The sequence below is a fragment of the Halorubrum sp. genome (genome assembly GCF_046498025.1).
In the GTDB taxonomy this organism is placed as follows: Archaea; Halobacteriota; Halobacteria; order Halobacteriales; family Haloferacaceae; genus Halorubrum.
This window is the reverse complement of the sequence record NZ_JAWOBM010000071.1, coordinates 1-56673: the sequence shown is the minus strand read 5'-3', so window position 1 is coordinate 56673 and position 56673 is coordinate 1. Positions and strand designations below refer to the sequence as shown.

Here is a 56673-nt window from a genome sequence, read left to right as displayed (position 1 = left end):
AGATGTACCTCGTCGGTCGGCAGATGGGCGGGGACCCGAAGCAGCTCGGCGAGCTGATCTCGAAGAACATGAACGCCGTGAACCAGCTTCGCGAGCAGCGGCGACAGGCGGCGATGACGTTCATCGGACTGCTGTACGGGATCACGGCGGCGGCGACGTTCGCCTTCTTCATCGGGTTGGAGATCGTCGCGATCCTCGCCGACCTCACGGCCGACTTCGAACTCGACCAGATGGACATCGGCCAGATCGTCTACCCCGGCGCGTACGACATCCCGCTGATCGAGTACCTGCTCCTGACGGTCGTCCTGTTCAACGCGGCCCTCTCCTCGCAGATGATCCGGCGGATCGACGGCGGCAACCCCGCGAACGGGTACATCCACTTCGTCCTCCTGACGTGGCTCGGCGCGGCGACGGCGATCGCGACCCGGACGCTGGTGAACGCGATCTTGACGATTTAGGAAGTGAATCGCTTATAAATCCTTGACCGCAGATCGACGGCGAACACCGCCAAAGCCCCAGTCGCTCGCTTATAAATTGTTGACCGCAGATCGACGGCAAACACCGCCAAAGCCCCAGTCGCGACGACTCGCGCGGCTCGGTGTGCTCCTCGCTCACTTCGTTCGCTGCGGTGCTACCGTCGCCGTGCTTCGTCCTCGCGACTGCCCCTTTGAGTCCCGCCCAGCACAGCACCGCCCCGCACCTCATGCCTCCCCAGCCTCATCGGTCGCCCATCGCTTCGCTCGGGCGACCGAGCCCTCGCACGCGCTCCTTCGCGCCCTCCGGGCGCTCGGAGGCGCGCGCCACCGCACGACCTGTTTATAATGGCTTTTTTGCGATCTACCCCTCGAGCAGCGTCGGCTCGGGGACGTCCTCACCGGCCGCCTCCCGCCACGACCGGCTCGGTTTCCACCCGAACAGCCGTTCGGCCTTCGCGATCCCGTAGGCGGTCCGGTCGTCGCCCTCGGCGACCGCGCAGTCGTCGGGGACCGCGCCGTACGACTGCCGGAGGAGGTCGAGCAGGGGGCGACCGAGCGCGTTGTCGGCCGCGACGCAGTTGACGGCCTCGTGCGTGCCGGGAGCGGCGGCCGGGTCCGACCCCGCCGTCTCCGCGAGCGCGGCGGCGACGAGGTCGGCGACGTCGCGGGCGTCGACGTACGACCAGAAGTTGCCGGCGCCGGCGTCGAGGTCGCCGACGTACCCGTCGCTCCGGCACGGGTAGTCGCCGGGGTACTGGATCCACGAGGGGCGGATCGAGACCGCGGGGACGCCCTCGCGGCGCGCGACCGCGCCGGCGATCGCCTCCGCCGTCACCTTCGAGAGGCCGTACGGGTCCTCCGGGCGGAGCGGGTGGTCCTCGGCGATCGGCAGCGCGTCGGGAAGGGGCGTCGGCTCCGCGAAGAAGAAGCCGTACGCGCCGTCGCTCGACGCCTGCACGATCCGGGCGCCGGCGCGACCGGCGGCGTCAAGGACGTTCTTCGCCGCGTGGACGTTGGTCTCGAACACGCGGCCGTCGGGGTGGGTGCCAGCGACCGGGATCGCCGCCCAGTGGACCACCGCGTCGGGGTCGACCGCGTGGACGACGTCGAGCGCCTCGCCGCGGTCGGCGAGGTCGGCGGCGCGGAACGAGACGCGCGGGGCCGGGTCGGCGTCGAGGCTCGGGTGCTCGTAGTCGACGACGACGACCTCGTAGTCGCCGGCGAGTCGGTCGACGACCCAGCGCCCGGAGGCGCCGCGGCCGCCCGTGACGAGGACGGTCTCCATGCGGACGGGTCGCCGCGGCGGGGGAAAAACGCACCGTCGTCGGGCGGCCGCGCGGCCGATGCGGTCGGCCGCGATTCCCGGCAGGCTTTAACCGACCGAACGGTAAAATACGGGTATGGAATGGAAGACCGACTGGGGACTGCGTGGACGGATGGCGTTCACGATGTTCCTGCTCTTCGCCCTCTACGTCGTGTTCGTCGGTGTGCTGACCGTGTACTTCGGCGACTTCCTGTTCCCGCTGATCATGCTCGGCGGGTTCGCGATCGCCCAGTACTTCTTCAGCGACAAGCTCGCCCTGCGGAGCATGGGCGCCCGCGAGGTGAGCGCGGAGGAGTACCCGGACCTCCACCGGCGGGTCGAGCGCCTGAGCCAGCAGGCCGACCTCCCGAAGCCGACGATCGCGGTCGCCGACACGCAGGTGCCGAACGCCTTCGCGACCGGCCGGAACAAGAAGAACGCGACCGTCGCGGTGACGACCGCGCTGCTCCGGTCGCTGGACGAGGACGAGCTGGACGGCGTGCTCGCCCACGAGCTCGCGCACGTGAAGAACCGCGACGTGATGGTGATGACCATCGCCTCGTTCCTCTCGACTATCGCCTTCTTCATCGTCCGGTGGGGGTGGCTGTTGGGCGGGAACAACCGACAGGGCGCGCCCGTCATCGTCGCGGTGCTCGTCTCCATCGTCGTCTGGATCGTGTCGTTCCTGCTGATACGGGCGCTCTCGCGGTACCGCGAGTACTCCGCCGACCGCGGGGCCGCGCTGATCACGGGGAAGCCCGGCGCGCTCGCGTCGGCGCTCATGACGATCGACGGCCGGATGGACCGCGTCCCGGAAGAGGACCTCCGCCAGGAGGCGGAGATGAACGCGTTCTTCATCATCCCGATCAGGTCCGGGTTCATCGGCAAGCTCGCCTCGACGCACCCGGCGACTGAGAACCGGATCGACCGGCTCCGCGAGCTCGAGCGCGAGATGGAGACCGCCTGATCCGGACGGTCGGACCGCGATCCCGCTCCGCGGGGTCGCCCGCCTCAAATCGACGGCCGCGATCTGAACCCGAGCGCGATCCCGAAGTGCGACCGTTTTAGTCGTCGGCCGGAGCACGGCACCCATGGGTCTGCTCCGCGATCCGACGACGCGACGCTGGCTCGGGTGGGGGTCGCTGGCGGTCGTCTTCCTGCTCGTCAACGTGCACCGGCTCTCGACCGCGGTGCTGTCGGAGCAGCTGATCGACGCGTTCGGCATCACGGCGGCGCAGCTCGGGACGCTCCACGCCTCCTTCTTCGTCATCTACGCGATCGTCCAGATCCCCACGGGCGTGCTGGCGGACCGATACGGCGCGCGGTACGTCGGCGCCGCCGGCGCGGTCGTGTTGAGCGCCGGAGCGATCGGCTTCACGCTCAGCGGGAGCTACCTCACGGCGTTCCTCTTCCGCGGGGCGATCGGGCTCGGGAGCGGCGTGATCTTCATCGCCACCCTCCGCTTTTGCGCGAGTTGGTTTCGCGTCGACGAGTTCGCGACGATGACGGGCGTAACGACCGGCATCGCCGGGCTCGGCGCGATCTTCGCCACGGTGCCGCTGGCGGTCGCCATCGACCGCGTCGGCTGGCGGTCGACGGTGCTCGCGCTGGCGGTCGCCGGCTTCCTCGCGGCCGCGGCCGTCTTCGCGCTCGTCCGGCGGTCGCCCCGCGACGCCGGGCTCGACCCGATCGAGAACGTCCCGGAGCAGCCGTCGATAGCGATCGACGAGACCGCCGGTCACCTGCGCGCGCTGCTGTCCGACGTCGACCAGTGGCTGCTGTCTATCGTGTTCTTCTCGGCGATGGGGTCGATCCTCACCGTGATCGGCCTGTGGGGGATCCCGTACCTGGTCGTCGTCTACGGGCTCGACGTGACGACCGCGTCGTCGTTCGCGCTCGTCGGGGCGATCGGGATGCTGCTCGGCGCACCGGCGATGGGACGCGTCTCGGATCGCCTGAGCAGACGCCTGACCCCGATGATCGCCGGGCTCGGCCTGTTCACGCTCGTGCTGGCGATCGTCCCCGTCTTCGGCGACCCGCCGCTCGCCGTCGTGGGCGCGATGTTCTTCCTGATCGGGTTCAGCCTCGGGTTCGTCATGCTCGCGCTCCCGATCATCAAAGAGCGGTACCCGTCGAGTGCGAGCGGCGTGGCCACGGCGACCGTGAACGGGGCCGGATTCATGGGCGGCGCGGTCCTCCCGACAGCCATGGGGCTCGTGCTCGACGGCTACCGGACCGGCGACGTCGTCTCCGGCGCCGTCGTCTACACCGAGTTCGGCTACCGGATCGCCTTCTCCGTCACGACGGTCGCCGTCGGGCTCGCGTTCTGTAGCGCCGTCTGGCTGGCCGTCCGAGAGCGGCGGCGATCGCGCGGTCGCTGAATCGCGAACGCGCCCACGCCGTCGCGTCAGGGGAGCGACCGACAACTCTGAACGACGACGCGGAACGGTAACGCGGACCAATAACGCGCAACGGCAGTTCACCACATACTAGTGACAAACACTATCTCGATATTTTATATAAACGGTCAGAAGGCCTCTCGCGCCGCCGCTCGAACACGATCGACATCGCGGATCGCCGGCGCGATGCGAAGCGGCGTGCCGTGAACGCCGCGACGGGGGAGGTATTCAGTGAAACGACGCGCCCTGCACTGTCGCGCAGTCGCGTTTTTACCCTCACTCGTTGCCCAAACGTGCGAGTAGCCCCCGTATCGTCGGCGATCCGTCACCGCGGAAGGGCGGGGGCGATCCGGCCGCACTCGACATCGCCGCGTCCACATCACCGGATCGGCATCGTCGCGTCGACGTCGCCTCGACCGCCGGGAACACGTGGACGCGAGCGAACGCAAAAATTCAGAAATATGTTCATTCGCGTGAACAGTCAGATATACTATACTAGGTCGACGAGACGCGTGCCGGGCCTGCGAGAGATCGACTCGGAGCTCGTGGGCGGACGCCGTCGCTCGTGATCCGATTCCCTAACAAGAGTACCGGTGTTATTTACTAAGACGAGGATTGTAGACGGATATCGAACAGCGGGTCGATTCGTTCGATACGATCGAACAGGCAGATCGCGGACGGCGCTAGGAGTGTGCGATGTTGAGTTCGAGTTCATTCGCCGCACCGAGCAGCAGATCCGGGAGCTCGGACTCCAGTCGCTCCCCGTTCAGCCGGTGTGAGGGGCCGGTGACGCTGAGCCCGCCGATCACCTCGCCGTCCGGACCGCAGATCGCGACGCCGACGGCGTGGGTCCCGCGGAGGGACTCCTCCCGGTTGAAGAAGTACCCGCGCTCGCGTCCCGCCGCGATCTCGTCGCGGAGCTCGTCCGGATCGGTTATCGTTTGTTCCGTCACCGGATCGAACGACATGCGTTCGAACGTATCGGACAGTTCGTCGTCCGACAGCTCGGCGAGGATCGCTTTCCCCGCCGACGCCGCGTACAGGGGGATGCGGCTGCCGATTCCGGGATCCGTCCGGACCGCTTGGTCTCCGACGGCTCGCGCGAGGTACACCGCCTTGGCGTGTTCCTCGACGAAGAACTGCGCGCGCTCCCCGGTGACCGCCGCGATCTCCTCGACCTTCTGGCGCACGAGGTCGTAGCCGCGGTAGCTGCTCCGTGCGGTGACACCGACCTCGAGGAATCGAAGCCCCACGTGGTAGCCGTCGTCGCGCCGGACGACGTAGCCGAGGTCCTCGAGGGTGTGGAGGTGCCGGTGGACCGTGCTCTTCGCGTAGTCGAGCCCGGCCGCCAGCTCGGCCAGCGACGCGCCGTCGTTTTCGACGAGCCGTTGCACGACGTCGAACATCGTTTCGGCGGTCCGTACCGTGTCCGCGTCCCCCTCCACGACCTCGGTCTCCGGGTTGTTCATGACTGTCGCTCGCGTCCCGAGCCACATAAGTATTCGATCATGTCGAACGCTCTGCGACGGTCGCGAGCTCGTCGGGAGCGCGGATGCGTCGCGGCGCAGTGGGGCGCCGCGCGTGTCGGCGCTCGGCCCGCCGGAACACGGCGACTGCCACTACGCGTAGGTTTAATTCGGGCGACCGCCTGCGGGCAGGCGTGCCATCGCTCTCGTCGATTGCGGGAGCCGACACGGGGATCGTCCGGGAGCGACCGTTCCAGCTGCTGCTGCTCATCAACGTCCTCCCGCCGCTCGGCACCGCGCTCCTCTCGCCGGTGCTCGGCTCGCTCGTCGAGCCGCTGGGGGCGTCGACGGCGAACATCGGGCTGATGATGTCGGCGTTCACCGCGCCCTCCATCGTCGTCATCCCGATCGCGGGCGTCGTCTCCGACCGGTACGGGCGGCGACCGGTGCTGATCTTCGGGTTGCTCTGGTTCGGCCTCACCGGGACCGCCATCGCCTTCGTCTCCACCTTCGGCGCGGCGCTCGCCCTGCGGGCGCTCCAGGGGATCGGCTTCGCGGCGCTCACGCCGATCATCATCACCAGCCTCGGCGACCTGTACGCCGGGACCAAAGAGGCCACCGCACAGGGGCTCCGGTTCACCGGGTCGGGGCTCTCACAGACGGCGTTCCCGCTGGCCGCCGGCGTCCTCGTCGGAATGGCCTGGCAGTACCCGTTCCTGCTGTACGCCGTCGCCTTCCCGGTCGCGGCGGTCGTCTACGCGTACTTCGAAGAGCCGCTCGACGAGGCGGACGACGGGGGCTCGTCGACGGGGATCCGGGCGCAGCTCGGCGACATGCGCGCGCTCGTCGCGCACCGCCGGGCGTGGACCATGGTCGTCGCTCGCGGGACCGCGAACGTCGCGTGGTTCGGCTTCCTGACGTACAACTCGATCCTCGTCGTGGACGTGCTCGGCGACACGCCGACGGAGGCGGGAGTACTCGCGGCGCTCGCGAGTCTCACGTACGCGCTCGCGGCGACGCAGGCCGGCCGGGTCGCGGCCGTCTTCGACGACCGGCTCTACCCGCTCGTCGCCACGAACGTCTCGATGGGCGCCGGCCTCGCGCTCGCCTTCCTCGCCCAGTCGCTCGCGGTCGCCGCCGTCGGCGTCGCCTTCATGGGGATCGGGTTCGGGCTCGTGCTCTCTATCTACCGGAGCGTCATCACGACGCTCCCGCCCGCGGACCTGCGCGGCGGGCTCGTGAGCCTCGGCGAGGGGAGCGGGCGCGCGGCGGCGACGGCGACCCCGGTGGTCATGGGCGTCGCCGTCGCGGTCGCGACCCGCCCACTCGGGTTCGAGACGGCGGTCCGCGCGGTCGGCGTCGGCACCGGGATCGTCGGCGCGGGCGTCGGGATCGCCTGTCTACTCCTGATGAGCGCGTCGCCGCCGATCCGGATGGACGGGTAGGGCGCCCCCGCGGTGTCGAGGGCCGCTACTCCGACGAATCCGGGAGGCCGGACGGTCAGCACGTCTGAAACTGGTATCAAAAAAGGAGAGCGCCGGCGACGCTACTGGTACGCCTGCAGCCCGGTGAGGTCCTCGCCGAGGATCAGGGTGTGGATGTCGTGGGTGCCCTCGTAGGTGTACACCGTCTCCATGTTCGCCATGTGGCGCATCGGCGAGTAGTCGGCCGTGATCCCGTTGCCGCCGAGCATCTCGCGGGCGATCCGCGACTGGTCGCGAGCCATCCGGACGTTGGTGCGCTTGGCCATCGAGACGTGCTGCGGGCGCATCTCGCCCGCCTCCTTGAGGTCGGCGAGCCGGTGGGCGAGCAGCTGCGCGAGCGTGATCTGCGTCGCCATCTCCGCGAGCTTCTCCTGTTGCAGCTGAAAGCCGCCGATCGGCTTGCCGAACTGCTCGCGGTCGGTGGCGTACTGCCGGGCGACCTCGAAGCAGTCCCGTGCCGCCCCGACCGCGCCCCACGCGATGCCGTAGCGGGCCTGCGTCAGACACGACAGCGGTCCCTTCATCCCGGAGACGCCGGGAAGGCGGTTCTCGGCGGGGACGCGGACGTTCTGGAGACTGATCTCGCCCGTGATCGACGCGCGCAGGCTCAGCTTCTCTTTGATCTCGTTGGTGGTGACGCCGTCGCGGTCGGTCTCGACGAGGAACCCGCGGACGGGCGTGCCGTCCTCAGTGTGGTCCTTCGCCCAGACGACGGCGACGTCGGAGATCGGGGAGTTCGTGATCCACGTCTTGGAGCCGTTGAGGACGTAGCCGTCGCCGTCGGCCTCCGCGCGCGTCTCCATCGCGGAGGGGTTCGACCCGTGTTCGGGCTCGGTGAGCCCGAAGCAGCCGACCGCCTCGCCGGTGCCGAGCTTCGGCAGCCACTCCTCCTTCTGCGCGTCGCTGCCGAACGCGTGGATCGGGTACATCACCAGCGCGCCCTGGACGCTCGCCATCGAGCGGAGCCCGGAGTCGCACGCCTCCAGCTCGCGCATCAGCAGGCCGTAGGCAGTCTCGCTGACGCCCGGGAGCCCGTACCCTTCGAGATTCGGTGCGTAGAATCCCATCTCGCCCATCTTCGGAATGAGCTCCGTGGGGAACGTGCCGTCTATCCAGTGTTGACCCACGTCCTCGACCTCGCCGTCGATGAACGACCGGGCGGAGTCGACGAGCATCCGCTCCTCCTCGGACAGGGTCGACTCCATGTCGAAGTAATCGAGCATACGATCGCTTGCGATCCCACGGATAAATAAGTATACTTTCGCCGGCGGAGGCGGCCGGAATCCCGCGTCACGGCCGCCGCCGGAGGCGGACCGCACGGGAGCCGTCCGGCGTCGCCTCAGAAGCCGGTCGTCCCCTCGAGCAGGTGGTCCTCGACGACGTCCGTGTCGAGTTCGATCCCGAGGCCGGGGGCCTCCGGTACCGCGATCCGCCCGTCCTCGATCAGCGGCTCGTCGCGGACGAGCAGGTCGTCCCACCAGTCGACCTCCAGCGCGTGGTACTCCAGCAGGTCGAAGTTCGGCGTGGCCGCGCCGAGGTGGACGCAGGCCATCGTCCCGACCGGGCTACAGACGTTGTGCGGGGACATCGGCATGTAGTTCTCCTCGGCGCGGTCGGCGATCCGCATCGTCTCCGTGAGCCCGCCGACCGTCGCCGGGTCCGGGGTGACGATGTCGACGCCGTGCTCGTAGATGAGGTCCGACAGCTCGAACACGCGGAAGCGGTTCTCGCCGGTGGCGACCGGCGTCCGCGTCGCCCTCGTCACCTCCTTCTGGGCTTCCATGTTCTCCGGCGGGATCAGGTCCTCTAACCACATCAGGTCGAACTCCTCAAGCTCGCGGGCGAGCCGCTTCGCGCTCTCGACGGAGTAGTCCCAGTGGCAGTCGAACGCGAGGTCGATATCGTACCCGATCTCCTCGCGCACGGCCGCGACGATCTCACGCTTCTCCCGGATCGCCGCGTTCGTCAGGCGCCCGTTGTACGGGTCGTTCTCGTTGTCGGCCGGGAGGTCGAGGTCGAACTTCAGCGCCTCGAATCCCATGTCCGTGACGCGGGCGGCCTCGGCGGCGTACGCCTCCGGGGAGTACGCCTCGGCGTCGGCGTAGGCGGTCGCGCCGTCCTCCACCGCGTACGCCTCGCCGGCGTGGCAGTCGCAGTAGAGCCGGACCTCGTCGCGGTACTTCGAGCCGAGCAGCTGGTAGACGGGGAGCCCGAGTATCTTCCCGGCGGCGTCCAACAGCGCGATCTCGATGCCGGAGGCCGCGGTGACGACCTTCCCGGTGGTGCCGCCGTGGCCCGACATCTCCTGGAAGATGTAGCGCACGAGCCGCTCGACGTCGAGCGGGTTCTCGCCGACGAGGAACCGGTTCGTGTACTCGACGAGCTCCGGGACGCCGCCGCCGCGGTACGCCTCGCCGATCCCGGTGACGCCGGCGTCGGTCTCCACGCGTATCAGGTTCCACTCGAAGTTCCCCTCGACGACGCAGGCGTCGAGGCCGGTGATCTGTACGTCTCGGTCCGGGTCGCGGGTGTCGATCTGGTCAGAGTAGTCTCTCATTCGTCTTTGAATCGCTGCAGCGCGTCCTCGTCGAGCGGTACGCCGTGGCCGGGGCGGTCGGGGAGGTCGATGGTCCCGTCGTCGCCGGGCGTCAGGGGGTCGGCGACGACGTCGTCGAACGCCTTCACGTCCATGTCTCGGTAGAAGTACTCCACCCAGAGGCCGTTCTCGACGGCGCCCAGAAGCGACGCGTGGAGGTTCCAGTTGTAGTGTGGGGCGATGGGGATATCGTACGCCGAGGCGTGATTGGCGATCTTCAGCCACTCCGTGATCCCGCCGCAGACGGTGGCGTCCGGCTGGAGGATCGTCGCCGCGCCCGTGTCGGCGAGGCGGGCGAAGCTGTGTCGGGTGCCCTCCAGCTCGCCGGTGGCGACCGGGTAGTCGAGCCCGTCGTTCACCTCGGCCATCGTGTCGACGCGGTCGATCATCACGGGCTCCTCGATGAAGTACGGGTCGTGCGGCTCGAACGCCCGGCAGTTGCGGAGCGCCTCCGTGCTGGACTCCCAGACGCCGTTGGCGTCGAGAAGCAGGGTGCGCTCGTCGCCGATCTCGTCGCGCACCGCGGCGACGCGCTCGACCTCCTCTGCGACCGAGCGGCGGCCGACCTTCATCTTCACCGCGTCGTGGCCCTCGTCGAGGTAGCGCCGCATCTCGCCGCGGAGCGCCTCGTGGCCCTTCTCGTCGCGGTAGTAGCCGCCGCTGGCGTACGACGGGACCGACTCGGAGTGCCCGCCGAGCAGCTTGTGGAGCGGCATCTCCGCCGCCTTCGCCTTCACGTCCCAGAGCGCGATGTCGACCGTCGAAATGGCGCGCAAGAAGAGGCCGGTCCGGCCGATCTGGACGTTGCCCTCGTACATCTCGTGCCACAGGCGCTCGGTGTCTCGGGGGTCCTCACCGACGAGGAGCGGTTCGAGCAGCGACTCGACCGCGTCGGCGATGAGGCCGGCGCCCTCGTACCCCAGCGAGTAGCCGACACCCTCGTGGCCGGTGTCCGTCCGAACGTACGTGATCGCGTGGTCCCGATAGGTGAGCGTTCGGTTGGAGAAGGAGACCGGCGACTCCAGCGGGAGCTTGATCGGAAACGACTCGACGTCGGTTATCTGCATGCGTGGTCCGGGGTGACACGGGTACAAGTAGACCGCTGTATCGGCAATGCTCTCGCGGCGCGCCGTCCGGCGGCGCGCCGGTCGGTGAGCGGCGGCGTCCGGCGGCGCGCCGGTCGGTGGGCGGCGCCGTCCGGCGGCGCACCAGTCGGCGAGCGGCGGCGCACCCGCACCTTTTGTAGCGGCGCCGCGAGGGACCCTACATGGAGTTTCCCGTCCGTTCCGAGGTCGACGACCTCATCGACCCGCAGCCGCTCCCGGGGTTCGCGCGGGTCCGGTACCAGCCGCCGACCGAGCGTCTCGACGACCCCGTCGGGGCGGCGCGCGAGGGGCTCGACGCGCTCGACCTCGACGGTCTGCCCGCAGACGCCACGGTGGCCGTCGGGGTCGGTAGCCGCGGGATCGATCGGGTCGACGAGGTCGCGGCGGCGGTGGTCGAGCGGCTCGCCGAGCGCGGCTTCGATCCCGTGGTGGTGCCCGCGATGGGCAGTCACGGCGGCGCGACCCCCGAGGGACAGCGCGAGGTGCTGGAGGCGCTCGGGATCACCGAGGAGACGGTCGACGCGCCGATCGACGCCGGTATGGCCGCCGAGGAGCTGGCGACGGTCTCGGTGGGCGACGCCGACCTCCCCGTCTACTTCGCCGAGGCGGCGCTCGCGGCCGACGCCGTCCTCGTGGTGAACCGCGTGAAGGCCCACACCAACTTCACCGGGCCGATAGAGAGCGGGCTCGCGAAGATGACCGTCGTCGGGCTCGGCAAGCAGCGCGGCGCGAAGGCGTTCCACTCGACGGCGATCGCCGAGGGGTACGTCGAGACGCTGACGGCCGCGCTCGACGTCATCGAGCGGGAGACCCCGATGATCGGCGGAATCGCGCTCGTCGAGAACTTCGAGGAGGAGATCGGCCACCTGGAGGCCGTCCCCGCGGGATCGTTCCTCGACCGCGAGCCGGAGCTGTTAGAGCGCGCCGACGCGGAGATGCCGACGCTCCCGGTCGACGACGTCGATCTCCTCGTCGTCGACGAGATCGGCAAGGAGATCTCGGGCGCCGGCATGGACACGAACGTCATCGGGCGCTACCGCGTCCTCAACGCGCCCGACCCGGAGACTCCCGACATCGACCTCATCTACGTCCGAGGGCTCACGGAGGCGACGAAGGGGAACGGCAACGGGATCGGGCTCGCCGACCTCACCCGGCGGGCCGCGGTCGACCAGCTCGACCTGACGAAGACGTACGCGAACGCGCTCACCAGCGGGTCGCTCTCGAAGTCGAAGCTCCCCGTGGTGGCGCCGGACGACGAGTTCGCGCTCCGGACCGCGCTCACGGCGCTGGGCGGCTACGACCCCGAGACCGTCCGGATCGTCTGGATCCGGAACACGGAGGACCTCGGGGAGCTCCGCGTCTCCGACGCCGTGGTCTCCGACCTCCCCGAGGCGGCGACCGTCGCGGGCCGCGAGACGGTGGGGTTCGACGACGGGACCGCGCGGTTCGAGGAGGCGGTCGGCGACGAGTCGGGCGCCTGACGGCCGCGGGGAGAATCGGCGAGGGCGGCCGGACCTCGTCCCCTTGCCTCTAGGGAAACGTTTTCACGCCGTACACGGGATCGGTGAGGCATGGACCTACAGATCGACGGGAACGCGGCTCTCATCACGGCGTCGTCCAGCGGACTCGGCAAGGCATCGGCGAAGGCGCTGGCCCGCGAGGGCGTGAACGTCGTGATCAACGGCCGCGACGAGGAGCGACTGGCGGCCGCCGAGGAGGAGGTCGAGGCCGTCGCGACCGGCGAGGTCGTCGCGCGGCCCGCCGACCTCACCGAGGCCGACGAGATCACGGCGCTCGTGGAGACGACCGTCGACGAGTTCGGCACGATCGATCACCTGGTGACGAGCGCCGGCGGGCCGCCGTCGGGCGCGTTCCTCGACACCGACGACGAGGACTGGCAGCACGCCTACGACCTGCTCGTGATGAGCGTCGTCCGGCTGGCGCGCGAGTCGTACCCGCACCTCACGGAGGGCGACGGCGGCACCATCGTCAACATCACCTCCCGGAGCGTGAAGGAGGCCATCGACAGCCTCGTGCTGTCGAACTCGGTCCGGATGGGCGTCATCGGGCTGGAGAAGACGCTCTCGAAGGAGTTCGCGCCGGAGGTACGCGCCAACGCCGTCCTGCCGGGCCCCCACGAGACCAGCCGGATCCGGGACCTCGTCGAGGCCGCCGTGGAGCGCGGCGACTACGACTCCTACGACGAGGGGCTCGACGACTGGGCGGGGAACCCGCTCGAACGCATCGGCGACCCGATGGAGCTCGGCAACACCGTCGCGTTCCTCTCGTCGCCGAAGTCCGGGTTTATCAACGGCACCGCGCTCCCGATCGACGGCGGGGCCACCGGAGCCAACCTATGAAGCCGGTCGCGTTCGACGAGGCGGAGACGTACGAGCCCGACGAGGGGTGGCGGCGCGTGTCGATGGCGGGCAGCGACCGGTTCTCCTTCGAGTGGTTCGAGAAGCCGCCGGGCCACAGCTCGCCGATGCACGACCACGAGAACGAGCAGGTCTGCCTCTGCTTGCAGGGCGAGCTCACGGTCGCGACCGAGGACGACTCGGTCACCCTCCAGAAGAACGACTCCGTCCTGCTGGAGTCCGACGAGACCCATCGGGTCGAGAACACCGGCGACGAGCGCGCGGTCGGGCTCGACGTGTTCGCGCCCGGGCGCTCGTTCGACTTCTGGACGGACCGCGAGGAGTGAGCGGGCGATGAAGTACCTGGCACGCACGGCGACCGGCGACCCCCTGCTCGGCGACGACGAGGGGTACGTCCCGCTCGGGGCGGTCGAGCCGGACCTGGCGAGCGTCCGCGAGGCGCTCCCGCGGGCGGCCGCGGGCGACCTCGGCGACGTCGCCGACGCGACCGCCGACCCCGTCCCGGCGGAAGACGTGTCGTTCGGCGCGCCGCTGGCGTCGTTCGGGAAGCTGTGGGGGATCGGCCTGAACTACGAGGAACACGCCGGCGACCTCGACGAGCAGCGCCCCGAGGAACCGGCGAGCTTCATGAAGCCGTCGTCGGTCCTGACCGGCCCCGGCGGGCCGGTCCGGCTGCCGCCGACGGAGCAGAGCGAGCGGGTGACCGCCGAGGCGGAGCTGGCCGTCGTGATGGGCCGGACGTGCCGGAACGTCGACGGGGCCGACGTGAACGACGTCGTGGCGGGCTACCTCCCCGTCATCGACATGACGGCCGAGGACGTCCTCCAGCGGAACCCGCGCTTCCTCACGCGGGCGAAGAGCTACGACACGTTCCTCGTCCCCGGCGCGGCGCTCGCGGTGCCGGAGGCGCCGCTCGACCTCGAGGAGCTCTCGGTGCGAACCGAGGTCAACGGGGAGGTGCGGGCCGAAAACGAGATCCGGAACATGCTGTTCCCGCCGGCGGAGATCGTCTCGTTCCACTCCGACGTGATGACGCTGAACCCCGGCGACCTGTTCAGCACGGGGACGCCCGGCGCGGCGCCCGTCGACCCCGGCGACGAGGTGCGGGCGGTCGTCGAGGCGATCGGGACCGTCGACGCGCCGGTGACGCGGTAGAGCCCCCCGCAGGCAGGCACATTTATTACCTGCTGTTCGGTTAGGTGCCGATATGTACCGCGTACTGCTCCCCGTCGGTGGGGACTCCGAGCACGTGCTGGCCGCGGCCGAGGCGGTCGCGTCGTTACCGAACGCCGCCGAGGAGGTCGAAGCGGTGATACTCAACGTGTACGAGGGGTTCGAGGTCAGCGGCGAGGGCGGTCGCGTCGACTCCGAGGACGTGTGGAACGAGGAGAACTATCCCGAGAGCGTCGACGTCGTCGAGGACCGGCTGGCGGAGGCCGGGATTTCGACGTCGCGGCGGCGCGAACACGGCGACCCCGCCGACACGATCGTCGAGGTCGCCGCGGAGCTCGACGTCGACAGCGTCACCATGAGCGGGCGGCGGCGGAGCCCGACCGGTAAGATGCTGTTCGGGAGCACGACCCAGTCGGTGTTGCTCGGCGCCGACCGTCCGGTGACGGTGATCCTCGAGGAGTAGGGCAAAACCTGTATCTCAGTCGTCAGAAACGGAACATTCTCTCCCGTTAAACCGAAATAAACAGGAACATTGTTAATGATCGACCGAATGGTCATCATTGAGCATGGCAGATAAATCGATCAATCGACGCAAGTTCCTGTACGGCACGGGCGCAGTAGGTATCACCGGGCTCGCCGGCTGCAGCGGCGACGGCGGAGACGGGTCCGACGGCGACGATGGGTCCGACGGCGACGACGGGTCCGACGGCGACGACGGGTCCGACGGCGACGACGGCGGCAGCGAGGACCTCTCGCTGCGCGTCGGGACGTCCGCCGGCGGGACCCAGGACGTCGGCCTCGCCGTCGAGCGCGCGGTGAGCCAAGAGAGCGACACCCTGAGTTACTCGACGATCGAGAGCCCGGGATACATCGGCACGATCCGCCGGATGGCGAACAACCAGTTCAACGCCGGCATCACCGACAACAACTCGCTGGCGAAGGCGATCGACGACAGCGGGGCGTTCGAAGACGAGCCCGTCGACCGCATTCCGCAGTACGGGTTCTACGCGTTCCCGTACAGCATTTATATTATCGCGCGCGACGACACCGACATCGAGACCTTCGACGACCTCGCCGGCGCGAACGTCTACCCCGCTGAGCCGGGGTACTCGACGCGCGCGACGACCCTCGACGTCTGGTCGCAGGAGCCGACGGCGGACGTGTACGAGGAGATGAACATCCAGAACATGGGTGTCGACTCCGCGCCCGGCGCGATGGAGGAGGGCAACATCGACGCCTCCATCGCGTACGGCACGCCCGGCGTGCGGTACACCGGGTTCGTCCAAGAGATCGCCTCCCGGATCGACGTCCACTACGTCGAACCGACCGACGCGCTGCGCGAGTCGGCCGAGATGTATCCGGGCGCCGGGTTCGGCACCACGAGCTACGACGACTGGCCCATCGCGGACACCGACATCGGCACCGACGAGATGTTCCACTGGAACCTCGAGGTGAACTACACGTTCAACCCCGAGGCGAACCCGGACGCCGTCTACGAGCTGTGTCGCGTCGTCGACGAGCACAACGACGTCGTCAACGAGGGCGAAGCGCAGTTCAACGACTTCGGGTCCACCGAGGACATGCTCGGCTCGGCCCGCGAGAACATCCCGGTTCACCGCGGCGCGGTGCAGTACTACCAGGACAACGACGCCTGGGACGACAGCCTGACCGAAGGCGAGGGCGCCTGATCGCCCGGTAACCGGGCGTTCCTCCCCGCTCCCGGGGCGTACCGATCAGTAATTTAAAATCACGGACTACGTAACCGACAACCCAGACGCCAACCATGACACTCCCAACCACGCCCGGCCCGACGAACAGCCACGCTGACGAACGCTGGCACCAATGAGCACGGAAACGGCCTCGACTGAACCCGAGTCCGGACTGCTTCGCGGGCTCAACGTCACGGTCACGGCGGCGGCGCTGCTGTTCTGGGCCGGCGTCCTCTACTGGGCCCATACGCAGGCGATCTCGCAGGTACAGTTCGCCACCGCGTTCGTGGGCGGCATCATGACCGTGTACGCGCTCAACGAGACCCGACTCGCGATCGGCGACGGCGACTGGATCGACGGCGCCGTGCTGATCGCGGCGTCGCTGTCGCTGATGACCGCGTCGGCGTTCTTCGCGATCAACTTCGAGGACGTGTACCTCCAGCGGCAGGGGTACGCGCTCGAACACGAGTACATGCTCGCGCGGCTCGTGGTTATCTCGCTGATGTACCTCACGTGGCGCGAGTTCGGCAACGTGTTCCTCGGGCTCATCTTCGCCGTGTTCGGGTACGCGATGTACGGCAACCTCGTCCCGGGCGTGCTGGGGCACGCGGGAATGAACGAGGCGACGCTGCTCCAGGCGACTGTGACCGACCTCTACGGGTTCTACGGGAGCCTCACGCAGATCACGGCGTCGTGGATCGCGCCGTTCCTGCTGTACGCCGGCCTCCTGTTCGCGTACGGCGCGTTCGACCTCATCTTGCGGGTCGCCATCGTCGCCGCGAAGTACATCGAGTCGGGAATCGCCCAGACCGCCGTGCTCTCCTCCGCCGTCATCGGCTCTATCAACGGCTCGTACACCGCCAACGCGGCGATGACGGGGTCGTTCACCATCCCGACGATGCAGGAGGCCGGGATGCAGGGTCACCGGGCGGCGGGCATCGAGGCGGTCGCCTCCACCTCCGGGCAGGTGCTCCCGCCCGTGATGGGCGCGTCCGCGTTCGTGATGGCGTCGTACCTCGGCGTCCCGTACCTCAGCATCGTCGTCGCCGGCCTCGTGCCGGCCGCGATCCTGGTCGTGTCCATCTCCATCGCAGTCCACTACCTCGCCATCTCCGACGCGAGCAGTCAGGACATGGAGTTCTCCGAGTTCTTCGACGACGAGCTCTCGACGGAGAAGAAAGTGTTCGAGGCGCTCCGCTTCGGCGTCCCGTTCGCGCTGCTCATCTACCTGCTCGGGGTCGTCCAGTACACGGTGATGACGTCCGCGCTGTACACGGTGGTCGCGATGATGATCACGGGAACGCTCATGCCGCCGCTCCAGCGGATCGTCGACAGCAGCGGCGTGGGGCCGGGCGGAGAGCTCGTCACGCAGGTGAAAAACACCGTCTACGGGATCCGCCGCGGCGCCATCATCCTGGCGCCGATCGCGATCATCCTGGTCGTCATCAGCGGCGTCGTGAACCTCTTCAGCACGACCGGTATCCCGGCGAAGATCGCGCTGCTGCTCATCAACATCTCGGGCGGCGTGCTGCTGTTCGCGGTGCTGCTCGGGATGGCGGTCGCCATCCTGATGGGCGTCGGGATGCCGACGGTCGCCGCGTACGTCATCGTGGCCATCCTCATCGTGCCGACCTTCGTCTCCGACTTCGGCGTCGAGCCCATCACGGCCCACTACACGATGTTCTACGCGGCCATCCTCGCGGGGATCACGCCGCCGGTGGCGACCGCGGCGGTGATCGCGGCGGGGATCGCGGAGGCGAACTTCTGGCGGACCTGCGGCGCCGCGATCCGGATCGCCGCGCCGCTTTTCGTCCTTCCGGTCGCGTTCGTCTACAACCCCGGCCTGGTCTCGATGGACCCCGGCGTCAACACACTGTACGTCGGGCTGCTCGTGCTGTTCGGTGCGGTGGCGATCATCTACGGGCTGAACTACCCGTTCAAGATGCGCGCCGGGCGGAAGGTCGGCACGCGGGCCCTGCTCGCGACGCTCGGCGTCCTCATCATGGTGTATCCGAGCAACGTCGCGAAGATCGCCGGGATCGCCGCCTTCGCCGCCGTCTTCGTGGCCGAGAAGGTGATGATCCGCGGGCTCTCGCTGCCGTTCGGTAGGGGGGCGAGCCAATGAGCGCCGACGACTCCCCCGAGGCGGTCGCAGAGGAGTCCATGCAGCAGGCCGGCGGCCTCGGCGAGATCATTCCCGAACCGCTGATGCCGGCGTGGAGGCAGGTCGAGAAGGTCCAGGCGTTCCGCCGGACGCACGGCGAGACGTACGTCGGGGCCCTGGAGCTGCTCACCGCGCTCGCGCTCACCGCCGGCTACGTCTGGTGGCTGCTCATCTTCCTCGAACTGCTGTGAGGGCGGGAGCGACGTAGCCGCCGTCGGCTTTGTTACCCTATTCGAACCACTCCGCGGCGCGTTCGACGTCCTGCGGGATATGGTAGTCGCGCTCGCACACGTCGTCGAGATACGAGCGCAGCTCGGGCGCGAACTCGTGGTGCGCGCAGCGCTCGACGATCAGCTCGGCGCGCTCGACCGGCGACAGCCCCCGCACGTCGGCGACGCCCTGTTCGGTGACGAAGACGTCGACGTCGTGTTCGGTGTGATCCACGTGGAACACCTGCGGGACGACCCGCGAGACGGCGCCGTCGTTCAGCGTCGAGGGGAGCGCACACACCGTGATGAGCGAGTTCCGGTTGAAGTCGGCCGAGCCGCCGATCCCGTTTATCATCCGCTCGCCGCGGACGTGCGTGGAGTTGACGTTGCCGTAGACGTCGAACTCGATGGCGCTGTTCACGCCGATCACGCCGAACTGGTCGATGAGCCCCGGGTGGTTGGAGACGTCGGCCGGCCGGAGCACCACGTCCTCGGCGTAGCGCTCGACGTCGTCGAACAGGCGCTCCTGTCCCTCGTCGGTGAGCGCGAGCGACGTGGCGCTCGCGGCTTCCAACCCGCCGGCGTCGAGCATGTCGAAGAGGCCGTCCTGGATGAGCTCGCCGAAGTAGGACACCTCGCGGTCGCCGAAGTCGAGCGCCTGCAGCTCGCCCATCAGGGCGTTCCCGAGCGAGCCGACGCCGAACTGCAGGTGGACCGCGTCGTCGAAGACGGGAGAGCGCGCCAGCTCCCCGCGGAGGAACGAACCGAGGTTGGCGGCGATCGCGAGGTCGTCGTCGGTCGGGTCGCGGAACGTGTACGTCGAATCGGGGACCTCCGTCTCGACGACGCCGGCGAGCTTCTCGGGGTCGAACCCGACGTGTGCGGTTCCGATCCGCTCGCCGGGCGAAGAGAGCGGGATGGGCCCGCGGTCCGGCGGCGCGTTCGGCCGGTACACGTCGTGGAGCGCCTGCAGTTCGAGCGGCTGGTGACGGTTGAGTTCGACGTACAGCTCGTCGGCGGCCTCGACGAAGGCGGGGGCCTGCCCAAGCGACGTTGAGGGGATAAACCAGTCCTCGCCGACCGCGACCGCCTCGACGACGGCGACGTCGGGCTCGACGAGCCCGCCGTACTGGACCTCGTCGCCGATCGAGGAGGCGTTGCGGTCGCTGAAGGCGATCTCGCGGGCGTCGGTCTTCTCGCGGGCGACCCGCGAGGACTGGTAGGAGAAGCGGCGCTCGACCTGCCCGGAGCCGACGAGTTCGACGTCGATCTCGTCGCCGACCTTCCCGCTGGCGACCAGCGTGAGCGACAGGTCGCGGGGTGAGGACGCCAGCGCGAGCGGGATCGCCTTGGGGTAGCCGACGCTGCCGAAGCCGCTGGTGAGCACCGTCGCGTCGGGCTCGATCGCGGCGGCCGCCGCCTCCGCGTCGACGATCGGCACGTCGCCGTGGAGCCGGGTCTCGACCGGCCGACGCGCTGGGACGCGGTTCATCGGGTCCCTCGACCCGACCGGGAGACGCGCTCGCGAGGGGCGGTGCGACCGTCGGTGGCGGCTCGGACGCGGCCGCCGGGAGTCGGCGATGTCATGGTCGAAACGGGGACGCGCCGCGCCGGAGCGTGGACTCCGTCGGCGTCGTCCCGCGAGTGGTGGGCGCAACGTCGGACGGCCGGGACTTAAATCGTGAGATCCGGCGGGGGGTCGAGCGGAGGGGGCGCGCGGAGCCGCCGGCGGGGCGGCAAACGCGGAGCCGCCGGCGGAGGTGGCGAACGTGGAGCCGCCGGCCGAATCCGGCCGAGGCGGCGTTCCGGCGGCGCTACAGGTCGTACTGGTCGCGGACCAGCCCGTTGAGGCCGCGCTCTTCCAGAACGTCGAGCGGCGCGAGCATGTCGAGCTGGACGACGCCCGGGAGCCGGCCGATCTGGACGCCGCCGGTGAACGTACAGCGCGCGCGGACCTCGCCCTCGCTCATGTCCAGGAGCGTCGTCGCGCGGTCGAAGGCGTTCTGCGTGGCGTCGTTGACGGTGGCGCCGGAGCCGACCACCTGAATCGGCGCCGTCTCGGTCTCCGTCTCGACGCCGTGTTCGGCGCCGAGCGCGCGGCCCGCCTCGCGCTCCGCGTCGGTGTACGGCGCGCTGATGAAGGGGAGGTCCTCCTCGTTCGGGAGCAGCACGGGGCCGTCGAGCTCGAGCCCCTCGATCACCTCAATGTCCATGGTGACGGTGCCGCTCACGTCGGTGGTGTGGAGGGAGAGCTCGCCGTCCCCCTGGTTCGCGTGGAGGTCGCCGACGTAGATTCCGGCGCCGTCGACGGCGACGGGGCAGATCAGCGTGGCGCCCGCCCGGACCTCCGGGATGTCCATGTGGCCGTCGGTGCGCTTCTCCAAGTCCGCCTCGGTCTCGATCCCGTAGTCGTGGTCGGCGCCGATGAGGCTCTGCCCGAAGTCCCCCGCGTTGTGCGAGTCGGGCATCGTCACCGACGGCGTCGTCCCGATGTTGCCGACGAACGGCCGGAGGCGACCGAGCGTGCCGGGCATCCCGTCGGGCTCGTACAGGAGGATCGGGTGTTGCCGGGAGTTCTCGGGGATGTCCATCACCTCGTCGGCGTCGGTCGCGAGCGCGTGGGCGCCGTCTTTGTCGAGCGTGACGCCGACCGCGTTCTCGTGGTCGAACGCGACGGTGTAGCCGTACTCGAAGCCGAACGAGGAGGCGTTGGCGCCGCACTCGGCACAGCGGATCGCGTCCTCGCCGGTCCCCTCGACGTAGGAGTCGGGCCACGTCGTCCCGCACTCCGGACAGCGGTGGTCGACGAACGGGTCGTCGCGGAACGCCTCCTCGCGCTCGGCCATCGACCCCGTGCTCGTCGCCATGCTCGTCACCTCCACGTCGCGGATGCGGATCGCGACGGCGTCGCCGACCTCGGCGCCCTCGACGCGGATCGGTCGCGTCACCTCGTGACCGCCCCGGAACGAGGGGGTGACCATCGGCCCCCAGCAGCCCGGCGGCGTGTACGTCTTCACCGTGCCGCCGTCGGCGACGGTCCCGGCCCACTCCTGGTCCGGACCGACCAGCCCGAGCGTGTACTGATCGACGTACAGCTCCTCTTTCACGTCCTGCTGTGACATAACACACCACGGTACGTGACACGCCGGAATAACGCTACTGTTCGCGGAACCGACAGGGGGGATAATCAGTGAGAGGTGATTAACTAACAGAAAAATTTGTTTGGCTAGAATAATACTTAAACTGTCATATAGGTGCTGACCGGTTCATCCAGAACAGTTCCACGTTCTGAAGGGCTAAGACCCATTAATTCGACGCAAAAGACGTTCCGTATCCCGACGGCGGCGGATCAGAGTCAAGATGTCGTACAGCGAGCGCATAACGGCTGATTTGGTCCGTCTAACCGAGATTAAGATCCTCTCTCGGACGCCGACAGGTTCTCTAGAAAGTGAGTTTATATATGATTCGTATAATACCTGTACTTCTGATATACTGGCTTCCGGAACCGACTCTCTCGAACCGACTACGCCGCGCGGTCGGCGGCGCCGTCGACCAGCTCCTCGGCGACGGTCGCGGCGTCCATCAGGGCCGGGTCGATCGCCAGGTCGGAGACGCCGGCGACGAACGCCGGCAGCGACCGCTCGGCGTACGTCACGGCGAGGACGCTCGGGTTCAGCTCCTTGGCGATCGGGATCCCGGTCGCCTCCTCGACGTCGGTGAGGACGAAGTAGGCCGCGTCGGCGATTCCGGCGTCGGCGAGCGCGTCGGCGGTGACGAGCCCCTCTATCCGACGGATCTCGACGCCGAACGCGGCGAGCTCCTCGCCGAGACCGTGCTCGTCGGGGCCGGCGACGACGGCGACGTCGCCCTCGGCGCGACCGCCGTCGGGGCGGGCGGGGGTCCCCGCCATCACTCGTACTCGATCGTCGCGGGCGGCTTGTGGGTCACGTCGTAGACGACGCGGGCGACGTTGTCGTTCTGGCCGGTGATCCGGCTCTGGATCCGCTGGAGCGTGCTCCAATCGAGCTCCTGCGCCCGGGCGGTCATCCCGTCACGGCTCTCGACCGAGCGCACCGCGACGACCCAGCCGTGCACGCGGTTGTCGCCCTTTACCCCCGTCGCCTTCCCGAGGACGGCGGCGAACGCCTGCCACGGGTCGTACTCCTCCAGCTCCTCCTCGACGACGTAGGTCGCCTCGCGGGCGACCGCGGCCTTCTCCGGGGTCACCTCGCCGACGATCCGGACGGCGAGCCCCGGGCCGGGGAACGGCATGCGCTCGGAGATGATCTCCTCTAACCCGAGCTCGCGAGCGACCTCGCGGACCTCGTCCTTGTACAGGTCCCGTACCGGCTCGACGATCCCCTCGAAGTCGACGGCCTCGGGGAGCCCGCCGACGTTGTGGTGCGACTTGATGTTCCCCTCGGACTCGATGCGGTCGGGGTAGATCGTCCCCTGCACCAGGTAGTCCGCGTCGACGTCGCGGGCGACGGTCTCGAACTCGTCGATGAACCCCTCGCCGATGACGTGGCGCTTCTCCTCCGGGTCGGTGACGCCCGCCAGCCGGTCGAAGAAGCGCTCCTGCGCCTCGATCACCCGCAGCGACTCCATGAACGAGAACGTCTCGCGGATCTCGTCCGTCTCGCCCTTCCGCATCAGCCCGGTGTCCACGTAGACGGGCGTGAGCTGGTCGCCGACCGCCTCGTACGCGAGCGTCGCCGCGACCGAGGAGTCGACCCCGCCGGAGAGGGCGATCACGGCGTTCGCGTCGCCGATCGCCTCCCGGATCTCCGCTATCGCCTCGTCGATGAATGCCTCCGTCTCGACCATCTATAGCCTCACGTCCGCGTTGCGCTCGGTTGTGTCCGTCGATCCCAGCGCCGCCTGCACGAGGGCGACGAACGGCGGGCTCGCGCGGTCCGGGCGCGACCGGAACTCGGGGTGCGCCTGCGTCCCGAAGAAGAACGGGTGGTCCGCGCGCTCTAGGATCTCCATGCGGTTGTCGGCGCGGCCGGAGAACGTCAGCCCGTCGGCCTCCAGCTCGTCGATGAACTCGGGGTTCACCTCGTAGCGGTGGCGGTGGCGCTCAGTGCAGGAGTCGGCGCCGTACACCGACGCGGCGAGCGTGCCGGGCTGGATGTCGGTCTCGTGGGCGCCGAGCCGCATCGTCCCGCCCATGTCTTCCGTCTCGTACTGGTCGGGAAGCAGGTCGATGACGGGGTACGGGGTGTCCGGATCGATCTCCGCGGAGTGGGCGCCCGCCAGCCCGAGCACGTTGCGCGCGTGCTCGACGACCGCCATCTGGAAGCCTAAGCAGAGCCCGAGGAAGGGGACGTCGTTCTCGCGGGCGTACCGGACCGCCTCGATCTTCCCGTCCGTGCCGCGGGAGCCGAAGCCGCCGGGGACGACGACCGCGTCGGCCGACGCGAGGCGCTCCTCGTGGAGGTCCCGCGTCTCGTCGGCGTCGACCCAGAGCACGTTCACTTCGGTCTCGGTCTGGATCCCGGCGTGTTTCAGGGCCTCGTGGATCGACATGTACGCGTCTTCGAGGGCGTACTTTCCGACGAGGGCGACGTCGACCTCGCGGTCGCGCTCGCGGGTGACTAACTCGCGCCACTCGGTCGAGCGCTTCGCCTTCGGGAGCGCCTCGTCGGCGAGCCCGAGCCGGTCCATCACGTACTCGTCTAACCCCTCGTCTTCCACCATCAGCGGGACGTGGTAGATGTCCTCGACGTCGGGATTCGAGAAGACGGCGTCCGTCGAGACGTCGCAGAACAGGGCGATCTTCTCTTTCGTCTCCGGGTCGAGCCGGTTCTCGGAGCGCCCGACCAGGACGTCCGGCTGGAGCCCGATCGACCGAAGCTCCTTCACCGAGTGCTGGGTCGGCTTCGTCTTCTGCTCGCCGTTCTTCGAGTAGGGGACGAGCGTGACGTGGGTGAAGAGGATGTCCTCGTCGTCCTCCTCGTGGGCGAACTGCCGGAGCGCCTCCAGGAAGGGCATCGACTCGATGTCGCCGACCGTGCCGCCGATCTCGACGAGACAGACGTCCGACCCCTCGGCGGCCTCGCGGATGCGCCGCTTGATGTCGTCGGTGACGTGCGGGATGATCTGGACGGTCTTGCCGAGGTAGTCGCCGGCGCGCTCGCGCTCGATGACGTGCTGGTACGTCTTCCCCGTGGTGACGTTGTGGTCGAACGTCATGTCGGTGCCGAGGAAGCGCTCGTAGTTGCCCAAGTCGAGGTCGACCTCCCCGCCGTCCTTGAGCACGTACACCTCGCCGTGCTCGTACGGGTTCATCGTCCCGGCGTCGACGTTGAGATAGGGGTCCACCTTCACCGCGGTGACGTCGAAGCCCGCGTTCGCGAGGAGTCGCCCGGTGCTGGCGGCGGTGATCCCCTTCCCCAGCCCGGACATGACGCCGCCGGTGACGAACACGAACTTCCGACCCAGCGACGGGTCGTACCCTGTGTCAGGATCCGTTGGCATATCGACCGTCCGTCAGGGGCCGGCAAAACCGTTTCGGACCCTCCGGTTCGAGTGGACATTCGTGACGTACTCGCGTCGCGCGTCGAGGGACGTCGTCTCCTGATACCGGCGCCTCACTCCGGCGCGGCGAGCTTGTAGCACATCCCGGCGTCGTCCGAGTTCTCCGGGGCGCGCTCGGCGTAGTAGATCGCGTCGTCGGTGACGAGCGGCGCGCTGGTCACGTCCCCCTTCCCCTCGACGGTCCACGCGACCGAGCCGTCCGCGCGGTCGAGCGCGTAGAGGTTCGCGTCGTACGACCCCGCCAGGACGTGCTCGTTCGTCGCCGTCACGCTCCCCGTCACCCAGCCGTTCACCGGCGTCGACCACTCCTCCTCGCCGGTCGCGAGGTCGATCGCGTAGACGTTGCCGTCGTGGCTCCCGACGTAGGCCGTCCCGTCGTGGACCGCGGGGGCGCACATGACCATATCGTCGGTTTCGAACTCCCAGAGGCCGGTGCCGTCCGCGACGTCGACGGCGGTGACCGTCTCGGCCCACGAGGGGACCACCGCGATCCCCCGGCTGACCGCGATCGGCGCCTTCACGTCGCCGCCGGTGTCGTACGTCCACGCGCGCTCGCGGTCGGAGAACGACCACGCGTAGACGTGACCGTCGTTGGAACCGAACAGGAAGCGGTCGCGCTCCAGGTCGACGGCGACCGTCGAGTGCGGGTGGTCGGTCGGCCGGTCGTCGCGCCAGTCCACGTCGCCGCTCTCGGCGTTCATGACGACCACGGTCCCGCTCGGCGTCGCGTACTCGACGGCGACGTACAGCTTCCCCTCGTGGTATGTCGGGCTGGCGGCGGCCGCGTCGCCGACGTCGGTCTGCCACTCGATCTCGCCGTCCGCGACGGACACCGCGGAGACGACGCCGTCGTAGGTCCCCACGTACGCCGTGCCGTCCGCGATCGCGGGGGTGCCGTGGCTCCCGCGGTCGTCGTCGGAGAGGGAGGTCGACCAGTTCGTCGTCCCGTCGGTCGCGAGCGACTGGATCCGGCCCGTGTCGTCGGCGACGAGGATCTCGCCCGACGGCGTCAGCATCGGGCTTCCCTTCGAGGCCGTGTGGTCGCCGCGGTTCGCCGGCACGGCCCACCGCACCTCGACGGTCTCCGGGATCGTCGCGTCGACGTGGCCGTGGTTGCGGAGCCCCTGCCGGAACTGCGAGGCGAGCCCGTCTGGCGACTGCGGCCGGTCGTCGAGGTCCAGCGGGAGGTCGGCACCCTCGAAGTCGGATTCTCCGTCGTCGTCGCCCATTAGGTCGCCGCCGAGCGAGCTACATCCCGCGAGTCCCGCGACGCCGGCGGCGCCGGCGACGCGGAGCCAATCGCGACGCGTCCGTTCGGTCATGGGGCCCGATTCGCGGGTGAGAATAAAAAGCCACGGCGGTCGAGGTCGCGGGCGGCGCGGTGGTCGAGCGATGCCTCGGTGGTCGAGCGATGCCTCGGTCGTCGAGCGCTGCCGCGGCGGTCGGACGGCGGCCCGAAGCCGATCCCGCAGCGAAAAACACTCGTGGCCGGCGGCCGCATCGAACGCCCGCCATGAACTGGTCCCCGATCCCTCCCGCGGTCGCCGCGGTCGTCGCGGTCGTCGTCTCCGTCACGCGTCGCCTCCCGCCGCTCCTCGTCGGGACGTCGATACCGGCCCCGCCGGCGGAGCGCGTCGCGCTGTACACGCTCGGCGGGCGGTTCGTCTCGTTCGTCCTGGTCTACGGCCTCCTGTTCGGCGTCGCCGTCGCGGTCGGTCGGCGTCGCGGGTCGACCGACGGGGACGGAGCGACGGTGCTGGCGACCGGTCTCGTCGCCGCGGTCGCGTACCTCGTCGCGAGCGCGGCGCTGCTCCTCGTCCTCGACACGGGGGCGGTCCTCGCGAACGCGGTCGCCGGCCTCGGGAGCGGCGTCGGCCTCGGCGTTCAGCTGGCCGTCGTCGCCTTCGCCGGGCTCGCGCTGGCGGAACGGCTGTAATCGACGCGGATTGTAGTCGGTGGATCGGCGATGAGCGTCTCCGAAGCCCCAGCCGCTCGTTTATAAACGGTTATTGCTGAGCCGGCAGCGAACGCCCACAAAGCCCCAGCCGCGAGGCGGGCGCACGCTCGCTGTGCTCCTCGGTCGCTCGTTTCACTCGCTCTCTGCGGTGCTTACGTCGTCATCAGAACGCTTTGTGTTCTGATTGGCTCACGAGAGCTCTGCTCCCGTGAACGCCTGCGCCCGCCTCGCGACTGCCCCTTTGAGCCCCGCCCAACCGCGCCGCGACCGCAACCTCAGGCCTCCCCAGCCTCGTCGCTCACTTCGTTCGCGACTCCCTCGCACGCGCACCTCGTGGCCGCCGATGGCGGCCACTCGGAGGCGCGCGCCGACCGCAGTTGTTTATATATTCAGCCGTCGCTCGCCGACGTTGAGGAATTTTGCGAGGGAAGAGCGCTCCTTGAGCGCCTTCCGCATCACGGGGGTGGACCCCGACGATGCGAGGGGAGGGATTTGAACCACGGTCGCGCCGGAGGCGCTCCCTGATTCAAATCCTCCCCCCTGTGCATTCGCGCGTTGTGGACGCGCTCATGCGAGGGGAGGGATTTGAACCCACGGACCTCTACAGGAGCGGATCTTGAGTCCGCCGCCGTTTCCGGGCTTGGCTACCCTCGCACGCAGTCGAAACGAGGCCCTCGCGGAGATTTAAACCACCGGTTTTTCCGCGCCGGTGACTGCCCGCGGGACCGGACGCCGCGCGTGACGCCTCACGTCGTGGCGACGTCGGCCCACACGAGGCGGTGGTCCGAGGCGGCTTCCACGTCGTCCGCGAGTCCGCGCTTGTTCGCGTCCGAACTCGGCCAGACGACCGAGGACGAACGCAGCGAGAGGTCCGGCGAGGGGAGGACCCAGTCGACGTGGGCGATGCCGGAGCTGAACTCCGCCGTCGCGTACTGATTCCCCTTCTGCGCGCCGCCGGGGCTGGTGGGGAGGCTGCGGCTGTCGAAGTCGTCGTTCTCGACGAAGAACTCCGTCGCCGGATCGAGCGGCTCGTCACCGGGCCCGGCGTTCATGTCGCCGAGCAGGACGTAGGAGGCGTCGTCGTCGAGGCCGCCGTGCGTTCCGGAGTCGTCGTAGATGTACTCCGCGCCGGCGACGTAGTCGGCCCAGAACCGGTTCTCGTCGTGGTTCCAGCGCCCGTTGAAGTTGTTGACCCCGTCGAATCCGGTCGGTGTCGGATGCGAGAACAGCCCGTGGACGGTCTCGCCGTCGACGTCGAACGGCACGTCGATGTGCGTCTTCGAGGAGAGCCGGAAGACGTCCAGATCTCCCTCCTCTTTGGTCAGGTAGATCGCGGTCTCGTCTTCCCCCGGATCGGTCACGACCCCCTCCTCGCCTGCGACCGGGATCAGGTTATCGGGCATGTCCGCCCACAGGAACTCCTGAAACGACCGTATCGCGTCCTCTTCGAAGGGGTACTTGCTCGCGATTCCGAACGCGAACTGGCCGGGATAGAACCCGAACCCGAAGGCGTCGTCGGGGCGCTCACCCGCCTCACCGTCCTTGTTGAAGTCGTAGTCATCCTCCGGGAGGAGCCCGGTGTTGCTCTCGGGCTGGAGCGTGTACTCGTACTCGATCCCGTCCAGGTTCTTCTCCTGCGGGACGCTGAGGTAGTTGTCGACGAACGCCTCGATGTTGGTCCGGTCCGTAGGGACGCCGTCGTCGACCGTCGCCTCCTGAACGTTGTTCGCGAGCTCGTTGACGACGAGCACGTCCGGGTCGACCTCCTGTACCACGCGAGCGGCGGCCTCCGCCTGCCCGTCGCCCGGCTCCTGCACTTGGTCCGTCTCGAAGTTCTCGACGTTGAACGCGGCGTACCGCGGGGTTGGCGCGTTACCTCGCCCCTGCCCCGCGACCGTGCCGACGATACCGGGCACCGTCGCCGCCGCGCCGATCGACTTCAGTACGCTCCGCCGTGAGGTGTTATCCCGCATGCGACCAGTCGTTTTAGTTATCCGATATTAAATTTTTAAATATTTCTCAGGTGACTGATGGGCATTTAATTGACGCCGAGCCCGTACCCCCTAGCTCACAGCGCGATCATCGCGACGCCGACGACGGCGAGGAGGGCGGCGACGAGGCGGACGCGGAAGTAGCGCTCGCCGAGGACGACCCCGCCGAGCACGACGGCGACGATCGCCTGCGTGTTGATCACCGGCGAGGCGACGCTCGCGGGGAGCGAGGCGAACGCGACGGTGGTCAGGTGCTCGCCGAGCGCGACGATCGCGCCGGCCGCGAGGAACTTCGGCGCGTCGCGCCGGGTCACGGCGGGCGGGTTCCGCACCGCGGCGGGCAGCAGCACGAGCCCCGCGCCGGCGAGGAGCAGCGGCACCCACAGCGTCCCGGGGATCGCGAGCTCCTGTAACGCCACGCGCTTCCCGAGGTCGGCGACGGCGTAGCACGCCGCGCTCACTAAGGCGAGCTGTGCGGGCCGGGAGCGAACGGCCCCGACCAGCGGAGCGAGCAGGCTCCCGGGCTCGTAGTTCGCGACGTACACCGCCGCGGTGGCGACGACGACCCCGGCGACCTGTACCGGCGCGAGCACCTCGCCGAGCAGCAGCACCTCCAGCGGGAGCACGAACATCGGGACCACCTTGTTGATCGGGGTCACGTAGGAGACGTCGCCGCCCTCGATCGCCCGGAGGAAGAGCACGAACGCGGCCGCGGTGGCCGTCGCGGTCACGGCGACGACGGCGACGGCCGCGGGGTCGACCGCCGCGAGCGCCCCGAGGAGTCCGGCGAGCGCGCCGCTCGGGTCGCCGACGGGATCCGCTCCGGCGAGACCCGTCCCGTCGAGGGAGGCCGTCGCGACCGTCACCGGCAGGAACCACGCGATCGCCGCCGCGTTGATGAGCACCGTGAGCCCGGCGGGCGGGTACCCCGAGAAGGATCGCTTCAACACGAAAATGTAGCTCCCCCAGACGACCGCGGCCCCGAGAGCGAAGGGGAGCCCGAGGTCCATTGACCGGTCCGACGCCGGCCGCCGAAAAGAACCGTTCGATCCCGACGACAGAGCGCGGTCGCTTACGCGGGCGCCTCGTCCGCGTCGCCGTCCGTGACGACCTCGTCGTCGGCCGCGGGCGCCTCGTCCGCGGGGACGCGTTCGCTCGCGACCTCCATGGCGTACCCGGCGATCCCGGCCGCTGCGGCGCCGATACCGATGGCGCGGATCTGTCTAAGATACGCCGGCTTCGCTTCGAGTTCGTCCGCGTTCTCGAAGTTCTTCCCGATCATCTTCCGGGTAAGCGACACGCTGAGCCCCGGGGCGACCGCGGTGAGGAGCCCTTGGCCGATCACGAGCAACGATCCGAACTTGCGTTTCGACCCGTCGTCGACCTTGCCACACGGCATCTCGTCGCTGTCGAGCATACTCTCGTGTAGGCTTCCGAGACGCATGAATATTGTGCAATTTCTACACTCGTGCAACCGGAACGCGACACCGCGACCGCGGGAGAGACCGGAACGCAGCCGTCACCGGCACGAAAGCGTTAGCACCCCGGCCGCCCGTTACTCGGGCATGGACGACCACACCCGGGATCCGGGCGTCGCCCCGCCGCTCGGAGACCCGACCGGGTGGCACGCGGCCGGCAACGGGTCGGACCGCGACCGGGCGGACGACGGAGCGCCCGACGCCGAGACCGACCTCGCCGGCGGCTACTGGGAGCACGCCACGCTCCGCCGGGCGACCGAACACGGCGTCCGGCTGTTCAACGCCGGCGAGTACCACGAGTCGCACGACTGCTTCGAGGACGAGTGGTATAATTACGGGAGCGGCACCACGGAGAGCGCGTTCCTCCACGGGATGGTGCAGGTCGCGGCGGGCGCGTACAAGCACGTGGACTTCGAGAACGACGACGGGATGCGGTCGCTGTTCGAGACGGCGCTCCAGTACCTCCGGGGCGTCCCGGACGACTTCTACGGCGTGGACGTCGCCGAGGTGCGCGCGACGCTCCGAGCCGCGCTCGACGACCCCGCCGCGCTCGACGGCTGGCGGATCCCCCTCGACGGCGCTCGCCCGGAGGCGTACCCGGCGGACTACGAGTACGCCGAGCGGATCGACGAGGGGCACTGAGTCGTACCCGCGATCCGAACGCCACTTATCGCCAGAGCGCGTCGCACGGGTATGGACGTGTACGAACTGGGCGAGGGCGAGCCGGAGGTCGCGGTCGTCGGCGCGATCCACGGCGACGAGCCCTGCGGCGCCCGCGCGGTCCGACGCCTCCTCGACAGCGACCCCGACGTCGAGCGAGCGGTGCGGCTGATCGTCGCCAACGAGGCGGCGCTGGACGCCGGGGTGCGCTACCTCGATACGGACCTCAACCGGGCGTTCCCCGGCGATTCCGACGCGGAGGCTCACGAGGACCAGGTGGCCGCCGAGCTGCTCGCGGCCGTCGAGGGCTGTACCACCCTCGCGATCCACTCGACGCAGTCGTCCGCCGAACCGTTCGCGGTGATCGACTCGGTGGACGAGGTCGCCCGCGCGGTCGCGCCCCACCTCCCGGTCGACGTCGTCATCCAGACGGACGCGTTCACCGAGGGGCGGCTCATCGAACACCCGCACACGCTGGAGGTGGAGGCCGGCCTGCAGGGCTCCGACGGCGCCGCGGACAACGCCTACTGGCTGACGCGGGCGTTCCTGGCCGCGACCGGGGCGCTCCCGGCGCCGGGCGCGGACGACGTGGTCGACGCGGGCGGGCGCGACGACGTCGAGGTGTTCCGGCTCCGCGAGCGGATCCCGAAGCCGGAGGCCGAGACGTACGAGGTGTTCGCGCGCAACTTCGAGCGCGTCGCCGCGGGCGACCGGTTCGCGGCCGCCGACGGCCGGCCGCTCCGCGCCGACGAGTCGTTTTATCCCGTGTTGCTGTCGCCGTACGGCTACCGCGACCAGTTCGGCTACGTCGCCGACCGAGTCGGGACGATCGAGTGAGACGGGTCGGACCGACTATTCGACGAGCTCGATCGTATCGTCGCCGTTCGGCACCGCACAGATGAACGCGCCCGGCTCCTCGCCGTCGTTCCGATACCAGTGCTCGACGCCCGCCGGGATGAGGAGCGCGTCGCCGGGTGAGACGACGTGTTCCTCTCCGCCGATCCCGACCACGTACTCGCCGGCGAGTACGTACTGCTCGTGTTCGACCGCGTTCGTGTGACGCGGGACCGCGGCGCCGGGCGCGAGCTCGAACCGCCGCATCGCGAAGTGCGGGGCGCCGTCCGACTCGTCGAGGAGCACCCCCTTCCGGAGCCCGGCGGCGGCGCCGACCGCCTCGTAGTCGATCTCGTCGCCGCGCTTCAGGACCGCGTCCGATGCGTCCGCCGACCGGTCGTCAGTGGTGTCGTCCATACCGACCGATCGGCGCCGAGGCCTTTATAAACGACGGCGGGGCGGATTGAGGCTGTGCGGTCCCGGAGCCGCCGTCCGACGACTCCGAAGCCGTCGCCGGACGCTCCGGTCGTCACCCCCCGGACGTTTAACCGCCCACCCGACTAAACCGAGGGCATGCGAGGACTCAAAATCGGGACCGTGCTCGGCATCCCGGTCAGGCTCAACTGGACGTTCCTGATCGTGTTGCCGCTGTTCGCCTACCTCATCGGGTCGCAGATCGGGCAGATCACCGAGGTGATGAACGGGGCGCTGGGCGCCGGGATCGACCCGACCGCGCTCGCCGGGGGGCTCACCCCGTGGGCGCTCGGCTTGGCGGCGGCGCTGGGGCTGTTCGTCGGCGTCCTGCTCCACGAGTTCGGCCACTCGATCGTCGCCATGCGGTACGGCTACGAGATCGAGTCGATCACGCTGTGGCTGCTCGGCGGGCTCGCCAGCTTCACGGAGTTCCCCGAGGACTGGAAACACGAGTTCTGGATCGCCATCGCGGGGCCGGTGGTCAGCGTCGCGGTCGGGGCCGTCTGTTACGTCGTGTTCGTCGTCGCACCGGTGGGATCGGACGCCGTTCTCTTCGTGTTCGGGTACCTCGCGCTGTTGAACGTGGTGCTGGCCGGCTTCAACATGCTCCCGGCGTTCCCGATGGACGGCGGCCGCGTCCTCCGGGCGCTCTTGGCCCGGAACCAGCCGCACGCGCAGGCGACCCAGCGCGCCGCCGCGGTCGGGAAGGCGTTCGCGTTCATCATGGGGCTCATCGGGCTGTTCAACCTCCAGCTGCTGTTGATCGTGCTCGCCTTCTTCATCTACATCGCCGCCTCGGGCGAGGCCCAGCAGACGACACTGAAGGCCGCGTTCCAGGACGTCACCGTCAGCGACGTGATGACCGGCCGGGAGGACCTCCACACCGTCACCGAGGACACCTCGGTGGCCGATCTGATGAGCCGGATGTTCGAGGAGCGACACACGGGCTACCCCGTGCTTCACGGCGACAACCTCGTCGGGATGGTGACGCTGGAGGACGCGCGGTCGGTCCGCGACGTCGAGCGCGACGCCTACCGCGTCGCCGACGTGATGGCGACGGACGTGGTCGCGGTCGGCCCGGAGACGGACGCGATGACCGCGCTCCAGACGATGCAGGAGCACGGCGTCGGCCGGCTGCCCGTGGTCGACCGCGAGGAGGACCTCGTCGGGCTCATCTCCCGGTCCGACCTGATGACCGCGTTCAATATCATCCAGACGGGCGGTACCCCGAGCCTCATCAGCGGACGGCAGCAGGTCGGAGACGAGCCCGGCGTGTTCTGAATCGCCGCCCGCGGACCGCGGAGGCCCGCGCCTCCGGCGACCGAAAGCGACTCGTCGCCGACGACCGAACGGCCGCGCATGAGCGAGTCGGACGCGACGGCGGTCCCGGTCACCGTGTACACGCGCGAGAACTGTACCCTCTGTGACGCCGCCCGGGAGACGATCGATGAGACCGCCGCGGCGCTCGACGTGGCGATCGACTTGGAGATGGTCGACGTCGACGACGACCCGGAGCTCGCCGCGGAGTACGGCGAGCGCGTCCCCTACGTGCTGATCGACGGCCACCCGGCGTTCAAGTACAAAGTCGACGAGCGCGAGCTCCGACTGAAGCTGCTCGCCGCGTCCTGAGCGGCCGGTCGAAGAATCGCCCGACCGGCGGACCGCGACCGCTACGCGACCGTCTCCTCGCCGGCGCCCGGCGCCGTCGCCTTCACCCTCGTGACGGCTTCGACCGCGTTCGACCGGGAGGCGTATCCCTCGCCGGAGTCGGCGATGATGTTCCCGTTGCGGTGGCGGAGCCGCCAGCGCCACTCCTCGGCCGCGTCCTCGTAGATCTCGAAGGCCGCGTTGCCAACTTCCAGCACGTCGGCGTCCGGGGCGTAGTCGCGGACGCGTCCGATCGCGTCCTTCGCGCCCGACTTCGAGGCGTACCCCTCGCCGGAGTCGGCGATGACGTTCCCGTTCCGGTGGCGGAGCCGCCAGCGGTACTCGCCGCCCGCATCCTCGTACAGCTCGAAGGTCGCGTTCGCGCCGCCCACGTCACCCGCCGACTCGGCGTCGGACGCGTCGTCACCCGCCGCGGCGTCGAGGTCGTCGAAGGCGGCCCCGGCGGCGTTCGACCGCACGCTGTCGAGCCCCTGACGGGCCTTCGAGCGCGAGGAGTACCCCTCCCCGGAGTCGGCGAGCACGTTCCCGTTCTCGTGGATGAGGCGCCAGCGCCACTGGCCGCCCGCGTCGCGGAACACCTCGAAGGCGGTCGGATCGATCCGGAGGTAATCCGCGGCGGCGACGTGCTCGCGGACGCGGGCGAGCGCGCGCTTCGCGTTCGACTTCGAGGCGTAGCCCTCCCCGGAGTCGCCGACCACGTTGCCGGTGTCGTGGCGGAGCCGCCAGCGCCACTCCTCGGCCGCGTCCTCGAACAGCTCGAACGTCGCGTCGGTCGAGGTCTCGGCAGCGGTCGGAACCGCCACCTCCGGCGACGAGGCGTCTTCGGGCTCCGGCCCGGCGTCGACGGCGACGGCCGCCTCCTCCTCCTCGGCCTCCGGCTCGATCCGGAGGAGGCCGGCGCCGCGCGCGTTCCGCCGGACGCTGTGGAGCCCTTGATGGGCCTTCCCGCGGCTGCTGTACCCCTGTCCCGAGGTCGCGATGACGTTGCCGTTGCGGTGACGGAGCCGCCAGCGCGGCTTCCCGCTCACGTCCTCGAACAGCTCGAACCGAGCCTTGCTCTCGCGCAGCGACGCGGCCTCGGCGCGCGCGGCCGCCGCCTCGTCGTCGAGCTCGTCGGCCCGCTCCTCCGCGGCGGCCAGCTGCTCGCGGGTCGCCGCCAGCTCGTCTTCCGTCGCGGACAGGTCCTCCCGAGCCGCCTCCAGTTCGGCGCTCGTCTCGTCGCGCTCGGCGGCCGCGGCGGCCGCCTCGCCCTGCATCCGCTCGTAGTCCTCGTACACCGGATCGGAGAGCAGCGGGACGACCGTCCCCGCGAGTCCGATGAGGAGCAGCCCCACGCCGTACACCGTGATGACGGCGGGGTCGCCGGACGCGGTGAACCAGCCGTCCGGGAAGATGTTCACGAACCACACGACGCCGAGGACGCTCACCGCCGTCCCGAGATAGCCCAGGTACGTGCCGGCCCGCCGCAGCGGGAATCGGATCACGGCCCCGAGCATCACGAACGGGGGCGCCAGCGCGGCCAGCGCGTATGCGATGCCGCGCGTCGTCGTCTCCGGAGCCGTGAGGAAGAAGAGGACGACCCCGGCCAACCCGAGCAACACGCCGAACCCGAACAGCCAGTAGCCGTTCACCTCGTCGGTCGTGGTCGGCGTGCCGATCCGCCGCTCGTACAGCCCGCCGCTCTGGTCTGGGTTGCTATCACTTGCCATACCCAGAGCCTCTTCGGCCACGCCGTTATAAGTGATGGTGGGAGACGCGTCGCCGCGTGCTCGCAGCCGCGACTACCGCGACCCGAGCGTTTACCACCTGAACGGTCCCTCGTTGGGGTATGCACGTGCTCAGAGGCGGACGCGTCGTCGACGTGACGGGGACCCGCGAGGCCGACGTGGCGGTCGCGGACGGCGAGGTCGTCGCGGTCGGCGACCCGGACGCGGTCGACGAGGCGATGGGGGAGATCGACGGCGGGAACGGCGACGAGGTCACCGAAGTCGACGCCGGCGGGAGGGTCGTCGCGCCCGGCCTGATCGACGCGCACGTCCACGTCATGATGGACGGGCGCCCCGACGTCTCGACCGCGGTCTCCGACAGCGACTACACCGCGAGCTACCGGGCCGCGAGCAACCTGACGGCCGCGGCCGAGGCCGGCGTCACGACGGTCCGCGATCTGGGGAGCCGCGGGACCCTCGCGCTCGACGCGGGCGAGGCGGTCGCTGCCGGGAAGCTCGACGGCGCACGAGTCCTCGCGTGCGGGCGGAACGTGATCATGACCGGCGGTCACGGCAACTGGTTCGGGCGCGAGGCCGACGGGCCCGCCGAGGTCCGGAAGGCGGCCCGCGAGCAGCTGAAGGCGGGCGCGGACGTGCTCAAGTGCATGGCGACCGGCGGCGTCCTCACCGAGGGCGCGGTGACGGGCGCCCCCGAGCTGACGCCCGAGGAGCTCGCCGCGTTCACCGACGCGGCCGCGCCGACGGGCACGCCGACCGCGGCCCACGCCCACGGCGAGGAGGGGATCAAGAACGCGGTCGAGGCCGGGATCTCGAGCGTCGAGCACGGGACGTTCATGGACCGAGAGGCCGCCGAGATGATGGCCGATCGGGGCACCTACTGGGTCCCGACCGCGAGCGCGCTCCGCGGCATCGTCGACAACGGGGTCGAGGCCGGGATCCCCGAGGACGCCGTCGAGAAGGCCGAGGACGCCGCCGATCGCTTCGACGACGCGTGGGACCACGCGCTCGACGCCGGCGTGTCGATCGCGATGGGCACCGACGCGGGGACGCCGTTCAATTTCTTCGAGGACATCCCGCGGGAGCTGGCGTACATGGTCGACTACGGCCTCTCGCCGGAGGCGGCGCTGGCGGCCGCCACCGTCAACGCCGCCGACCTGCTCGGGCTCGACGACGTCGGGCGCGTCGAGGAGGGGTACCGCGCCGACCTCGTCCTCCTCGAGGCCGACCCGACCGAGGACGTCGAGGCGTGGCAGGACCCGGCGGCGGTGTTCGCCGCCGGCGAGCGGATCGCGTAGGGACGGACGACGTCGGTCGGGACGCGCGGGGCCGCGCGGCGCGTCGGCCGCTCCGGCACGCCTTCGCCGGCGAACGGTCGTTTTTAACCCGAGCCGCCGCAAGGATCGGTCGATGACGAGCGCGCACTCGGGGCCGTCGACCCGGCACGCGGACCCGGACGAGAACCCCTACGTCGAGGCGCCGCCGACCGACTTCGAGCCGGTCGAGGAGCTCTCGGCCGGGAACGCCGCCGAACAGGCGTCCCTCCTCCGGGCGGCGATCCGGGAGCACGACCACCGGTACTACGTCGAGGCGGACCCGCTGATCCCCGACGAGACGTACGACCGGCTGTTCACGCGGCTGCAGCGGCTCGAGGAGGCGTTCGACCTCCCGACCGAGGACTCGCCCACGCGCCGCGTCGGCGGCGAGCCGCTCGACGAGCTGGAGACGGTCGAGCACGTCGCGCCGATGCGCTCGATCGACAACGCGACGGAGGCGGACGCGGTGCGGGAGTTCGACGGCCGCGTCCGGCGCGGACTGGACGCCCAGGGGTTCGACCCCGACGACGTCGCGTACGTCTGCGAGCCGAAGTTCGACGGGCTCTCCGTCGAGGTGGTCTACGAGGACGGCGCGTACGCCCGCGCCTCGACCCGCGGCGACGGGGCCGTGGGCGACGACGTCACCGAGCAGGTGCGCACGGTCCGGTCGGTGCCCGGCAGGCTCCGCGGCGACCCGCCGGCCACGCTGGCGGTCCGCGGCGAGGTGTACATGCCCCGCGGCGCGTTCGAGGCGTACAACGAGGAGCTGATCGAGCGCGGCGAGGAGCCGTTCGCGAACCCGCGCAACGCCGCGGCCGGGACCCTCCGTCAGCTCGATCCGGCCGTCGTCGCCGAGCGGCCCCTGGACGTCTTCTTCTTCGACGTGTTGGCGTGGGAGACCGACGACGAGGAGGCCGACCCCCCGGAGCGCCCCGACGCCCACTGGGAGGAGTTCGACGCGTTCGACGCGTTCGGACTCCGTCGCGCCGACCGGGTCGAGCGCGTCGACGACATCGAGGACGCGATCGACTACCGCGACCGCCTCATGGCCGAGCGCGACGACCTGAACTACGAGATCGACGGCGTCGTGATCTCGGCCGACGACCGGGCCCACCGCGAGGCGCTCGGGTCGACCTCGCGGGCGCCGCGCTGGGCGTTCGCGTATAAGTTCCCGCCCCGCACCGCGACGACGACCGTCGAGGGGGTCACCGTGCAGGTGGGCCGGACGGGCCGGCTCACGCCCGTCGCCGAACTCGACCCGGTCGCCGTCGGCGGGGTCACCGTCTCGCGGGCGACCCTCCACAACCCCGCCGAGATCGAGGCGCTCGGCGTGAACGTCGGCGACCGCGTGCGGATCTACCGCGCCGGCGACGTGATCCCGTACGTGCCGGAGGTCGTCGAGAAGCGGTCCGAGGGGACGTACGACTTCCCCGACGCCTGTCCGATATGCGACGCCCCCGTCGAGCGCGACGGCCCGCTCGCGTTCTGTACCGGCGGGCTCGGCTGTCCGGCGCAGCTGGATCGGGCGGTCGAACACTGGGCGCGGCGGGACGCGCTCGACGTCGAGGGGCTCGGACCCGAGCGGGTCGAACAGCTCCGCGAGGCCGGGCTCGTCGAGTCGCTCCCAGATTTATACGACCTGACCGTCGAGGAGCTCGCCGCGTTGGAGGGGTGGGGCGAGACGAGCGCGGAGAACCTGGTCGCCGAGCTGGAGGCCACCAAAGAGCCGCCGCTCGACGCGTTCCTCGCCGGGCTCGGGATCCCCGACGTGGGGGCGACGACCGCCCGCGCGCTCGCGGCCGAGTTCGGCGACCTCGACGCCCTCCTCGACGCCGACGAGGCGGCGCTGCGAGACGTGGACGACGTCGGTCCCGAAGTCGCCGAATCGATCCGCGACTTCTTCGACACCGAGGAGAACCGGGAGGCCATCGAGGGGCTCCGCGAGCGCGGCGTCGAGCCCGAGTCGGTCGAGGTCGAGGAGGGCGACGCCCTCGAGGGGCTCACGTTCGTCTTCACCGGGTCGCTGTCGACGACGCGGGACGAGGCGCAGGCGCACGTGGAGGCGCACGGCGCGAACGCGACGTCGAGCGTCTCCGGCAACACGGACTACCTCGTCGCCGGCGAGGACCCCGGGCGCTCGAAGCGGGACGACGCCGATAGCGAGGGGGTCCCCGTGCTCGACGAGGACGAGTTCGCCGACCTCCTCAATGAGCGCGGGGTGGCGTGGCCGCCCGAGGCGTGAGGAAGGCGCCCGAGGCGTGCGGCGCCCGAGGCGTGCGGAAGTCGCCCGCACAACGTCGGCGCGACCCGCAACCCTTTATTCGGAGACGCGGGAACGAGAGATATGACCGCCATCGAGCTGCGCGGCGTGACGAAGGAGTTCGGCGACGTCACGGCCGTCCGAGACCTCGACCTCAGCGTCCACGAAGGCGAGGTGTACGGGTTCCTCGGCCCGAACGGCGCCGGTAAGTCGACGACGATCGATATGCTGCTCGACCTCGTCCGGCCGACCGCGGGGACGGTGCGCGTGCTCGGACGAGACGCCTCCGACGACGGGGTCGCGATCCGGCGGCGGACCGGCGTGCTCCCGGACGGTTTCTCGGTGTACAACCGGCTCTCCGGGCGGAAACACGTCGAGTTCGCGATCCGCTCGAAGGAGGCCGACGACGACCCCGACGCCCTCCTCGAGCGCGTGGGGCTGCTCGGCGACGCCGACCGCAAGGCCGGCGACTACTCGAAGGGAATGCGCCAGCGGCTCGCGCTCGCGATGGCGCTCGTCGACGATCCCGACCTGCTCGTCCTCGACGAGCCCTCCTCCGGGCTCGACCCCGCGGGCGCGAAGGAGATGCGGGACATCGTCCAGCGCGAGGCCGACCGCGGCGCGACCGTCTTCTTCTCCTCGCACATCCTCGAACAGGTCGACGCCGTCTGCGACCGGGTCGGGATCCTCCGCGACGGCGAGCTCGTCGCCGAGGACTCCGTCGAGGGGCTCCGCGAGGCCGTCGGCGGCGAGGAGACGCTGGAGATCGCGGTCGGCGACGCGAGCGGGGCGGACGGCGCGAGCGACACGGCCGTTGAGGCGGTCCGCGGAGTCGACGGCGTCACCCGCGTCGACCGCGACGGCGACGCGCTCGTCGTGAGCTGCGCCGACGGCGCGAAGACTCGCGTCATCGCCGCGCTGGAGGACGCCGGCGTCGCAGTCGCCGACTTCCACACCCGGGAGGCGTCGCTGGAGGACCTCTTCTTGGCGTACACGGAGGGCGACGCGGCAGAACCTGACACCGCGAGGCGCGACGCGGCCGCCGCGGACGAGGAGGTCGCCGAATGACTCTCGCCGCCATCGCGGAGAAGGACTTCCAGGACGCCGTGCGCTCGCGGGGGATGATCGCCCTCGTGGCGCTGTTCTCGCTGCTCGTGGCGCTGTTCGCGTACGTCTTCACGCCGCCCGGAGAGCAGTTCGCGACGGAGTTCCTGTTGAGCGTCGCCGTCGGTCCCTTCCTCGTCACGACGCTCGTCCCGCTGGTCGGGGTCGTCGTCGGGTACAACGCCGTCAGCGGCGAGCGCGAGTCGGGGTCGCTGAAGCTGCTCCTGTCGCTGCCGCACTCGCGGGCCGACGTGGTCTTCGGGAAGGTGGTCGGCCGGGGCGCCGCGCTCTCGCTCGCGGTGTTCGCCGGCTTTCTCCTCCCGGCGGCCGTGTTGCTCGCGCTCTCTCAACTCGGGTACATCCAGGCGTTCAACGTCGGCTCGTACCTCGGGTACACGGTCTTCGCCGCAGTGCTCGGCGTCGTCTTTGTCGCGATCGCGGTCGGCTTCTCGGCGGCCGCCGCGACGCAGCGCCAGGCGCTCATCGGCGGGGTCGCGATCTACGTCCTGTTCGTGCTGCTGTGGGGCGCCGTCACCGGGCAGTTCCTCGGTGCCGCGAGCGGGCTGATCGACCCCTTACCGGTCTCCCAACAGCAGGTCGGCGTGTTCCTGCAGGTCGCGAACCCGACGACGGGGGTCGAGCTGCTGTCCAACGCGTTCCTCGGCGGCCAGCTGTTCTCGGGCGAGAGCGTCAACCAGCAGATATCGGCGATCTCGATGCTCGTGTTCTGGACGATCGCGCCGCCGCTGGTCGGGCTGTGGAAGTTCGACGCCGACGACCTCTGAGTTCGACGACGGCAGCGACCGTCGTGGCCCCGGTCTACGCGGTCGCGCGCTCGATCGCCGCCTCGAGGTCGGCGACGATGTCCGCGGGATCCTCGATGCCGACGGAGAGCCGTACCATGTCGCCGGTGACGCCGGCGGCCTCCTGTTCCGCCTCGGTCAGCTGCTGGTGGGTCGTCGAGGCGGGGTGAATGACGAGCGTCTTCGCGTCGCCGACGTTCGCGAGCAGCGAGGCGAGGTCGGCGTTCTCGACGGTGCCCTTCGCGGCCTCGTAACCTCCCTCGAGTCCGAAGGTGATCATGCCGCCGTAGCCGCCGTCTAAGTACTCGCTCGCCTCGTCGTGGGTCTCGTGGCTCTCCAGTCCGGGGTAGTTCACCCAGGCCACGTCCTCGTGCTCGTCGAGGTACTCCGCGACGATCCCGGCGTTCTCGCAGTGGCGCTCCATCCGGAGGGGGAGCGACTCCGTCTGCTGGAGCGTGTTCCACGCGTCGAACGGCGACTGCTGGTCGCCCAGGTCGCGGAGCCCCCGGGTGACCGCCGCGACGGTGAACGCCGCGTCGCCGAACGTCTCGACGAAGTTGATCCCGTGGTACGCCGGATTCTCCTGTGCGATCTCCGGGAACTTCTCGGGATGCTCTCCCCACGGGAAGGAGCCGCCGTCGACCAGGATCCCGCCGACGGTGGTCCCGTTGCCGGTGAGCCACTTGGTCGTCGACTCCCAGACGAGGTCGGCGCCGTGGTCGAGCGGGCGGCAGAGGTACGGGGTCGCGAACGTGTTGTCGACGAACAGCGGGACGCCGTGGTCGTGAGCGATGTCGGCGATGCGCTCGATGTCCGGCGTGACGAGCGCCGGGTTCCCGATGGTTTCGAGGTGGACGTAGGCGGTGTCGTCGTCGATCGCCTCGGCGTACCCTCCGTAGTCGAGCGGGTCGACGAACCGCGTCGAGACCCCGCGTCGCTCGACGGAGTGGGTGAGGTACGTGTAGGTGCCGCCGTACAGCGCCGACGACGAGACGATGTTGTCGCCCGCGGACGCGAGCATGAACGTCGCCAGATCGAGCGACGCCATCCCGGACGACGTGGCGACCGCGCCGACGCCGTTCTCGAGGGAGGCGATCCGCGCTTCGAGGGCGGCGTTCGTCGGGTTCATCAGCCGGGAATAGACGTTTCCGTCCTCCTCCAGCGCGAACAGCCGGGCGGCGTGCTCGGCGTCCTCGAACTCGTAGGAGGTCGTCTGGTAGATGGGCGTGGCGCGGGCACCGGTCGCGGGGTCCGGCTCGGAGCCGGCGTGGACGCTTCGGGTGCGGAATTCGCGATCGGTGTCGTCCTCGTCGGATGGCATGTGTGGGAGTGGTCCCCCGAGGGGTTAAAAACGTCCACAGTTGCCGGCGTTATCGGTTTCCCGGATCTGCCGGTTCGGCACGGTGGGGCCGTCTCGGGCGATTCGTGCGAACCGTTAACAGCGTCGAAGCGTAAGTTCAGGTATGGGAACCCAAGGTCCGCGCGGCGACACCTTCGATCTGGAGGACGCGATGGGCGGCGTTCCGGACTCCGTCTGGCAGTACACGGCGCTCGGGGTCGCCCTCCTCGTCGGTTTCGCCCTCCTCAGTCAGAGCCTCGTCCTCGGAGTCGGGGTGCTGGCGATCCTCGTGGCGGCGATCACGGTCGTCAGCGCGGTCGAGATCGTCGACGCCTACGAGAAGGAGGCGCTCACGGTGTTCGGCGAGTACCGGAAGCTGTTGCAGCCGGGCGTCCACATCATTCCGCCGTTCGTCTCCCGCACGTACGCGTTCGACATGCGGACGCAGACGATCGACGTGCCGAGCCAGGAAGCGATCACCCGGGACAACTCGCCGGTGACGGCGGACGCGGTCGTCTATATCAAGGTGATGGACGCCAAGAAGGCGTTCCTCGAGGTCGACGACTACAAGAACGCCGTCTCGAACCTCGCGCAGACCACGCTCCGCGCCGTCCTCGGCGACATGGAGCTCGACGACACGCTCTCCCGGCGCGAGCTCATCAACGACCGCATCAACGAGGAGTTGGACGAGCCGACGGACGAGTGGGGGATCCGCGTCGAGGCCGTCGAGGTCCGCGAGGTGAGCCCCTCTCAGGAGGTCCAGCGCGCGATGGAACAACAGACCGGCGCCGAGCGCCGTCGGCGCGCGATGATCCTGGAGGCGCAGGGGGAACGCCGCTCGGCGATCGAGCAGGCGGAGGGGGACAAGCAGTCGAACATCATCCGCGCGCAGGGTGAAAAACAGAGCCAGATCCTCGAGGCGCAGGGGGATGCGATTTCGACGGTCCTGCGCGCGCGCTCCGCGGAGTCGATGGGCGAGCGCGCCATCATCGAGCGCGGCATGGAGACCTTAGAAGAGATCGGGAAGGGAGAGTCCACCACGTTCGTGCTCCCGCAGGAGCTCACCAGCCTCGTCGGCCGCTACGGCAAGGCGCTCTCCGGCTCCGACGTGCAACAGATGGAGGGGCTAGAGAGCAAGGAGTTCGACCAGGAGACGGAGAAGATGCTCGGCTTGGAGGACATCGAGAGCGCCCTCGAACAGCTGGACACGGTGGCCGACAGCGACCTGCGGACCGACGAGACGCGCGACGCCGATACCGCCCGCGACGTCGACCTCGCCCGTCGGAACGAGGTCACCCGCGAGGCCGACGAGGAGATCGAGCTGGAGGCCGAGAGCGAACGACCGGGGAACTGAGTCGGCCCTCGCCGCGGGAGGCGCGACCTACCAGTCCAGCGATCCGCCGGATTGGTACTCCGTCACCTGCCGCTCGAAGAAGTTGGCCTCGCGGTTGAGGTCGACCGCCTCAGACATCCACGGGAACGGGTTCTCCGTGCCGAACCGCTCGTCCATGCCGAGTTGGGTGAGCCGCCGGTCCGCAATGTACTCGACGTACTCCACGAAGCCCTCCGCGGACATGCCCATGAGGTCCGGCGGACACGCCTCCTCGGCGTATGTCGACTCCAAGGCGACGGCCTCGCGAATCAGCTCGTCGATCTCGGCCTCGAAGTCGTCGGTCCAGACGCCGGGATTCTCCTCCCGGATCGTGTTGACGAGGTCGACCCCGAAATTGAGGTGGAGCGACTCGTCGCGCATGATGTACTCGAACTGCTCGCCGACCCCGACCATCTTCCCGCGCCGCTTCAGCGCGAGCATCATCGCGAAGCCGGCGTAGAAGAAGATCCCCTCCATGATCACGTAGAATCCAACGAGGTCTCGGAGGAACGCCCGGACGTCGTCGTCGGTCTCGATACTGAAATCCGACCGGTCGATGGCCCGCGTCAGGTCGACGACGAACTCGTCTTTGGCCTGAATCGCGGGGATGCGGTCGTACATACCGTACAGGTGCTCCGGTTCGAACCCCAGCGAGTCACAGCAGTAGATGAACGTGTCCGTGTGGACCGCCTCCTCGTACGCCTGTCGAAGCAGATACTGGCGACACTCGGGGGCGGTGACGTAGTCGTACACGGCCAATACGAGGTTGTTCGCGGTCAGCGACTCCGCCGTCGAAAAGAAGCCGAGGTTCCACTCGACGAGCTGGCGCTCGGCGTCGGTGAGCTCGTCGCTTTCCCACTGGTGAACGTCGTCGGCCATCGGGACCTCTTCGGGGACCCAGTTGTTGTTGACGCCGTCCCGGTAGTACTCGCGGGCCCAGTCGTAGTCGATCGGCAGGATCTTGTTCGGGTCGTGGTGGCTGTCGGTGTTGAGTATCGGCATCGGTGGTGTCGGTGGTGTGGGTGGTGCGGTGGGTAGTTCGGTTCGAGTCGTCACTGACAGGCGTCGCACGTGGGGTCTTCGACGGTCGGGAGATCGGTCCCGGCCTCGCCGGCCGAGCGCTCGCCTCCCGAGTCGGCGTCGTCGCCGAAGGCGGACCCGCCGGTCGCGCGCCCGTCCCCGCCGCGCGACTGCGTGTCGTCGTACTCGCGCATGTCGAGCGTCGACTGCTCGATGCTCGACGCGCCGAGCGTGCGCAGGTAGTACGTCGTCTTCAGCCCGAGCTCCCACGCCGTCTCGTAGACGTCGGTGAGCAGCGACCCGTCGGTCGAGGGGAAGAACACGTTGTGCGACTGGCTCTGATCGATCCACGCGCCGCGTCGGGCGGTGAGCCGCAGCTGGTGGCGCGGATCGATCTCGAAGGCGCCGCGGTAGAGGTCGGAGAGGTCGCCGGGCATGTCGAGGTCGCCGACGGCGCCGTCGCGGTACTTCAGGCGGTCGAGCGCCTCGGACCCCCACTGCCCCTCGGCTTTGAGATCGGCGACGAGCCGCTCGTTGACGACGGTGAAGTCGCCGGACATGTTGGACTTGACGTAGAGGTTCGAGTACAGCGGCTCGATCGACGCGGAGGTACCGGCGATGGTGGAGATCGTGGCCGTGGGGGCGACCGCGGTGGTGTTGGAGTTACGCATGCCGTGCTCGGCGATCCGCTCGCGAACCGCGTCCCAGTCGAGCGTCTCCTCGCGGTCGACCGGGATCGCTCGACCGCGTTCCTCCGCGAGCAGGTCGAGGGTGTCCTGCGGAAGGAGGTCTCGGTCCCACTTCGACCCCGCGAACGTCTCGTAGGCGCCGCGCTCGGCGGCGAGTTTCGCGGAGTTGTCGATCGCGTGGTAGCCGAGCAGCTCGCCGGCCTTCCCCGCGAACCCGAGCGCGCGCTCGGAGTTCATCGGGACGCGAGCGAGCTGGAGCGCCTCGTGGAACCCCATCATGCCGAGCCCGATCGGACGATGGCGCATGTTCGAGCGTTCCGCCTTCTCGGTCGGGTAGAAGTTGAGATCGACCACGTTGTCGAGCATCCGCATCGCCGTCTCGGCGGTGTCGGCGAACAGCTCGGCGTCGAGCGCGGCCGACTCGCCGTCGGCTCCGACGGCGACGGGAGCGTCCGCCGCGCCCGACCCGCTTCGCGCCGCGACCGCGACGTCGTCGGGGGCCGGGTGCGTCGCCGCGTCACCGCGGTACGTCATGTGGCGGGCGAGGTTGATCGAGCCGAGGTTGCAGACGGCGGTCTCCTCGTCGCTCGTGTTGAGCGTGATCTCCGTACAGAGGTTCGAGGAGTTGACGACGCCGACGTGGTCCTGCGGCGACCGGACGTTACACGGGTCCTTGAACGTGATCCACGGGTGGCCCGTCTCGAACAGTCGGGTCAGAACGTCCCGCCAGAGCTCGCTCGCGTCGACCGTCTCGTACTGGCGGAGCTCGCCGTTCTCGGCGGCCGCCTCGTACTCCTCGTACCGGGCCTCGAACTCCCCGCCGTAGGTCCCGTGCAGGTCCGGCACCTCGTCCGGCGAGAACAGCGTCCACCGCTCGTCGTTCTCGACGCGCTTCATCAGGAGGTCCGGGACCCACGCGGCGGTGTTCATGTCGTGCGTGCGACGACGCTCGTCACCGGTGTTCCGCCGGAGGTCGATGAACGACGGGAAGTCGAGGTGCCACGCCGCGAGGTAGGCGGCCGCGGCGCCGCGCCGTTTCCCGGAGCGGTTGATCGCACCCGTCACGTCGTTCGAGATCTTGAGGAAGGGGACCGTCCCGGTCGACTCGACGCCGGTCGAGGAGATCAGCGCGCCGTCGGCCCGGAGCGGCGTCCAGTCGTTCCCGAGCCCGCCGGACCACTTCGAGAGCTTGGCGTGCTCCTTGTACGCGTCGAATATCCCCTCCAAGTCGTCCGGAACGGTCGTGAGGTAACACGAGGAGAGCTGCGGACGCGTCGTCCCGGCGTGGAACAGCGTCGGGGTTGAGTGAACGAATCGCAGGGTCGAGAGGACCTCGTAGAACTCCTCGGCGCGGGCCTCGCGCTCGGACTCGTCCTCGCGGAGCGCGACGCCCATCGCGACCCGCATCCAGAAGACCTGCGGGAGTTCGAACGGCTCCGTGTCGGGCTCGCGGAGGTAGTACCGCTGCTCGAGCGTGTCGAGCGCGGTGTAATCGAACAGCTCGTCCCGTTCGGGTTCGATCGCGTCGGCGAGCCGATCGAGGTCGTAGTCGGCCATCCGCTCGTCGAGGAGGTCGGCGTCGACCCCGCGCTCGACGGCCGCACGGAAGGAGTCCCGGTACGCGGCCGCGAGGGCGTCGTCGCCCTCGGGCGGTCGCTCGCCGGTCACTCGTCTGAAGTAGTCTTCCCTGGCGGCGCGGGCGGCCGCGACGTCGTAGGCGGGGTCGCGTTCGATCCGGGCCGTGAGCGCGTCGACCGTCGCCTCGGCGACCTCGTGAGGATCCGCGCCCTCGTACAGCGCCCGTTCGACCTCGTCGGCGATACGGTCGCGTTCGTCGTCGTCCAGTACGTCCTCGTGTCCCTCTCGAGCGCGGTCGAGTAGGCCGTGAACCGCGGTGTCGTGTGTCGTCGTGCTCATGTGTGCGTCCGGGTCGGACGGAGCCGAACCGCCGCGGGCGACCGACGGCGTCGCCACTGACGGATGTCATCGCGATCGGTACGGCAGCGCGGCTGTCGGCCGCGATCCGCGGCGAACCTCCGTTCGAGCCGTGTCACACACCTCCGTCTCCATCGATATAAATATTACCAATAGTATTTCAGTAGAACAAGTTAGCTTGTTTATTGGCGGACAGGGGTCCGGTTCGGCGTGTGCTCGCTGTGGGCCTACGGCCGCCACGTCGCCGAGTCGACCGTCCACAGGACCCCCACCGCGAGGACACCGGCGACGCCCCCGGCGACGAGCGCGAGCGCGGAGTCGGGGACCGCGACGACCGACGCGAGCAGCAGGACCGCACCGACGAGCAGCGCGACCGTGTCCTCCGTCGTGGCGGCGCGGACCACGGGCGCCACCGCACCGCCGGCGAGAGCGCCGGCCGCGACCGCGGCCGGGGGGCCGGAGCGCAGCGTCGCGAGCGCCTCCGACGCGGCGAACGCGGCGAGGGGCGCCCCGAAGTCGGTGCCGATCCCCGTGCCGAGCGCCAGCGCGCCGACGGCGCCGAGCGCGGGCGAGAGGAGGGCGGCGCGCGCGGAGAGGTCGGCGTCGGCGAGGGCGGCCGCGCCGGAGACTGAAAGCACCGATCCCGCCGCGAGGAGCGCGGGCGCTGCCAGCAGCGAGACTGGAGACGGCACCACGAGCTCGGGGTCGGCGGAAGCGGTCCCGATCCCCGGGAGGGCGATCACGGGCGCGACGGCGGTCGCACCCGCGAACGCGACGGCGGCGACCGCGAGGAGGACGGAGCCGAGGAGGCGGCGGCGGAGCGCTGTCATACTCGCCGAGACACCGCCGAGGCACAAAACGATCGCGGGACCGAGGCGGGATCGGCGATACGAGACGGGGGTGACGAGGAGGGCTCGAACCGCGTCGCTCGTGACGACACGCTACACGGTCACCCCGGCGCGGTCGCCGTCGACCGAGACGACGAGCCGCTTCGGCGGTCCTCGCTCGTCGGCGAGCCGGAGCAGGAGGGTCTTGACGACCGGGTCGTCGGGGTCGACGTCGCCTCGGACCCCGGTCTCGTCGACGGCGATCCGGAGCGAGCGGTCGCCGGTGCGGCTGATCGCGCCCAGCCGCAGTTCGACCGCCGGCGCCGTGAGCCGCTGGGCCACGAGGAGCACCGCCTCGCCGCCGTCGTCGACGAAGGCGGTCGCGTCGGCGAACGCCCGCGATTCTGCGGCATCGGGACGGAGGGCGCGCCTCGCCTCGGCGCTCGATCGGAAGGAAGCGGCGTGGGTGACCATCCCCGCGGGACGGTCGAGGGCGCTCCGCCCGTCGACGAGCGAATTTCCGTCGACGAAGCGGCTCCTGACCGCGAGGTCCCGCGGCGTCGACGCCGCGAGGTCGTGGAGGCGGTCGACACACCCCGCGGTGAAGACGGAACAGGCGCCGACCGCGACCGCGCGCCGGTGCATGTGTCGGCGTCTGGCGTCGCGTATAAAAACCCCGTCGACGCGCGTCTCGGCGAGTGAGGATCGGAGCCGGGCGGGGACAGCCGGAGCGGGCGCGGGGACGGGAAGAGACGAGCCCGTCCGCTACTCGTCGATCATCGGCGCCGGCACGCCGTCGTCGCCGCCGTCGAGCTCGAACGCGCGGCGGAGCTCGGCGATCCGGTCGCGGATGTCGGCCGCCAGCTCGAACTCCAGGTTGCTCGCGGCCTCGTTCATCCGGTCTTCGAGCGCCTCGATCTGCGCTTTCGCCTCGTCCTCGTTCTCCACGTCGCCGACGCTGACCGACGAGGTGTCCGTCTTCGAGCCCGGGAGGTTCGTCTCCCCCACCGGCTTGTCGATGGTGGTCGCCTCGTGGCCGTGCTCCGCGTTGTACGCCAGCTGGATCTCGCGGCGGCGCTGGGTCTCCTCGATCGCCGCCTCCATCGAGTCGGTCACCCGGTCGGCGTAGAGAACGACCTCGCCGTTGACGTTTCGGGCGGCGCGCCCCATCGTCTGGACGAGGGTCGTCGTCGAGCGGAGGAAGCCCTCCTGGTCGGCGTCGAGGATCGCCACCAGCGAGACCTCCGGGATGTCGAGCCCCTCCCGGAGCAGGTTGATCCCGACGAGCACGTCGATGTTGCCGAGCCGGAGGTCGCGGATGATCTCGTGGCGCTCTAAGGTGTCCGTCTCGTCGTGCATGTACGCGACGTCGACGCCGGCCTCCTCGAAGTACTCCGTGAGGTCCTCGGCCATCCGCTTGGTGAGCGTGGTGACGAGGACGCGCTCGCCGCGCTCGATCCGCTCGTCGACCCGCTCTAAGAGGTCCTCGACCTGCCCGGTCGCCTCCGTCACCTCCACCTTGGGGTCGACGAGGTGGGTCGGGCGGACGATCTGCTCGACGATCCGGTCGGAGGTCTCGCGCTCGTAGTCGCTCGGCGTCGCCGAGACGTAGAGCGTGCGGTCCGTCTTCTCCTCGAACTCCTCGAATGTGAGCGGCCGGTTGTCGTAGGCCGTCGGGAGCCGGAACCCGTTCTCGACCAGCGAGTCCTTCCGCGATTTGTCGCCCTCGTACTGGCCTTTGATCTGCGGGATCGTCTGGTGGGACTCGTCGACGACGGTGAGGAAGCCGTCGGGGAAGTAATCGAGGAGGGTGTAGGGGGCGTCGCCGGACTCGCGGTCGTCCATGTGGACGGAGTAGTTCTCGATCCCCGAACAGTAGCCCGCCTCGCGGAGCATCTCGACGTCGAAGGTGGTCCGCTCCTCGATGCGCTGGGCGGCGACGAGGTCGCCCTGTCGCTCAAAGTAGCTCACGCGCTTCTCCATCAGGTCCTCGATCTCCGCGATCGCCTGCTCCAGCTTGTCGTCGGGGATCGAGTAGTGCTCGGCGGGGTGGAGCATGACGGCGGGCTCCTCGCTCACGGCCTCGCCCTTCATCGGGTCGACCTTGAGCATGCGGTCGATCTCCTCGCCCCACAGCTCCACGCGCACCGCGTAGCGCCCGTACATCGGGTAGATCTCGACGGTGTCGCCGCGCACGCGGAAGGTCCCCTGCGTGAAGTCCACGTCGTTGCGCTCGTAGTTCAGGTCGACGAGCCGGGTGAGCAGCTCCTCGCGACCCACCTCCTCGCCGACCTCTAAGCGGAGCGCCATGTCGCGGTAGTTCTGGGGGTCGCCGAGCCCGTAGATGGCCGAGACCGAGGCGACCACGATCACGTCGTCGCGCGTGAGCAGCGAGCGGGTCGCGGAGTGGCGGAGGCGGTCGATCTCTTCGTTTATCGACATCTCCTTGTCGATGAAGGTGTCCGTCTGCTCGACGTACGCCTCTGGCTGGTAGTAGTCGTAGTAGGAGACGAAGTACTCGACGGCGTTGTCGGGCAGGAACTCGCGGAACTCGTTGGCCAGCTGCGCCGCCAGGGTCTTGTTGGGCGCCATCACCAGGCAGGGGCGCTGGACGCGCTCGAGGACCTTCGCCGCGGTGAAGGTCTTGCCGGTTCCCGTCGCACCCAACAGCGTCACGGCCCGCTCACCGTCGGCGAAGGCCTGCGAGAGGCGGTCGATGGCCGTCGGCTGGTCACCCGAGGGTTCGAACTCCGCCACCACCCGGAAGGGCGTGTCGTCGCGAACGTGACGGTGCAGGTCCGCGCGGTCGTGGCGGGTGGACGGGGACGTCGAGGTGGCCATGTAGCCACGGTACCCCGCACCCGCGCCGCCCAGAGGTCATAGGTTGCAGGCGTGCGGCACAGCCTTCACCGGCCGCCGACCTCCAGGTGCCGATCGCACCGCACCGCTCGACGCCGACCTCCCGCTGGAGACCGACACCCGTGTCCGCCCTGCTCGCCGCCCTCCCGATCCTCCTCGTGCTCGTGCTCATGCTCGGGCTCGGCTGGCCCGCGTCCCGCGCCGGCATCGCCGGTGCCGCCCTGGCCCTGGCGGTGGCGCTGTTCGGCTTCGGACTCGGCACCGAGGTCCTCGCCGAGGTCGGGGTCCTCGGCAGCGTGGCGGGGGTGGCAGCGGAGGCCACCTTCACGTCGGCGACGATCCTGTGGATCATCCTGCCGGCGCTGGCGATCTACCACCTCCAGGTCGCCACGCGCGGGACCGACGTGCTGCGGGTCGCCCTCGGGCGGCTCTCCGACGACCCCCGCATCCTCGCGCTGCTGATCGCGTGGTTCTTCACCCTGTTCATGGAGGGCGGGGCCGGCTTCGGCTCCCCCGTCGCGCTCGCCGCGCCGTTCCTGGTCGGCATCGGCTACAACCCGCTCGTCGCCGTGGTCATCGCCATGATCGGCAACGCCGTGGGGGTCTCCTTCGGTGCCATCGGCACGCCCGTGGTCCCCATGGTCGCAGCCACGGGGCTGGACCCGCTCGAGCTCTCGGCAGCGAGCGCGATCTACCACCTCGCTTTCGGGCTCTTCCCCCTGGTACTGATGATGTTCCTCGCGTCCCGGGGCACGGGCACCCGCATGCGGGGCGCGATCTGGGCCTGGACCGTCTTCGCCGCGGCGGCCTTCCTCGTGCCCATGTGGCTGCTGGCCACCTTCGTCGGACCGGAGCTCCCCACCCTCGGTGGTGCCCTGATCGGGGGTGGCATCTTCATCGCCGTGCTGCTGCTGGTGCGCCGGCTCCGTCCGCAGGCGACCGCACCGGCCGCCGAAGAGCTGCCGATCGACATCGAGGCTGACCGCGGCGCGCTGCTGCGCGCCGGCGCTCCCTACGCGATCCTCATCACCCTGGTCCTGGCGACGAGGCTCGTGCCCTTCATCGCACAGCCGCTGTCCGCGGTGGAGATCGCCTGGGACCTCGACGGCGGGTTCACCGGCAGCTTCCAGCCCCTGACCCACCCCGGGACCCTGCTCGTGGTGTCCTTCCTGCTCGGCGCCCTGGCCCAGAAAGCCAGGACCAGCACCGTGAGCGGGGCACTCGGCACGACGATCCGGCAGCTGGTCCCGGTCACGATCGCGCTGCTGGCCATGCTGCTGCTGGCCCGCACCATGGTCCGCTCCGGGATGACCCAGGAGCTCGCGGCCGCCGCAGCCGGCGCGACCGCCTCGGCCTGGCCGGTGCTGGCACCGCTGGTCGGCGTGCTCGGCACCTTCGTCACCGGCTCCGGCACCGCCTCGAACGTGCTGTTCACCGACCTGCAGGTCGCGACCGCCGACCAGCTCGGCTACTCCCAGCTGCCGCTGCTCGGTGCGCAGAACTTCGGCGCCGCCGCCGGCAACTCGATCGCGCCGCACAACATCGTGGCCGGTGGCGCCACCGTCGGCCTGACCGGGTCCGAGGCCGACGTGATGCGTCGCACGATCGGCTTCGCGTTGGTGTACGGCCTGCTCGGCGGCGCCCTGGCCCTGTTGCTGGTGTGACCGGCGCCTGCCGGTGGGTTCAGCGGCCCGCCCGCTGGGCGCGCGCCTTGGCCGCGAGGTGCGTGTGGAGGCGATCCACCTCGGCGTTGAGGGTCTCGAGGTCGCCGTCGTTGGTCACCACGTGGTCGGCGGCGGCACGGCGCGCATCGTCGTCGACCTGCTGACGCATCCGTGCGCGCACATCCTCGGCATCGAGCCCCCGCTGCTCGACGAGTCGCCGCATGCGCACCTCCTCCCCGGCCAGGACGGCGACCACGGTGTCGAAGCGCGCGGCCTGACCGGTCTCGATCAGCAACGGGTGGTCGACCACGACGAGCCGTGTGGGGTCCAGATGATCCTCGCCCGCCAGCAGCGTGAGCCGCTCGGCGATGCGGGAGGCGACCCTGGGGTGGGTGATGCGGTCGAGATCACGGCGGCTCTGGTCATCGACGAAGGCGCGACGGGCCAGCTCCGCCCGGTCCAGCGTGCCGTCGTCGGTGAGGACCTCCTGACCGAAGCGGGCAGCGATCTCCTCCAGGGCCGGTTCACCCGGCTGCACGATCTCGCGGGCCACCTCGTCGAGGTCGATGACCTCGGCACCTTGATGGGCCAGACGTGCGGTCACGGTGGACTTCCCGCTGCCGATGCCGCCGGTCACCGCTACCAGGTACATACCGCCTCCTCGCTCCCAGGCATGACAGCGCCCCGGTGTCTCCACCGGGGCGCCGCATGGTCATGACCAGCCGGGCTCAGCTCTGCTGCGCCGTGTCGTCCTCGCCCGTGTCCTCCTCGGACTCCGTGGCCTCCGTGGCCTCGTCGGTCGCTGCAGCGTCAGGCGCCTCGGCCGGTTCGACGGGCTCATCGGCTGCCGGCTCGACCGGCTCGACCGCTGCCGGCTCGGCGGGCTCGACCGCTGCCGGCTCGACCGGCTCCACGGGCGCCGGCTCCTCCGCGGTCGCGGACTCCTCGGGGACCGCCGGGGCCGAGGCCTCGGCCAGCGCGATCTCCTCCGGCGTCATCGATGCCTCGTCCCGACCGAAACCGGCCTGGGCGAAGGCCGCAGCCAGGGTGCCGCCACCGCCACCGGCGTCGTCGCCGGAGGAGTAGGCGGTCTCCACGGCGGGTCCCTCCTCGTAGGGGGACTCCTCCGCGGTCGCCGTCGGTGCCTGCGCCTGCTTCAGCGACAGCGAGATGCGCCGGCGCACGGTGTCGATGTCGATGACCTTGACCTCGATCTTGTCACCGACGTTGACCACGGCCTCGGGCACCTCGACGTGGCGCTCGGCCAGCTCGGAGATGTGCACCAGGCCCTCGATGCCGTCGGCGACCTTCACGAAGGCACCGAAGGGCACCAGCTTGGTCACCTCGCCGTCGACGATCTCACCGACGGCGTGCTCGCGGGCGAAGCGCTGCCAGGGGTCCTCCTGGGTGGCCTTCAGCGACAGCGACACGCGCTCGCGGTCCAGGTCGACGTCGAGCACCTCGACCTCGACCTGGTCGCCGACCTCGACGACCTCGCTGGGATGATCGATGTGCTTCCACGACAGCTCGGAGACGTGCACCAGCCCGTCGACACCGCCGAGGTCAACGAAGGCCCCGAAGTTGACGATCGACGAGACGACCCCGGCGCGGACCTCACCCTTCTGCAGGGAGGTGAGGAACTCGTTGCGGAACTCGCTCTGGGTCTCCTCCAGGAACTTGCGCCGCGAGAGCACCACGTTGTTGCGGTTCTTGTCGAGCTCGATGATCTTGCACTCGAGCGTCTCGCCGACGTAGGGCTGCAGATCGCGCACGCGGCGCATCTCCACCAGCGATGCCGGCAGGAAGCCGCGCAACCCGATGTCGAGGATCAGGCCACCCTTGACCACCTCGATGACCGAACCCTGGACGGTGCGGTCGTTCTGGTAGATCTGCTCGATGGTGCCCCAGGCGCGCTCGTACTGCGCGCGCTTCTTGGACAGGACGAGGCGGCCCTCCTCGTCCTCCTTCTTCATGACCAGGGCTTCGATCACGTCACCGACGGCGACGATCTCGTTGGGGTCGACGTCGAGCTTGATCGACAGCTCGCGCGAGGGGATCACCCCCTCGGACTTCCAGCCGATGTCGAGCAGGACCTCGTCGGGGTCGACCTTGACGACCACCCCCTCGATGATCTTGCCGTCCTCCATGGCGGTGACGGTGCCCTCGAGGGCGGCTTCGAACTCATCGTCGGTGAGGTCGTGCTCGACGATGCTCTCGCCCGTTGAGGTCATGGACCCACCGGGGTCCTGGGCGATGACGACCGGGTCGTCGGCTACGGGAGCCTGGCCGGGCGCGGTGGTCTGGTCGGGGGTCGGGGTCTCGGACATCGGGGTCGGGTCTCTTCGGTCAGGGGATGGGGGACATGGGTGCCACCGGCGCCGGGTCGTACGTCAGGGTCGCCTGGCCGCGTCGGGTGGTGGACCGCCCGTACCGGAGTGCGGCGTGGACGGCGGTCCCACGTCCGTCCGGATCCGTCGTGACGACCGGACGGCGCGCGGCGGCGGCCCAGGGGGCGCCGGGAGACGAAGGGTCGCACCACCCCGCTGTGGTGTCAACGTAGGGTGCACGGTCGGCGCCCGGAACACGGCGTGATCGCGTGGCGGCGTCCGGGGAGGTGATCCGTGGACGATCCAGGCGGACTGGTGCTGCACGCGGACGGTCGACGGCGCTGCTGGTGGTGCGGGACGCACGACGACTACATCGCCTACCACGATCACGAGTGGGGCCGTCCCGTGGTCGAGGAACGGCCGCTGTTCGAGAAGCTGTGCCTCGAGGGCTTCCAGGCCGGGCTCTCCTGGTTGACGGTCCTCCGCAAGCGCGCGGCGTTCCGGGAGGCGTTCCACGGCTTCGATCCCGAGGTCGTCGCCGGCTTCGGCGAGGCGGACGTGGCGCGTCTGCTCGCCGACGCCCGCATCGTGCGCTCACGGCCCAAGATCCTGGCAGCGGTGTCGAACGCGCGCGCCCTGCTCGAGCTGTGGGAGCAGGGGCGCTCACTCGGTGCGGTGGTGTGGGAGCACGCACGACCCCCGCCACACCACCGACCGACCGGTCGGTCGGTGGTGCCGGTGACCACGCCGGCATCCCACGACCTGGCACGCACGCTCAAGGGGTTCGGCTTCCGCTTCATCGGTCCGACCAGCGCCTACGCCTTCCTGCAGTCCATGGGGCTGGTGGACGACCACCTCGACGGCTGCCACGTCCCGCCGGAGGTCACCGGGCCGGGGGCCCGATGACGGGGCCGCCCGGCGCGGGGCGGGTGCGGCCGGCACCGTGTCGCCGGCCTGCACCCGGGGGCGGCTACCGTCATGGATCGCTGCGATGGACCGGATCGAGCGGAGGACCCCGAGGTGGCAGGTCGTTGGCACAGGCGTAGGCGGCGGCAGATCCAGCTGGAACGCCACCCCGACCAGCTCCCGAAGCGGGGGCTGTTCACCGAGCCCGTCCGCGTCACCCAGCTGCGCGCGCTCGAGCCCGAGGATGCCGGCGGGCACGCGAGCACGACGGAGGAGCCACGTGTTCGGGTGACCTTCCTGATCGAGATCCGGGACGCGGAGGACCGGCGCTGCCCGGACCTCGCCGTCGATGCGCGGGTCCACGCGCCCGATCGCACCGGTGACGTCCAGGGAGCCACCGACATGTTCGGCCGGGTGAAGGTCCAGGTCGTCGGGCCTGCGGGGACCTACTCCCTCGAGG

The 56673-nt window shown here is 69.7% G+C and carries 49 protein-coding genes and 1 tRNA gene (1 of these 50 only partly in view); 25 read left to right on the top strand and 25 right to left on the bottom strand.

Annotation, left to right across the window (positions count from 1 at the left end; genetic code table 11):
- A protein-coding gene (gene flaJ / locus R6U01_RS13195; RefSeq protein WP_410286921.1) for an archaellar assembly protein FlaJ crosses the window boundary here: on the top strand, positions 1 to 458 show its end. 1279 nt of this gene lie to the left of the window's left edge; the window shows 458 of its 1737 coding nt (coding positions 1280-1737); the start codon falls outside the window, past its left edge; its stop codon occupies positions 456 to 458.
- Positions 459 to 837: 379 nt separating this feature from the next.
- Here the strand turns inward: flaJ and R6U01_RS13190 are convergent, their stop codons facing one another.
- On the bottom strand, positions 838 to 1761 hold the full coding sequence (locus tag R6U01_RS13190; protein WP_410286920.1) for an NAD-dependent epimerase/dehydratase family protein: 924 nt from the start codon (positions 1759 to 1761) through the stop codon (positions 838 to 840).
- A gap of 115 nt (positions 1762 to 1876) precedes the next feature.
- On the opposite strand from R6U01_RS13190, the gene htpX reads away from it, so the two are divergent.
- Positions 1877 to 2746 (top strand): zinc metalloprotease HtpX, encoded by an 870-nt coding sequence (gene htpX / locus R6U01_RS13185; protein WP_410286919.1) that lies wholly within the window; start codon positions 1877 to 1879, stop codon positions 2744 to 2746.
- Between the two features lie 124 nt (positions 2747 to 2870).
- On the top strand, positions 2871 to 4160 hold the full coding sequence (locus R6U01_RS13180) for an MFS transporter (protein ID WP_410286918.1): 1290 nt from the start codon (positions 2871 to 2873) through the stop codon (positions 4158 to 4160).
- A gap of 701 nt (positions 4161 to 4861) precedes the next feature.
- On the opposite strand, the gene R6U01_RS13175 is transcribed toward R6U01_RS13180, so the two are convergent.
- Complete coding sequence (locus tag R6U01_RS13175; RefSeq protein ID WP_410286917.1) at positions 4862 to 5647, bottom strand: IclR family transcriptional regulator; 786 nt, start codon at positions 5645 to 5647, stop codon at positions 4862 to 4864.
- A 191-nt stretch (positions 5648 to 5838) separates the two neighbouring features.
- Here R6U01_RS13175 and R6U01_RS13170 point away from each other — a divergent pair, with 191 nt between their 5' ends.
- Entirely contained in the window at positions 5839 to 7089 is a 1251-nt protein-coding gene (locus tag R6U01_RS13170) for an MFS transporter (protein ID WP_410286916.1), read from the top strand.
- Between the two features lie 101 nt (positions 7090 to 7190).
- Here the strand turns inward: R6U01_RS13170 and R6U01_RS13165 are convergent, their stop codons facing one another.
- The 3 genes from R6U01_RS13165 to R6U01_RS13155 form a co-directional block, all read right to left on the bottom strand.
- On the bottom strand, positions 7191 to 8351 hold the full coding sequence (locus tag R6U01_RS13165; protein ID WP_410286915.1) for an acyl-CoA dehydrogenase family protein: 1161 nt from the start codon (positions 8349 to 8351) through the stop codon (positions 7191 to 7193).
- 116 nt (positions 8352 to 8467) lie between these two features.
- A complete protein-coding gene (locus tag R6U01_RS13160) occupies positions 8468 to 9685 on the bottom strand; it encodes a mandelate racemase/muconate lactonizing enzyme family protein (RefSeq protein ID WP_410286914.1) in 1218 nt (405 codons plus the stop codon).
- Entirely contained in the window at positions 9682 to 10791 is a 1110-nt protein-coding gene (locus R6U01_RS13155) for a mandelate racemase/muconate lactonizing enzyme family protein (protein ID WP_410286913.1), read from the bottom strand. The genes R6U01_RS13160 and R6U01_RS13155 overlap by 4 nt, the downstream gene beginning before the upstream one ends.
- Before the next feature lie 200 nt (positions 10792 to 10991).
- Between R6U01_RS13155 and R6U01_RS13150 the strand changes: the two genes are divergently transcribed.
- From R6U01_RS13150 to R6U01_RS13115, 8 genes are all read left to right on the top strand, one after another.
- Entirely contained in the window at positions 10992 to 12311 is a 1320-nt protein-coding gene (locus R6U01_RS13150) for a DUF362 domain-containing protein (protein WP_410286912.1), read from the top strand.
- Between the two features lie 90 nt (positions 12312 to 12401).
- Positions 12402 to 13190, top strand: coding sequence for an SDR family oxidoreductase (locus R6U01_RS13145; RefSeq protein ID WP_410286911.1), 789 nt, complete (start codon positions 12402 to 12404; stop codon positions 13188 to 13190).
- On the top strand, positions 13187 to 13534 hold the full coding sequence (locus R6U01_RS13140; protein WP_410286910.1) for a cupin domain-containing protein: 348 nt from the start codon (positions 13187 to 13189) through the stop codon (positions 13532 to 13534). The genes R6U01_RS13145 and R6U01_RS13140 overlap by 4 nt, the downstream gene beginning before the upstream one ends.
- 7 nt (positions 13535 to 13541) lie before the next feature.
- Entirely contained in the window at positions 13542 to 14363 is an 822-nt protein-coding gene (locus R6U01_RS13135; protein WP_410286909.1) for a fumarylacetoacetate hydrolase family protein, read from the top strand.
- 52 nt (positions 14364 to 14415) lie between these two features.
- On the top strand, positions 14416 to 14844 hold the full coding sequence (locus R6U01_RS13130) for a universal stress protein (RefSeq protein ID WP_410286908.1): 429 nt from the start codon (positions 14416 to 14418) through the stop codon (positions 14842 to 14844).
- A 103-nt stretch (positions 14845 to 14947) separates the two neighbouring features.
- Positions 14948 to 16069 carry a TAXI family TRAP transporter solute-binding subunit gene (locus tag R6U01_RS13125; protein ID WP_410286907.1) on the top strand — a complete coding sequence of 374 codons (1122 nt, stop codon included), beginning with the start codon at positions 14948 to 14950 and terminating at the stop codon, positions 16067 to 16069.
- A 154-nt stretch (positions 16070 to 16223) separates the two neighbouring features.
- The gene (locus R6U01_RS13120; protein ID WP_410286906.1) at positions 16224 to 18215 is read left to right on the top strand and encodes a TRAP transporter permease; all 1992 of its coding nucleotides are present in this window, start codon (positions 16224 to 16226) and stop codon (positions 18213 to 18215) included.
- Positions 18212 to 18445, top strand: a complete 234-nt coding sequence (locus R6U01_RS13115; protein ID WP_410286905.1) for a hypothetical protein — start codon at positions 18212 to 18214, stop codon at positions 18443 to 18445. The genes R6U01_RS13120 and R6U01_RS13115 overlap by 4 nt, the downstream gene beginning before the upstream one ends.
- Positions 18446 to 18482: 37 nt before the next feature.
- Here the strand turns inward: R6U01_RS13115 and R6U01_RS13110 are convergent, their stop codons facing one another.
- From R6U01_RS13110 to R6U01_RS13085, 6 genes are all read right to left on the bottom strand, one after another.
- Complete coding sequence (locus R6U01_RS13110) at positions 18483 to 19955, bottom strand: acetyl-CoA hydrolase/transferase C-terminal domain-containing protein (RefSeq protein ID WP_410286904.1); 1473 nt, start codon at positions 19953 to 19955, stop codon at positions 18483 to 18485.
- A 322-nt stretch (positions 19956 to 20277) separates the two neighbouring features.
- A complete protein-coding gene (locus tag R6U01_RS13105; protein WP_410286903.1) occupies positions 20278 to 21585 on the bottom strand; it encodes an acetamidase/formamidase family protein in 1308 nt (435 codons plus the stop codon).
- Positions 21586 to 21986: 401 nt separating this feature from the next.
- Entirely contained in the window at positions 21987 to 22373 is a 387-nt protein-coding gene (locus tag R6U01_RS13100; RefSeq protein ID WP_410286902.1) for a CTP synthetase, read from the bottom strand.
- Complete coding sequence (guaA, locus tag R6U01_RS13095; RefSeq protein WP_410286901.1) at positions 22373 to 23290, bottom strand: glutamine-hydrolyzing GMP synthase; 918 nt, start codon at positions 23288 to 23290, stop codon at positions 22373 to 22375. The genes R6U01_RS13100 and guaA overlap by 1 nt, the downstream gene beginning before the upstream one ends.
- Positions 23291 to 24946, bottom strand: a complete 1656-nt coding sequence (locus tag R6U01_RS13090; RefSeq protein ID WP_410286900.1) for a CTP synthase — start codon at positions 24944 to 24946, stop codon at positions 23291 to 23293.
- A 113-nt stretch (positions 24947 to 25059) separates the two neighbouring features.
- Positions 25060 to 26328 carry a PQQ-binding-like beta-propeller repeat protein gene (locus R6U01_RS13085; protein WP_410286899.1) on the bottom strand — a complete coding sequence of 423 codons (1269 nt, stop codon included), beginning with the start codon at positions 26326 to 26328 and terminating at the stop codon, positions 25060 to 25062.
- 191 nt (positions 26329 to 26519) lie between these two features.
- Between R6U01_RS13085 and R6U01_RS13080 the strand changes: the two genes are divergently transcribed.
- Positions 26520 to 26942 carry a hypothetical protein gene (locus R6U01_RS13080; RefSeq protein WP_410286898.1) on the top strand — a complete coding sequence of 141 codons (423 nt, stop codon included), beginning with the start codon at positions 26520 to 26522 and terminating at the stop codon, positions 26940 to 26942.
- A gap of 591 nt (positions 26943 to 27533) precedes the next feature.
- Here the strand turns inward: R6U01_RS13080 and R6U01_RS13075 are convergent.
- The 4 genes from R6U01_RS13075 to R6U01_RS13060 form a co-directional block, all read right to left on the bottom strand.
- A tRNA-Leu gene (locus R6U01_RS13075) sits at positions 27534 to 27617 on the bottom strand.
- Between the two features lie 92 nt (positions 27618 to 27709).
- Positions 27710 to 28936: an endonuclease/exonuclease/phosphatase family protein gene (locus R6U01_RS13070; RefSeq protein ID WP_410286897.1), complete on the bottom strand. Its 1227-nt coding sequence runs from the start codon at positions 28934 to 28936 to the stop codon at positions 27710 to 27712.
- 95 nt (positions 28937 to 29031) lie between these two features.
- Positions 29032 to 29964 carry an EamA family transporter gene (locus tag R6U01_RS13065; protein ID WP_410286896.1) on the bottom strand — a complete coding sequence of 311 codons (933 nt, stop codon included), beginning with the start codon at positions 29962 to 29964 and terminating at the stop codon, positions 29032 to 29034.
- 62 nt (positions 29965 to 30026) lie between these two features.
- Positions 30027 to 30371 carry a hypothetical protein gene (locus tag R6U01_RS13060; protein WP_410286895.1) on the bottom strand — a complete coding sequence of 115 codons (345 nt, stop codon included), beginning with the start codon at positions 30369 to 30371 and terminating at the stop codon, positions 30027 to 30029.
- 148 nt (positions 30372 to 30519) lie between these two features.
- Here R6U01_RS13060 and R6U01_RS13055 point away from each other — a divergent pair, with 148 nt between their 5' ends.
- Together R6U01_RS13055 and R6U01_RS13050 are read left to right on the top strand one after the other, a co-directional pair.
- On the top strand, positions 30520 to 31074 hold the full coding sequence (locus tag R6U01_RS13055; RefSeq protein WP_410286894.1) for a DUF309 domain-containing protein: 555 nt from the start codon (positions 30520 to 30522) through the stop codon (positions 31072 to 31074).
- Positions 31075 to 31125: 51 nt separating this feature from the next.
- A complete protein-coding gene (locus R6U01_RS13050) occupies positions 31126 to 31929 on the top strand; it encodes a succinylglutamate desuccinylase/aspartoacylase family protein (protein WP_410286893.1) in 804 nt (267 codons plus the stop codon).
- 15 nt (positions 31930 to 31944) lie between these two features.
- On the opposite strand, the gene R6U01_RS13045 is transcribed toward R6U01_RS13050, so the two are convergent.
- Positions 31945 to 32343, bottom strand: a complete 399-nt coding sequence (locus R6U01_RS13045; RefSeq protein ID WP_410286892.1) for a cupin domain-containing protein — start codon at positions 32341 to 32343, stop codon at positions 31945 to 31947.
- A 156-nt stretch (positions 32344 to 32499) separates the two neighbouring features.
- On the opposite strand from R6U01_RS13045, the gene R6U01_RS13040 reads away from it, so the two are divergent.
- Positions 32500 to 33681 (top strand): M50 family metallopeptidase, encoded by a 1182-nt coding sequence (locus R6U01_RS13040; protein WP_410286891.1) that lies wholly within the window; start codon positions 32500 to 32502, stop codon positions 33679 to 33681.
- Positions 33682 to 33759: 78 nt separating this feature from the next.
- Positions 33760 to 34029, top strand: a complete 270-nt coding sequence (locus tag R6U01_RS13035) for a glutaredoxin family protein (RefSeq protein WP_410286890.1) — start codon at positions 33760 to 33762, stop codon at positions 34027 to 34029.
- A 41-nt stretch (positions 34030 to 34070) separates the two neighbouring features.
- On the opposite strand, the gene R6U01_RS13030 is transcribed toward R6U01_RS13035, so the two are convergent.
- Positions 34071 to 35777 (bottom strand): DUF1508 domain-containing protein, encoded by a 1707-nt coding sequence (locus R6U01_RS13030; protein WP_410286888.1) that lies wholly within the window; start codon positions 35775 to 35777, stop codon positions 34071 to 34073.
- A gap of 119 nt (positions 35778 to 35896) precedes the next feature.
- On the opposite strand from R6U01_RS13030, the gene R6U01_RS13025 reads away from it, so the two are divergent.
- The 4 genes from R6U01_RS13025 to R6U01_RS13010 all read left to right on the top strand — a co-directional run bounded on the left by R6U01_RS13025 (position 35897) and on the right by R6U01_RS13010 (position 41257).
- Positions 35897 to 37090, top strand: a complete 1194-nt coding sequence (locus R6U01_RS13025; protein WP_410286887.1) for an amidohydrolase family protein — start codon at positions 35897 to 35899, stop codon at positions 37088 to 37090.
- 112 nt (positions 37091 to 37202) lie between these two features.
- A complete protein-coding gene (ligA, locus tag R6U01_RS13020) occupies positions 37203 to 39350 on the top strand; it encodes an NAD-dependent DNA ligase LigA (RefSeq protein ID WP_410286886.1) in 2148 nt (715 codons plus the stop codon).
- A 102-nt stretch (positions 39351 to 39452) separates the two neighbouring features.
- Positions 39453 to 40436 carry an ATP-binding cassette domain-containing protein gene (locus R6U01_RS13015; protein ID WP_410286885.1) on the top strand — a complete coding sequence of 328 codons (984 nt, stop codon included), beginning with the start codon at positions 39453 to 39455 and terminating at the stop codon, positions 40434 to 40436.
- Positions 40433 to 41257, top strand: a complete 825-nt coding sequence (locus tag R6U01_RS13010; protein ID WP_410286884.1) for an ABC transporter permease subunit — start codon at positions 40433 to 40435, stop codon at positions 41255 to 41257. Before R6U01_RS13015 ends, R6U01_RS13010 begins: the two co-directional genes overlap by 4 nt.
- Before the next feature lie 34 nt (positions 41258 to 41291).
- Here R6U01_RS13010 and R6U01_RS13005 read toward each other — a convergent pair whose 3' ends face one another.
- The gene (locus tag R6U01_RS13005) at positions 41292 to 42596 is read right to left on the bottom strand and encodes an O-acetylhomoserine aminocarboxypropyltransferase/cysteine synthase family protein (protein WP_410286883.1); all 1305 of its coding nucleotides are present in this window, start codon (positions 42594 to 42596) and stop codon (positions 41292 to 41294) included.
- Between the two features lie 142 nt (positions 42597 to 42738).
- Between R6U01_RS13005 and R6U01_RS13000 the strand changes: the two genes are divergently transcribed.
- On the top strand, positions 42739 to 43968 hold the full coding sequence (locus R6U01_RS13000; protein WP_410286882.1) for an SPFH domain-containing protein: 1230 nt from the start codon (positions 42739 to 42741) through the stop codon (positions 43966 to 43968).
- Between the two features lie 27 nt (positions 43969 to 43995).
- On the opposite strand, the gene R6U01_RS12995 is transcribed toward R6U01_RS13000, so the two are convergent.
- The 5 genes from R6U01_RS12995 to uvrB all read right to left on the bottom strand — a co-directional run bounded on the left by R6U01_RS12995 (position 43996) and on the right by uvrB (position 51298).
- Complete coding sequence (locus tag R6U01_RS12995) at positions 43996 to 44988, bottom strand: ribonucleotide-diphosphate reductase subunit beta (protein WP_410286881.1); 993 nt, start codon at positions 44986 to 44988, stop codon at positions 43996 to 43998.
- A gap of 50 nt (positions 44989 to 45038) precedes the next feature.
- Complete coding sequence (locus R6U01_RS12990) at positions 45039 to 47612, bottom strand: ribonucleoside-diphosphate reductase subunit alpha (protein ID WP_410286880.1); 2574 nt, start codon at positions 47610 to 47612, stop codon at positions 45039 to 45041.
- Between the two features lie 245 nt (positions 47613 to 47857).
- Positions 47858 to 48460 (bottom strand): hypothetical protein, encoded by a 603-nt coding sequence (locus R6U01_RS12985; RefSeq protein WP_410286879.1) that lies wholly within the window; start codon positions 48458 to 48460, stop codon positions 47858 to 47860.
- A gap of 111 nt (positions 48461 to 48571) precedes the next feature.
- Positions 48572 to 49102: a hypothetical protein gene (locus tag R6U01_RS12980; RefSeq protein WP_410286878.1), complete on the bottom strand. Its 531-nt coding sequence runs from the start codon at positions 49100 to 49102 to the stop codon at positions 48572 to 48574.
- 120 nt (positions 49103 to 49222) lie between these two features.
- Complete coding sequence (uvrB, locus tag R6U01_RS12975) at positions 49223 to 51298, bottom strand: excinuclease ABC subunit UvrB (RefSeq protein ID WP_410286877.1); 2076 nt, start codon at positions 51296 to 51298, stop codon at positions 49223 to 49225.
- Between the two features lie 140 nt (positions 51299 to 51438).
- On the opposite strand from uvrB, the gene R6U01_RS12970 reads away from it, so the two are divergent.
- Positions 51439 to 52980, top strand: a complete 1542-nt coding sequence (locus R6U01_RS12970) for an L-lactate permease (RefSeq protein WP_410286876.1) — start codon at positions 51439 to 51441, stop codon at positions 52978 to 52980.
- Between the two features lie 19 nt (positions 52981 to 52999).
- Here R6U01_RS12970 and coaE read toward each other — a convergent pair whose 3' ends face one another.
- Entirely contained in the window at positions 53000 to 53632 is a 633-nt protein-coding gene (coaE, locus tag R6U01_RS12965; protein WP_410286875.1) for a dephospho-CoA kinase, read from the bottom strand.
- A gap of 76 nt (positions 53633 to 53708) precedes the next feature.
- Positions 53709 to 55211, bottom strand: a complete 1503-nt coding sequence (rpsA, locus tag R6U01_RS12960) for a 30S ribosomal protein S1 (RefSeq protein WP_410286942.1) — start codon at positions 55209 to 55211, stop codon at positions 53709 to 53711.
- A gap of 390 nt (positions 55212 to 55601) precedes the next feature.
- On the opposite strand from rpsA, the gene R6U01_RS12955 reads away from it, so the two are divergent.
- Both R6U01_RS12955 and R6U01_RS12950 read left to right on the top strand, forming a co-directional pair.
- Entirely contained in the window at positions 55602 to 56213 is a 612-nt protein-coding gene (locus R6U01_RS12955; RefSeq protein WP_410286874.1) for a DNA-3-methyladenine glycosylase I, read from the top strand.
- Between the two features lie 72 nt (positions 56214 to 56285).
- A partial coding sequence (locus tag R6U01_RS12950) for a hypothetical protein (RefSeq protein WP_410286873.1) occupies positions 56286 to 56673 on the top strand: 388 nt, incomplete at its 3' end.

What these genes read in the sequence shown, in the direction of transcription:
- R6U01_RS13130 (WP_410286908.1), top strand. Translation starts at nt 14,416, where the DNA reads ATGTACCGCGTACTGCTCCCCGTCGGTGGGGACTCCGAGCACGTGCTG.
- R6U01_RS13040 (WP_410286891.1), top strand. Translation starts at nt 32,500, where the DNA reads ATGCGAGGACTCAAAATCGGGACCGTGCTCGGCATCCCGGTCAGGCTC.
- R6U01_RS13100 (WP_410286902.1), bottom strand. Translation starts at nt 22,373, where the DNA reads ATGGCGGGGACCCCCGCCCGCCCCGACGGCGGTCGCGCCGAGGGCGAC.
- R6U01_RS13005 (WP_410286883.1), bottom strand. Translation starts at nt 42,596, where the DNA reads ATGCCATCCGACGAGGACGACACCGATCGCGAATTCCGCACCCGAAGC.
- R6U01_RS13135 (WP_410286909.1), top strand. Translation starts at nt 13,542, where the DNA reads ATGAAGTACCTGGCACGCACGGCGACCGGCGACCCCCTGCTCGGCGAC.
- R6U01_RS13145 (WP_410286911.1), top strand. Translation starts at nt 12,402, where the DNA reads ATGGACCTACAGATCGACGGGAACGCGGCTCTCATCACGGCGTCGTCC.
- rpsA (WP_410286942.1), bottom strand. Translation starts at nt 55,211, where the DNA reads ATGACCTCAACGGGCGAGAGCATCGTCGAGCACGACCTCACCGACGAT.
- R6U01_RS13085 (WP_410286899.1), bottom strand. Translation starts at nt 26,328, where the DNA reads ATGACCGAACGGACGCGTCGCGATTGGCTCCGCGTCGCCGGCGCCGCC.
- R6U01_RS13090 (WP_410286900.1), bottom strand. Translation starts at nt 24,946, where the DNA reads ATGCCAACGGATCCTGACACAGGGTACGACCCGTCGCTGGGTCGGAAG.
- R6U01_RS13165 (WP_410286915.1), bottom strand. Translation starts at nt 8,351, where the DNA reads ATGCTCGATTACTTCGACATGGAGTCGACCCTGTCCGAGGAGGAGCGG.
- R6U01_RS13110 (WP_410286904.1), bottom strand. Translation starts at nt 19,955, where the DNA reads ATGAACCGCGTCCCAGCGCGTCGGCCGGTCGAGACCCGGCTCCACGGC.
- R6U01_RS13175 (WP_410286917.1), bottom strand. Translation starts at nt 5,647, where the DNA reads ATGAACAACCCGGAGACCGAGGTCGTGGAGGGGGACGCGGACACGGTA.
- R6U01_RS13125 (WP_410286907.1), top strand. Translation starts at nt 14,948, where the DNA reads ATGGCAGATAAATCGATCAATCGACGCAAGTTCCTGTACGGCACGGGC.
- R6U01_RS12990 (WP_410286880.1), bottom strand. Translation starts at nt 47,612, where the DNA reads ATGAGCACGACGACACACGACACCGCGGTTCACGGCCTACTCGACCGC.
- R6U01_RS13065 (WP_410286896.1), bottom strand. Translation starts at nt 29,964, where the DNA reads ATGGACCTCGGGCTCCCCTTCGCTCTCGGGGCCGCGGTCGTCTGGGGG.
- R6U01_RS13045 (WP_410286892.1), bottom strand. Translation starts at nt 32,343, where the DNA reads ATGGACGACACCACTGACGACCGGTCGGCGGACGCATCGGACGCGGTC.
- R6U01_RS13140 (WP_410286910.1), top strand. Translation starts at nt 13,187, where the DNA reads ATGAAGCCGGTCGCGTTCGACGAGGCGGAGACGTACGAGCCCGACGAG.
- R6U01_RS13035 (WP_410286890.1), top strand. Translation starts at nt 33,760, where the DNA reads ATGAGCGAGTCGGACGCGACGGCGGTCCCGGTCACCGTGTACACGCGC.
- R6U01_RS12995 (WP_410286881.1), bottom strand. Translation starts at nt 44,988, where the DNA reads ATGCCGATACTCAACACCGACAGCCACCACGACCCGAACAAGATCCTG.
- R6U01_RS13000 (WP_410286882.1), top strand. Translation starts at nt 42,739, where the DNA reads ATGGGAACCCAAGGTCCGCGCGGCGACACCTTCGATCTGGAGGACGCG.
- R6U01_RS12980 (WP_410286878.1), bottom strand. Translation starts at nt 49,102, where the DNA reads ATGCACCGGCGCGCGGTCGCGGTCGGCGCCTGTTCCGTCTTCACCGCG.
- R6U01_RS13120 (WP_410286906.1), top strand. Translation starts at nt 16,224, where the DNA reads ATGAGCACGGAAACGGCCTCGACTGAACCCGAGTCCGGACTGCTTCGC.
- R6U01_RS13190 (WP_410286920.1), bottom strand. Translation starts at nt 1,761, where the DNA reads ATGGAGACCGTCCTCGTCACGGGCGGCCGCGGCGCCTCCGGGCGCTGG.
- R6U01_RS13050 (WP_410286893.1), top strand. Translation starts at nt 31,126, where the DNA reads ATGGACGTGTACGAACTGGGCGAGGGCGAGCCGGAGGTCGCGGTCGTC.
- R6U01_RS13155 (WP_410286913.1), bottom strand. Translation starts at nt 10,791, where the DNA reads ATGCAGATAACCGACGTCGAGTCGTTTCCGATCAAGCTCCCGCTGGAG.
- coaE (WP_410286875.1), bottom strand. Translation starts at nt 53,632, where the DNA reads ATGTACCTGGTAGCGGTGACCGGCGGCATCGGCAGCGGGAAGTCCACC.
- R6U01_RS12985 (WP_410286879.1), bottom strand. Translation starts at nt 48,460, where the DNA reads ATGACAGCGCTCCGCCGCCGCCTCCTCGGCTCCGTCCTCCTCGCGGTC.
- R6U01_RS13080 (WP_410286898.1), top strand. Translation starts at nt 26,520, where the DNA reads ATGAACTGGTCCCCGATCCCTCCCGCGGTCGCCGCGGTCGTCGCGGTC.
- R6U01_RS13010 (WP_410286884.1), top strand. Translation starts at nt 40,433, where the DNA reads ATGACTCTCGCCGCCATCGCGGAGAAGGACTTCCAGGACGCCGTGCGC.
- R6U01_RS13180 (WP_410286918.1), top strand. Translation starts at nt 2,871, where the DNA reads ATGGGTCTGCTCCGCGATCCGACGACGCGACGCTGGCTCGGGTGGGGG.
- ligA (WP_410286886.1), top strand. Translation starts at nt 37,203, where the DNA reads ATGACGAGCGCGCACTCGGGGCCGTCGACCCGGCACGCGGACCCGGAC.
- uvrB (WP_410286877.1), bottom strand. Translation starts at nt 51,298, where the DNA reads ATGGCCACCTCGACGTCCCCGTCCACCCGCCACGACCGCGCGGACCTG.
- guaA (WP_410286901.1), bottom strand. Translation starts at nt 23,290, where the DNA reads ATGGTCGAGACGGAGGCATTCATCGACGAGGCGATAGCGGAGATCCGG.
- R6U01_RS13025 (WP_410286887.1), top strand. Translation starts at nt 35,897, where the DNA reads ATGCACGTGCTCAGAGGCGGACGCGTCGTCGACGTGACGGGGACCCGC.
- R6U01_RS13015 (WP_410286885.1), top strand. Translation starts at nt 39,453, where the DNA reads ATGACCGCCATCGAGCTGCGCGGCGTGACGAAGGAGTTCGGCGACGTC.
- R6U01_RS13070 (WP_410286897.1), bottom strand. Translation starts at nt 28,936, where the DNA reads ATGCGGGATAACACCTCACGGCGGAGCGTACTGAAGTCGATCGGCGCG.
- R6U01_RS13105 (WP_410286903.1), bottom strand. Translation starts at nt 21,585, where the DNA reads ATGTCACAGCAGGACGTGAAAGAGGAGCTGTACGTCGATCAGTACACG.
- R6U01_RS13060 (WP_410286895.1), bottom strand. Translation starts at nt 30,371, where the DNA reads ATGCTCGACAGCGACGAGATGCCGTGTGGCAAGGTCGACGACGGGTCG.
- R6U01_RS13030 (WP_410286888.1), bottom strand. Translation starts at nt 35,777, where the DNA reads ATGGCAAGTGATAGCAACCCAGACCAGAGCGGCGGGCTGTACGAGCGG.
- R6U01_RS13150 (WP_410286912.1), top strand. Translation starts at nt 10,992, where the DNA reads ATGGAGTTTCCCGTCCGTTCCGAGGTCGACGACCTCATCGACCCGCAG.
- R6U01_RS13115 (WP_410286905.1), top strand. Translation starts at nt 18,212, where the DNA reads ATGAGCGCCGACGACTCCCCCGAGGCGGTCGCAGAGGAGTCCATGCAG.
- R6U01_RS13160 (WP_410286914.1), bottom strand. Translation starts at nt 9,685, where the DNA reads ATGAGAGACTACTCTGACCAGATCGACACCCGCGACCCGGACCGAGAC.
- R6U01_RS13055 (WP_410286894.1), top strand. Translation starts at nt 30,520, where the DNA reads ATGGACGACCACACCCGGGATCCGGGCGTCGCCCCGCCGCTCGGAGAC.
- htpX (WP_410286919.1), top strand. Translation starts at nt 1,877, where the DNA reads ATGGAATGGAAGACCGACTGGGGACTGCGTGGACGGATGGCGTTCACG.